47 protein-coding genes (2 of these 47 cut by a window edge) are annotated in these 57,671 nt (G+C 68.6%); 15 read left to right on the top strand and 32 right to left on the bottom strand.

The window, feature by feature from the left end:
- A protein-coding gene (locus E0H50_RS26005) for a hypothetical protein (RefSeq protein WP_131293059.1) crosses the window boundary here: on the top strand, positions 1–61 show its 3' end. 569 nt of this gene lie to the left of the window's left edge; the window shows 61 of its 630 coding nt (coding positions 570–630); the start codon falls outside the window, past its left edge; the stop codon is at positions 59–61.
- Here E0H50_RS26005 and E0H50_RS26000 read toward each other — a convergent pair.
- The 7 genes from E0H50_RS26000 to E0H50_RS25970 all read right to left on the bottom strand — a co-directional run bounded on the left by E0H50_RS26000 (position 58) and on the right by E0H50_RS25970 (position 8,790).
- The gene (locus E0H50_RS26000) at positions 58–1,596 is read right to left on the bottom strand and encodes an alpha/beta hydrolase (RefSeq protein WP_131293058.1); all 1,539 of its coding nucleotides are present in this window, start codon (positions 1,594–1,596) and stop codon (positions 58–60) included. The two genes, E0H50_RS26005 and E0H50_RS26000, sit on opposite strands and share 4 nt — an antisense overlap.
- On the bottom strand, positions 1,593–2,594 hold the full coding sequence (locus tag E0H50_RS25995; RefSeq protein ID WP_131293192.1) for a PSP1 domain-containing protein: 1,002 nt from the start codon (positions 2,592–2,594) through the stop codon (positions 1,593–1,595). The genes E0H50_RS26000 and E0H50_RS25995 overlap by 4 nt, the downstream gene beginning before the upstream one ends.
- A gap of 93 nt (positions 2,595–2,687) precedes the next feature.
- Positions 2,688–3,620, bottom strand: coding sequence for a DUF4190 domain-containing protein (locus E0H50_RS25990; protein ID WP_131293056.1), 933 nt, complete (start codon positions 3,618–3,620; stop codon positions 2,688–2,690).
- Between the two features lie 28 nt (positions 3,621–3,648).
- Positions 3,649–4,314 carry a DUF4190 domain-containing protein gene (locus E0H50_RS25985; RefSeq protein WP_131293054.1) on the bottom strand — a complete coding sequence of 222 codons (666 nt, stop codon included), beginning with the start codon at positions 4,312–4,314 and terminating at the stop codon, positions 3,649–3,651.
- Positions 4,315–4,450: 136 nt separating this feature from the next.
- Positions 4,451–5,659, bottom strand: coding sequence for a DNA polymerase III subunit delta' (locus tag E0H50_RS25980; protein WP_131293052.1), 1,209 nt, complete (start codon positions 5,657–5,659; stop codon positions 4,451–4,453).
- Positions 5,656–7,641, bottom strand: coding sequence for a dTMP kinase (gene tmk, locus E0H50_RS25975; RefSeq protein ID WP_131293050.1), 1,986 nt, complete (start codon positions 7,639–7,641; stop codon positions 5,656–5,658). Before tmk ends, E0H50_RS25980 begins: the two co-directional genes overlap by 4 nt.
- Before the next feature lie 57 nt (positions 7,642–7,698).
- Positions 7,699–8,790, bottom strand: a complete 1,092-nt coding sequence (locus tag E0H50_RS25970; RefSeq protein ID WP_131293048.1) for a pyridoxal phosphate-dependent aminotransferase — start codon at positions 8,788–8,790, stop codon at positions 7,699–7,701.
- Positions 8,791–8,853: 63 nt separating this feature from the next.
- Between E0H50_RS25970 and E0H50_RS25965 the strand changes: the two genes are divergently transcribed.
- Positions 8,854–10,266 (top strand): aminotransferase-like domain-containing protein, encoded by a 1,413-nt coding sequence (locus E0H50_RS25965; protein WP_131293046.1) that lies wholly within the window; start codon positions 8,854–8,856, stop codon positions 10,264–10,266.
- Between the two features lie 95 nt (positions 10,267–10,361).
- Here E0H50_RS25965 and E0H50_RS25960 read toward each other — a convergent pair whose 3' ends face one another.
- From E0H50_RS25960 to E0H50_RS25945, 4 genes are all read right to left on the bottom strand, one after another.
- The gene (locus tag E0H50_RS25960) at positions 10,362–13,130 is read right to left on the bottom strand and encodes a glycoside hydrolase family 2 TIM barrel-domain containing protein (RefSeq protein ID WP_238151213.1); all 2,769 of its coding nucleotides are present in this window, start codon (positions 13,128–13,130) and stop codon (positions 10,362–10,364) included.
- A 243-nt stretch (positions 13,131–13,373) separates the two neighbouring features.
- Positions 13,374–13,802, bottom strand: a complete 429-nt coding sequence (locus E0H50_RS25955; RefSeq protein WP_131293044.1) for a Fur family transcriptional regulator — start codon at positions 13,800–13,802, stop codon at positions 13,374–13,376.
- A 46-nt stretch (positions 13,803–13,848) separates the two neighbouring features.
- On the bottom strand, positions 13,849–16,563 hold the full coding sequence (topA, locus tag E0H50_RS25950; RefSeq protein ID WP_131293042.1) for a type I DNA topoisomerase: 2,715 nt from the start codon (positions 16,561–16,563) through the stop codon (positions 13,849–13,851).
- Positions 16,564–16,850: 287 nt separating this feature from the next.
- Positions 16,851–18,254: an alpha/beta hydrolase gene (locus E0H50_RS25945; protein ID WP_131293040.1), complete on the bottom strand. Its 1,404-nt coding sequence runs from the start codon at positions 18,252–18,254 to the stop codon at positions 16,851–16,853.
- A gap of 156 nt (positions 18,255–18,410) precedes the next feature.
- Between E0H50_RS25945 and E0H50_RS25940 the strand changes: the two genes are divergently transcribed.
- Entirely contained in the window at positions 18,411–22,064 is a 3,654-nt protein-coding gene (locus E0H50_RS25940; RefSeq protein ID WP_131293038.1) for an NPCBM/NEW2 domain-containing protein, read from the top strand.
- 43 nt (positions 22,065–22,107) lie between these two features.
- Here E0H50_RS25940 and E0H50_RS25935 read toward each other — a convergent pair whose 3' ends face one another.
- The gene (locus tag E0H50_RS25935) at positions 22,108–22,809 is read right to left on the bottom strand and encodes an Imm52 family immunity protein (protein ID WP_131293036.1); all 702 of its coding nucleotides are present in this window, start codon (positions 22,807–22,809) and stop codon (positions 22,108–22,110) included.
- Between the two features lie 83 nt (positions 22,810–22,892).
- Here E0H50_RS25935 and E0H50_RS25930 point away from each other — a divergent pair, with 83 nt between their 5' ends.
- Entirely contained in the window at positions 22,893–24,335 is a 1,443-nt protein-coding gene (locus E0H50_RS25930) for a DUF7059 domain-containing protein (RefSeq protein ID WP_131293035.1), read from the top strand.
- On the opposite strand, the gene E0H50_RS25925 is transcribed toward E0H50_RS25930, so the two are convergent.
- Positions 24,329–25,897: a GGDEF domain-containing protein gene (locus E0H50_RS25925; protein WP_238151212.1), complete on the bottom strand. Its 1,569-nt coding sequence runs from the start codon at positions 25,895–25,897 to the stop codon at positions 24,329–24,331. The genes E0H50_RS25930 and E0H50_RS25925 overlap by 7 nt on opposite strands.
- A gap of 19 nt (positions 25,898–25,916) precedes the next feature.
- Positions 25,917–27,473: a GGDEF domain-containing protein gene (locus E0H50_RS25920; RefSeq protein WP_131293033.1), complete on the bottom strand. Its 1,557-nt coding sequence runs from the start codon at positions 27,471–27,473 to the stop codon at positions 25,917–25,919.
- 820 nt (positions 27,474–28,293) lie between these two features.
- Between E0H50_RS25920 and E0H50_RS25915 the strand changes: the two genes are divergently transcribed.
- Positions 28,294–29,097, top strand: a complete 804-nt coding sequence (locus E0H50_RS25915) for a TIGR03619 family F420-dependent LLM class oxidoreductase (RefSeq protein ID WP_131293031.1) — start codon at positions 28,294–28,296, stop codon at positions 29,095–29,097.
- Between the two features lie 5 nt (positions 29,098–29,102).
- Here the strand turns inward: E0H50_RS25915 and E0H50_RS25910 are convergent, their stop codons facing one another.
- The 7 genes from E0H50_RS25910 to E0H50_RS25880 all read right to left on the bottom strand — a co-directional run bounded on the left by E0H50_RS25910 (position 29,103) and on the right by E0H50_RS25880 (position 37,941).
- A complete protein-coding gene (locus E0H50_RS25910) occupies positions 29,103–30,407 on the bottom strand; it encodes a cytochrome P450 (RefSeq protein ID WP_131293189.1) in 1,305 nt (434 codons plus the stop codon).
- A 307-nt stretch (positions 30,408–30,714) separates the two neighbouring features.
- Positions 30,715–31,509 (bottom strand): DUF2785 domain-containing protein, encoded by a 795-nt coding sequence (locus E0H50_RS25905; RefSeq protein WP_131293029.1) that lies wholly within the window; start codon positions 31,507–31,509, stop codon positions 30,715–30,717.
- 175 nt (positions 31,510–31,684) lie between these two features.
- Positions 31,685–32,449, bottom strand: coding sequence for a hypothetical protein (locus E0H50_RS25900; RefSeq protein ID WP_131293027.1), 765 nt, complete (start codon positions 32,447–32,449; stop codon positions 31,685–31,687).
- A gap of 1 nt (position 32,450) precedes the next feature.
- Entirely contained in the window at positions 32,451–33,443 is a 993-nt protein-coding gene (locus E0H50_RS25895) for an ABC transporter ATP-binding protein (RefSeq protein ID WP_131293025.1), read from the bottom strand.
- A 297-nt stretch (positions 33,444–33,740) separates the two neighbouring features.
- Positions 33,741–34,946, bottom strand: a complete 1,206-nt coding sequence (locus E0H50_RS25890; RefSeq protein WP_131293023.1) for a DUF4142 domain-containing protein — start codon at positions 34,944–34,946, stop codon at positions 33,741–33,743.
- Between the two features lie 94 nt (positions 34,947–35,040).
- Entirely contained in the window at positions 35,041–37,344 is a 2,304-nt protein-coding gene (locus E0H50_RS25885; protein ID WP_131293021.1) for a sodium-translocating pyrophosphatase, read from the bottom strand.
- A 237-nt stretch (positions 37,345–37,581) separates the two neighbouring features.
- Positions 37,582–37,941 (bottom strand): STAS domain-containing protein, encoded by a 360-nt coding sequence (locus tag E0H50_RS25880; protein WP_272948521.1) that lies wholly within the window; start codon positions 37,939–37,941, stop codon positions 37,582–37,584.
- A 161-nt stretch (positions 37,942–38,102) separates the two neighbouring features.
- Here E0H50_RS25880 and E0H50_RS25875 point away from each other — a divergent pair, with 161 nt between their 5' ends.
- The 8 genes from E0H50_RS25875 to E0H50_RS25840 all read left to right on the top strand — a co-directional run bounded on the left by E0H50_RS25875 (position 38,103) and on the right by E0H50_RS25840 (position 48,077).
- A complete protein-coding gene (locus E0H50_RS25875; RefSeq protein WP_131293019.1) occupies positions 38,103–40,412 on the top strand; it encodes a DEAD/DEAH box helicase in 2,310 nt (769 codons plus the stop codon).
- Between the two features lie 37 nt (positions 40,413–40,449).
- Positions 40,450–40,884 (top strand): hypothetical protein, encoded by a 435-nt coding sequence (locus E0H50_RS43515; RefSeq protein WP_202868335.1) that lies wholly within the window; start codon positions 40,450–40,452, stop codon positions 40,882–40,884.
- A 331-nt stretch (positions 40,885–41,215) separates the two neighbouring features.
- Positions 41,216–41,983, top strand: coding sequence for an RICIN domain-containing protein (locus E0H50_RS25865; protein WP_165547300.1), 768 nt, complete (start codon positions 41,216–41,218; stop codon positions 41,981–41,983).
- A 540-nt stretch (positions 41,984–42,523) separates the two neighbouring features.
- The gene (locus tag E0H50_RS25860; RefSeq protein WP_131293015.1) at positions 42,524–43,951 is read left to right on the top strand and encodes an extracellular solute-binding protein; all 1,428 of its coding nucleotides are present in this window, start codon (positions 42,524–42,526) and stop codon (positions 43,949–43,951) included.
- Complete coding sequence (locus E0H50_RS25855; RefSeq protein WP_131293013.1) at positions 43,951–44,859, top strand: carbohydrate ABC transporter permease; 909 nt, start codon at positions 43,951–43,953, stop codon at positions 44,857–44,859. Before E0H50_RS25860 ends, E0H50_RS25855 begins: the two co-directional genes overlap by 1 nt.
- The gene (locus E0H50_RS25850; RefSeq protein ID WP_131293011.1) at positions 44,856–45,677 is read left to right on the top strand and encodes a carbohydrate ABC transporter permease; all 822 of its coding nucleotides are present in this window, start codon (positions 44,856–44,858) and stop codon (positions 45,675–45,677) included. The genes E0H50_RS25855 and E0H50_RS25850 overlap by 4 nt, the downstream gene beginning before the upstream one ends.
- Positions 45,677–46,777 carry an ABC transporter ATP-binding protein gene (locus E0H50_RS25845; RefSeq protein ID WP_131293009.1) on the top strand — a complete coding sequence of 367 codons (1,101 nt, stop codon included), beginning with the start codon at positions 45,677–45,679 and terminating at the stop codon, positions 46,775–46,777. The genes E0H50_RS25850 and E0H50_RS25845 overlap by 1 nt, the downstream gene beginning before the upstream one ends.
- A gap of 52 nt (positions 46,778–46,829) precedes the next feature.
- Positions 46,830–48,077 carry a CehA/McbA family metallohydrolase gene (locus E0H50_RS25840; protein ID WP_131293007.1) on the top strand — a complete coding sequence of 416 codons (1,248 nt, stop codon included), beginning with the start codon at positions 46,830–46,832 and terminating at the stop codon, positions 48,075–48,077.
- Here the strand turns inward: E0H50_RS25840 and E0H50_RS25835 are convergent.
- The 3 genes from E0H50_RS25835 to E0H50_RS25825 form a co-directional block, all read right to left on the bottom strand.
- Entirely contained in the window at positions 48,074–48,490 is a 417-nt protein-coding gene (locus tag E0H50_RS25835) for an NYN domain-containing protein (RefSeq protein WP_238151211.1), read from the bottom strand. The genes E0H50_RS25840 and E0H50_RS25835 overlap by 4 nt on opposite strands.
- Before the next feature lie 99 nt (positions 48,491–48,589).
- Positions 48,590–49,411: an SDR family NAD(P)-dependent oxidoreductase gene (locus E0H50_RS25830; RefSeq protein ID WP_131293005.1), complete on the bottom strand. Its 822-nt coding sequence runs from the start codon at positions 49,409–49,411 to the stop codon at positions 48,590–48,592.
- Between the two features lie 2 nt (positions 49,412–49,413).
- On the bottom strand, positions 49,414–50,007 hold the full coding sequence (locus tag E0H50_RS25825; RefSeq protein ID WP_131293003.1) for a TetR/AcrR family transcriptional regulator: 594 nt from the start codon (positions 50,005–50,007) through the stop codon (positions 49,414–49,416).
- A gap of 87 nt (positions 50,008–50,094) precedes the next feature.
- Here E0H50_RS25825 and E0H50_RS25820 point away from each other — a divergent pair, with 87 nt between their 5' ends.
- Complete coding sequence (locus tag E0H50_RS25820; RefSeq protein ID WP_131293001.1) at positions 50,095–50,817, top strand: SDR family oxidoreductase; 723 nt, start codon at positions 50,095–50,097, stop codon at positions 50,815–50,817.
- A 96-nt stretch (positions 50,818–50,913) separates the two neighbouring features.
- Here E0H50_RS25820 and E0H50_RS25815 read toward each other — a convergent pair whose 3' ends face one another.
- From E0H50_RS25815 to ssd, 8 genes are all read right to left on the bottom strand, one after another.
- Positions 50,914–51,534 carry a response regulator transcription factor gene (locus E0H50_RS25815; protein ID WP_131292999.1) on the bottom strand — a complete coding sequence of 207 codons (621 nt, stop codon included), beginning with the start codon at positions 51,532–51,534 and terminating at the stop codon, positions 50,914–50,916.
- A gap of 186 nt (positions 51,535–51,720) precedes the next feature.
- Positions 51,721–52,209, bottom strand: a complete 489-nt coding sequence (locus E0H50_RS44550) for a pilus assembly protein TadG-related protein (protein ID WP_420323257.1) — start codon at positions 52,207–52,209, stop codon at positions 51,721–51,723.
- A complete protein-coding gene (locus E0H50_RS25810; protein WP_131292997.1) occupies positions 52,206–52,670 on the bottom strand; it encodes a TadE family type IV pilus minor pilin in 465 nt (154 codons plus the stop codon). Before E0H50_RS25810 ends, E0H50_RS44550 begins: the two co-directional genes overlap by 4 nt.
- 123 nt (positions 52,671–52,793) lie before the next feature.
- Positions 52,794–53,240 carry a DUF4244 domain-containing protein gene (locus E0H50_RS43510; RefSeq protein WP_202868334.1) on the bottom strand — a complete coding sequence of 149 codons (447 nt, stop codon included), beginning with the start codon at positions 53,238–53,240 and terminating at the stop codon, positions 52,794–52,796.
- Positions 53,241–53,363: 123 nt separating this feature from the next.
- The gene (locus E0H50_RS43915; protein WP_238151210.1) at positions 53,364–54,080 is read right to left on the bottom strand and encodes a type II secretion system F family protein; all 717 of its coding nucleotides are present in this window, start codon (positions 54,078–54,080) and stop codon (positions 53,364–53,366) included.
- On the bottom strand, positions 54,065–54,880 hold the full coding sequence (locus tag E0H50_RS25795; protein ID WP_131292995.1) for a type II secretion system F family protein: 816 nt from the start codon (positions 54,878–54,880) through the stop codon (positions 54,065–54,067). Before E0H50_RS25795 ends, E0H50_RS43915 begins: the two co-directional genes overlap by 16 nt.
- On the bottom strand, positions 54,877–56,055 hold the full coding sequence (locus E0H50_RS25790; RefSeq protein WP_131292993.1) for a TadA family conjugal transfer-associated ATPase: 1,179 nt from the start codon (positions 56,053–56,055) through the stop codon (positions 54,877–54,879). Before E0H50_RS25790 ends, E0H50_RS25795 begins: the two co-directional genes overlap by 4 nt.
- 13 nt (positions 56,056–56,068) lie before the next feature.
- Entirely contained in the window at positions 56,069–57,139 is a 1,071-nt protein-coding gene (gene ssd / locus E0H50_RS25785) for a septum site-determining protein Ssd (protein ID WP_131292991.1), read from the bottom strand.
- 202 nt (positions 57,140–57,341) lie between these two features.
- On the opposite strand from ssd, the gene E0H50_RS25780 reads away from it, so the two are divergent.
- Positions 57,342–57,671, top strand: partial view of a glycosyl hydrolase family 18 protein gene (locus E0H50_RS25780; protein ID WP_131292989.1) — the 5' end (the start) only. Its footprint extends 1,434 nt past the window's final position; the window shows 330 of its 1,764 coding nt (coding positions 1–330); the start codon lies at positions 57,342–57,344; its stop codon lies beyond the right edge, outside the window.

Below are 57,671 nucleotides of genomic sequence, written 5' to 3'. Positions count from 1 at the left end.
CCAGCAGGCCACCGACACCCTCAAACTCCCGGTCGACCCTGGCGACACGCGGCCCAACTAGCACTTGATGTCGGCGGCCGGGGTGTTGCCCTGGACGAGGTAGCTCTCGACGACGTTCTTCACGCACGCGTTGCCCGACAGGTACGCCGTGTGCCCGTCGCCGTCGCGGGTGACGAGGACGCCGTTCTCGAGCTGGTGCGCCAGGCCGACCGCCCACTCGTACGGCGTCGCCGGGTCGCGCGTCGTCCCGAGGACCATGATCGGCTTCGAGCCGGCCGCCTTGATCGGGTGCGGCTTGTCCGTCGGCTTCACCGGCCAGTTGATGCAGGACGCCGACGACCAGGCGATGAACTCGCCGAACCGCGGTGACGCGGCCTTGTACTCCGGCACCTCCGCCTGGAGCTGCGCGATCGAGGTGACATCCGGCCGGTCGGAACAGTTGACCGCGATCTGGGCCTCGTTCGCGTTGTCGGAGTACCCGGACGGCTTGCGGTCCGTGTACTCGTCGGCCAGCGCGAGCAGCCGCGAGCCGTTCCCGGCCAGCCCGTCGACGACGGCGTCCTCGAGCCGCGGCCAGAACTCCTTCAGATACAGCGGGTAGACCATGCCGAGGACGACCAGGGCCTGCGTGACCTGGCGCTGCCCGTCACCCGGCAGCGGATGCGCGTCGCTGTCCTTGATCAGCTTGTCGACCTTGGCCAGTACCTCGTTCTTGCTGCCGCCGAGCTTGCAGGAACGCTGCGCACAGTCCTCCGCGAACGCGTCCAGCGCCTTGTCGAAGCCCTTCGCCTGCGCCATCCCCATCTGCTGAGACGTGATCGCCGGGTCGACGGCGCCGTCCAGCACCAGCCGGCCGACGTTCTTCGGGAACAGCTCGGCGTACGTCGCACCGAGGTACGTGCCGTACGACATCCCCAGGTAGTAGAGCTGGGAGTCGCCGACGATGCCTCGCAGTACGTCGATGTCGCGGGCCGCATCCTTGGTGTTGACATGCGAGAGGAGCGCGCCGGCCCGCTGCGTGCAGGCGGCCGCGAAGGCCTTCGCGTGCTTCTCGACGTCGGCGACCTCGGCGGGCGTGTCCGGAGTCCCGTCGGCGGCGATCATCGCGTCCAGCTGCGCGGTGTCCAGGCACTTCACCGGCGTGGATTCACCGACGCCGCGCGGGTCCCAGCCGATGATGTCGAACTTGCGCAACAGCGGCGACCCGAACAGCATCGGCACCTGCGCGGCGAAGTCCTGCCCGGAGGCGCCGGGGCCGCCCGGGTTGATGAACAGCGTGCCGATCCGCCCGCCGCGGTCCTTGGCGAGCACCTTCCGGGCGCGCAGCTCAATCGTTTGCCCGGTCGGCTTCTTGTAGTCCAGCGGGACCTCGATGGTCGCGCACTGCTGGTTGGAGCCGCAGCGTTCCCAGTCCGGCTTCTGCTCGTAGAACTTCTCCAGCCCCGCCGGGATCGGCCCAACCGGCCCGCTCGGCGGGTTGCTGCCGACGCCAGGCGCCGTACCGCCGTCCGCGTCCTGCGCGCGACTCGCTACCCCACATCCGCTCGCGAGCACCGCCAGAGTTGCCACCAGTACGGTCGACCTGCGGAATCTCACTGCGCGGTTTCTCCCTCGTCGTCATGGTGCAAGCGGCGCCGGCGGCGTGGTTTCCGCGCCCGCCGCTCCTCACGGCTCTCCGTCGGCTCCGCAGGAGCTGCTTCCGGGGCGGCCGGCGCTTCCGGTACAGGCGCCTTGGCTTCCGGTACGACGGGTGCTGCGTCCGGGGTCGTCGTACCAGAGGCCTCGTACTGCTGCCGCGGCGAGCAGACGTCCGCCCTGCTGCACGCGCAACGCCGGCCCGAGGCCGCGAGCCGGACGACCACGGTGTCGCTCGGCACGTTGTGCCCGACCACCACTCCATCACCCGCGGGGGTCTCCACCGCGGTCCCGAGCGCCGGAGCCTTCGCGTTGAACTCCTGGTACAGCGGGTGCTCGTACTTCAGGCAGCACATCAGCCGGCCGCATGCGCCGGAGATCTTCAACGGATTCAGCGGCAGGTCCTGGTCCTTCGCCATCCGCACGCTGACCGGCTCGAAATCCTTCAGGAACGTCGCACAGCACAGATCCCGCCCACACGGCCCGATACCGCCCTGCAGCCGCGCCTCGTCGCGAGCACCGACCTGCCGCAACTCGATCCGCGCCCGCAGCGCCCGCGCCAGATCCCGGACGAGCTCCCGGAAATCCACCCGGTGCGGCGCCGAGAAGTACACGATCACCAACTGGTCGATATCCGGCCGCCGGTCGACGAAATCGATCCCGACCACCTTCATGGGCAGATCGTGCTCCCGGATCGTCCGCTTGGCGATCACCCGCGCATCCGCCCGCCGCTGCCGATTCTGCTCGTCCCGGTCCAGATCCGTGGCCGTCGCGATCCCCGCGCACAACGGCAGCCCGCCGACGTCCTCGGTCACGTACTGCGGCGCCCACACACACTCCGCAACCTCAGGCCCGTCGTCGGTAGGCACCAGCACCTTCTCCCCCACCCGAGGCCGAAACTCCCCCGGGTCAAGGTAGTAAAGCCGCCCATACCTCTCGAACGACACCGCCATCACCATACCCACGCCGCTAGCGTACGGGCGTTGCACAGGAAGTGGTCGCGCTACACCAGAAATAACCTGTTCACCGCCCCGGAGCGATGGGTCACGCCCCTACCGGTGGCTGTTCTTCACGCTGCCGGTGAGTTTGTCGTCGTCGGGACCGAAGGCGGCGCACAGGACGCGGTGGTCGCCGTCGTCCCAGGCTTCCTTGCTCGGTGTCCACCAGTCGAGGTACAGCTCGGACTGGTCACGTGACTTGCCCACATACGTGCCGAAGGCAGGAGCACAGGCGCGGTCGGCCGCCTTGTTGATGGCGCTGTCGCCGGGGTACGGCGTACCGGGGATCGCGGGGATCGCTACGACCTCGGCGTCGTGGGCGTCCGTGCAGGGCTGGCGGATCACCTCGTCCTCTTCGGTGGCCTCGTCGAAGCATTCGCCGACGGTCAGGTCTTCGACGTACGTGGTCGGGGCGGTGTTCGACGACCCCGGGCTCGGTGCGCTGTAGTCGTCGTCGGCGGAGGAACCGAGGACGATCACAAGCACGATCAGCAGCGTGTAGCCGAGCGTCACCAGGGAGCCCATCACCAGACCGGCGATCGCCATCCCTTTGCCTTCTTGCTTGCTGCGGTTGATCTGTACCAGCGCGGCGATGCCGAGCCCGATCGCCACCGGCGCGGACAACCCGATGACGAAGCCGCCGAGGCCGGTCACCAGCGCCGCGGTGGCCAGCCCGTTCGTCCCACCCGAGCCGCTGTACCCGTAACCGCCGTACCCATAGCCGTAGCCGTACGGCCCCGGCGCCTGACCGTACGCCGACGGATACTGCCCCGGCCCGTACCCCGGTCCGTACGGCGCCTGCCCACCTGGCGCCTGCGCGTAGGGCGACTGCCCAGGCGGCGCCCAAGACGTCCCGCCCTGCGCACGAGGCGCCTCCGGCTGTCCCGGGCGGCCGTACGTCGGGAACGCACGGGTCGGATCGTGCGGACGGTCTTGTGGCCTGTCCTGTGGTCGTTCCGGCTCCGGGCCGTACGGTGGCTGACTCACGCTACCCCCACTGATTCCCCCGCGGGCATTACCGCTGTGATCCGCGCATCGTACCTGTCAGGTGGGTCCCGGGCATGCCGACCAGACACAGGACGTTGCCGTCAGCAACCGCGCGATCGCCGAGTACGACGTAGTACATGTCCAGCTCGGACCGCTCGTACGGCGTCCCCACGAACTCCACGAACGCACCCGCGCACTGCTGGGTCGCGACCGTTCCGGTCTGCGCGGTCGACAACCCGACGAGCGCGGCCTGCACCTTCGCGTACGCCTCGCCGGTGTGCGCCACGGCGCAGTCCGCGATCCGTACCAGCCGCAGCGTCGAGGCCTCCAGGTCCGCGTCGAAGCAGCGGCCGACCTCCACCTGCGAGATCGACACGGTCTTGCCGATGCCGCGCCGGTGCTCGCCGACCAGGTTGAGGGCGACGGCGACACCGATCGCGATCACCCAGCACAGCGACACCGCCAGCGCGCCGTACGCGAGCCGTTTCCCGTGCCCGCCGGTGCGCTTGATCCGTCGCAGCGCCACCCCGGCCAGCACGACCGCGATCGGTACCAGCCCGGGCAGACTCGTCGCGAACGCGGCGACGGCGTACCCGTCCTGCCGGCCCTTCGGCGTCGGGATGCCCTCCAGCCAGGACTCAGCCGACGGCAGCGGCGGCCGCGCAGGCTGGATCGGGGAGGACGGCTGGGTCATTTGGGTCCGTTTCGCGGCAGGGTGAAGCCGGGCGGACCGCTCCGCCCAGTCACCCAGTCATCGGACCGGCTGGTCTCGGTGTTACACGTTCCGCCCACTTATCGGACGTGGCGTGATGCACGACTCAGCCCGCGACTCAGCGCTGTGGGCGCCTCGGGATCGTGAACCCGTCGCTGCGGCCCTCGAACAGGCCGATCGTCATCGCCTCGAGCGCGACCAGCGGCGCCACGTTCGCCTCGATCGCCTCGCGGCACATCGCGATCGCGTCGATCCGGCGGACGGTCTGCTCGGGCGTCGTCCGGCTGCCGAGCTGCTCGATGTTGCGGTGCAGTTCGGCGTTGATCAGTTCGCTGCCGGACCCGGTCTGCACCACCAGGACGTCGCGGTACAGCGCCATCAGGTCGACCAATGAACGGTCCAGGACGTCGCGTTCCCACCGTTTGGCGCGGGCCTTCTGCTGGTCCTCGAGCTCCTTCAGGGCGGCGTTCGCCTCGCGCGGCCGGGCGCCCTTCGTGCCGACGCCGAGCGCCTGTTCGAGCGCGGCCCGCTCCTTCTCGTCGACCTTCTCCGCGCTGCCCTTGGCCTCTTCCTTGGCCGCCTCGACCAGCCGTTGCGCCGCCTTCAGGCAGGCACCGAGATCGCGCAGCGCGAACGGCACCTCGAGCACCTTGTTCCGCCGCTCCCGCACCGCCTCGTCGCGGGCCAGCGCGCGCGCCCGGCCGATGTGCCCCTGCGCGGCGCGCGCCGCGAACCAGGCCAGATCCTGACCGATGTCGAGTGTCCGGCTCAGCATCTCCGCGACCGCGGCGACCGGCGGCGTCCGCAGCACCAGCAGGCGGCAGCGCGAACGGATCGTCGGTACGACGTCCTCGACCGTCGGCGCGCACAACACCCAGACGGTTCGCGGCGACGGCTCCTCGATGCTCTTCAGCAGCGCGTCCGCGGCCTGCTCGGTGAGGCGGTCCGCGTCCTCGACGACCATCACCTGCCAGCGCCCCTGCGTCGGGCTCATCGCGGCCCGGCGGACCAGCTCACGGACCTCGCTGACCCGGATCGACAGCAGTTCGGTGCGGATCAGCGACACATCCGGGTGCGCGCCGCTGAGCGCCGTACGGCACTCGTTGCACTCGCCGCAGCCGTTGTTCGCGCACTGCAGCGCGGCCGCGAACGCCCGGCCCGCGTTCGACCGGCCGGATCCGGGTGGTCCGGTGATCAGCCAGGCGTGCGTCATTCCGGCCACCGCGGGACCTCGCTCACCCCGCAGTACGGCGGCGGCGCCGTCGACGGCCTTCCGCAGTACGGCGACCGCGGGCCCCTGCCCGACCAGGTCGTCCCAGATACTCATAGACCCACCTTGGGAAGCATCGGTTGGAGGCGGGCGCGGATCTGTTGCGCGATGTCCTCGCGGTCCTGGGTCGCGTCGAGCACCAGGTAGTGCTGGGGTTCGGCCGCGGCGAGCTCGAGGAACGCGTTCCGCACCCGCTCGTGGAAGGCGTCGGACTGCGCCTCGATCCGGTCCCGTTCGGCGAACCGGCCGAGACCGCTCGTCGGCGGCAGGTCCAGCAGGATCGTGAGGTTCGGGCGAAGGTCGTCGGTGGCCCAGCGATTCACCCGCTCGACGTCCGACAGGTCCAGGTCCCGCCCGGAACCCTGGTACGCCAGCGCGGAGTCGACGTACCGATCGGTGATCACGACCGCGCCGGACTTCAGCGCCGGCTTGATCACCGAGTCGACGTGCTCGGCCTTGTCCGCGGCGTACAGCAGCGCCTCCGCGCGGTGCGAGATGTCACCGGTCGCCGGGTCGAGGACGATCTGTCGCAGGGTCTTCCCGAGCTCGGTCGCACCGGGCTCGCGGGTCAGCAGCACCTGCTGGCCCTGCTCCTCCAGCCACGCCACCAGGAGCGCGGACTGCGTCGACTTGCCGGCGCCCTCACCGCCCTCGAGCGCGATGAACAGGCCGGTCGTCGGATAGTCGCCCCGCGTCTTGCCGAAACTGCGCCGTACGTCGCGCCAGAACGGCACCCCCGGACGGTCGTCCATCTGCCGCCAGGCGAGCAGACCGATCACCCCGGCCAGGACCGCCGCCGCCACCATCGTCATCGAGGCACCGTTGTACGTCGCCGAACGGCCGCCGATCGTCCACGTATGCCGGCCGATCGCACCGGCCGCGAACGGCGCGATCGCCAGCGTGATCGCGAGGACCGTACGCACAGCGGACTGCACGAACGCGAACGTCCGCCCGCGGACGGCGTCCGGCACCTCGAGACCGAGCAGCGTGTACCCGGAGACCCACGAGCCGCCGGCGCAGAACCCGAGCAGGATCGCGATCATCGTGGCGATCTCGATCTGCTGGATCAGCGCCAGCCCGGCCAGGCAGATCCCCGACCCGACCAGCCCCGCCGCGAACAGCCGGCGCCGGGACAGCCCGGAGAAGATCCGCGGCGCGAACCCCATCCCGAGCGCGAGACCGCCGAACACGGCACCGAACAGCACGCCGTACCCGGGGTCGCCGGCGCCCAGTCCTTCGACGTACGTGCGACCCAAGCCGATCACGACCGCGCCGGCCGCGAACGCGCCGGAGATCCCGATCACCAGACCGCGAACCACCGGAGTGCCGGTGACGTACGACCAGCCCTCGACCATGGTCCGCCACAGCGTCGGATGGTCCTCGTGCTCGTGGATCGCACGGCCGATCTCGGCGACCGACACGATCGCCAACGCCGAGACGACGAAGGTCGCGGCGTTCACGTACACGGCCAGGTCGATGGCGAAGTCTCCGGCCCAGCGCGACACCAGCGTGATCGCGGTGAAGATGACCGCGGCCGGCAACGCCGTCCCGTACGTGGTGATCAGGCTGAGCTGGTTGGCCGCCTCGAGCCGGTGCCGGGGCACCAGGTTGGGCACGCTGGCGTCCTTGGCCGGGCCCCAGATCAGGCTGACGATCTCGATCAGCACCGTTGCCACCAGCACCCAGGTCAGCGTGCCGACGATCGGGATGCTGACGAAGAACGCGGCCCGGATCAGGTCGCCGACGATCATCGTCCAGCGCCGGTCCAGCCGGTCCGCGATCCAGCCCGCCACCGGGCCCATCACCAGCGCGGGCAGCACCCGCAGGAACAGCACGCCGCCGATCGCGAAGTTGGCCGCCTGGTAGTCGTCGCCGGCGAACGCCTTCGCCATCGCGGTCAGCGCCAGCAGGCCGATCCAGTCCCCGAGGCTGGACAGCCCGAACGCGATCCACAGCCGCCGGAACGCCCGGATCCGCAACACCGCCCGCACATCGTGCGCCGGTGCAGGATCGGTCAACGGGTCATAAACCTCCGGCACACCGCCAGCCTAGTGGGCGGGTCGGACAGGCCACCGCAGCGCATCCGGCGGCCGCTGTCAGCGGGCCGCCCGGAATGCCTCGCGGAGCGCGTCGAGCGCCGCCTTCAGGTCCTCCAGCGGCAGGAAGCCGAAGCCGAGCCGGAACACCCGCGGGTCGTCGCCGAACCAGTCCCCGTCCGCCAGCCGTACGCCGAGTTCCGCCGCCGTACGCCGGAACCGCTCGAGATCCACGTCCGTCGCCAACCGGACCACGCACAACGCCCCGGCCGACGGACGAACCCACTCCACGAGCGCGCTGTTCGCGTTCACCCAGTCCTCGGTGATGCGCAGGTTCTGTTCCAGCCAGACCCTTCGCTCGCCGAGGATCTTGTCCTCCTGCTCGAAGACCCGGACCGCCAGCGCCTCCGTGACCGGGGACGCGGTGACCACCGTGCTGAACTTCGCGGTCGTCAACTGCTCGATCAGGTCCGCATCGGTACTGATCACCCATCCGATCCGCAACCCGGCCGCCCCATGGCACTTCGACAGCGACGCGACGGACACCACCTTCGGCCCGAGCCGGAGCGCCGTGTCCACGATCGGGTCATCGCCGTACGCCGCGGTCCGATAGGTCTCGTCCACCATCAAGTACGCGTCCGGGCAGACCTCACTCATCGCATCGAGGATCTCGCGCAGGGTCTCCAGCGGGACGGCGACACCGGACGGGTTCTGCGGAGTCGCCAAGCTCACCAGCCTGGTCTGCGGCGTGAGCTGCGCACGCACCGCCTCCGGCGTGACCCGGTAGCCCTCGTCAAAGGTCAGCGGTACGGCCCGCACCGGCGCACCGACCGTGTCGAACGCGTTGCGTGTCATCGGGAACTGCGGCGCCGTCGTCACCACCTCTCCCTCCAGCAGGTAGGCGAGGAGGAAGATCCCGTGCATCCCGCCGACAGTCACGACCACGTCCTCGGGCCGTACGCCGTGCCGGTCCGCGATCGCCGTACGCAGCTTCACGTCACCCGCTGCGGTGCCGTAGCCGAGTTCGAGGTCGCCCAGTTCGGGCGTGAGCAAGTCCGCGAGCCGGAGGTCCGGGCCGTAGCTCTCACCCAGTTCGTGCCGCGGCTGCTCGGCGGTCAGGGACATGATCGGGTTTCTCGGAAAGGTCGGCATACCGCCATCGTTCTGGACGCGCGGTGGCGGATGGAGAGCCAATCCGGCAGAATTGGTTCGCAGATGAGACCAATTGAGGTAGTCGATCGCTTGGGCCGCTGGTCGTCCGGCCGCGGCCCGCTGTACGTGCTGCTCGCCGCTCGCCTGCGGCAGCTGATCGACGACGGCGAGCTGCCACCAGGCGTACTGCTGCCACCGGACCGCGCTCTGGCCGGTGCACTGGCGGTCGGCCGTACGACGGTGGTCGCTGCCTACGACCTGCTCCGGGCCGAAGGGCGCATCACACGGAAGCAGGGCAGCGGGACGCGCGTTGCCGGCGCACCTCGCAGCGGGCAGGTTGAGGACGCGCCGGTGGACCCCATCTTCCTGGACTCCTTGGAGGCCCGGGACGACGACGTACTGCTGGCCATCTGTGCCGCACCAGGTGACCCGCCGCCGCAGCTGGCGGAGGCGTTCGCCAGGATCGCGCCAGAGCTCGCCCACGTCACCGACGACATCGGGTACTACCCGTACGGCCACCCGGCGCTCCGCGAGGCGCTGGCGGATCGCTACACGGCTCGTGGCGTGCTCACTGGTCCTGAGCAGGTTCTGGTGACGAACGGCGGTCAACAGGCCCTGTCCTTGCTGGCTCACGCGCTGGTGTCCCCTGGCGACCAGGTGCTGGTCGAAGCGCCGACGTACCCGGGAGCGCTGGAGGTGTTCCGGGAGGAGGGCGCCGTACTGCGCGGTCTGCCGGTTGGACTCGAAGGGCTCGAGGCAGCGGTCCGGGAGCGGCGGCCGGCGCTTGCGTACGTGATCCCGACGTACCAGAACCCGACAGGCTCGGTGATGTCCGCACTAGCCCGTCAGCGGGTGGCCAGCGCGGGGATCCCGGTCATCGAGGACGAGGTACCGGCCGACCTCAGGTTCCCGGGCGAGGCGTTGCCCACGCCGATCGCGGCGTACGGCGACTCGGTGATCTCGATCGGCTCACTCAGCAAGAGCATCTGGGGCGGCCTGCGCATCGGCTGGATCCGCGCGGCCCCGCCCCTGATCAACCGCCTGGCCCGGCTCCGCGCAGTCCACGACCTAGGCGGCAACGTCCCGACTCAACTGGCGGCAGTCCACCTACTCCCGCTCCTGGACGGCCCCGCCCTGCACCAAACCCTCAAGACCCGCCACGACCACCTACACGCCCTCCTCGTCGAGGCGCTCCCCACCTGGCAGATCCCGACCGTCTCCGGCGGCCAGTGCCTCTGGGTCCGCCTACCGCACGGCGACGGCACCTCCTTCGCCCAGACCGCCCTCCGCCACGGCCTAGCCATCCTCCCCGGCTCAGGCCTCGACGTCACCGCCGCCAGCGACCCCTACGTCCGCCTGCATTTCCGCGCCCACCCCACCGACCTCACCGAAGCCGTCCACCGCCTGGCCCAAGCCTGGGCCGCCTACCACCCACCAACCGACCGAGTACACCCCCGCCCAACCATCGCCATCTGAGGGCGGACGTGCAGCACTCACCAACCCGGTCGCGTGGAGGCGACCGGGTTGGTGGTGAGCGTGTTGACCGAAGGTTGGTGAGTGGTGCAGGTCCGCTACGCGGTGGTGAAGCGGAGGGTGAGTTGCGCCGGGGCGGTTTTCAGTTTGTCGCGGTCGGGGAGTTTGGGGCCGCAGGCGGCGGTGCCGACGCCGGTTTGGGCCAGGTCGATCGTGACGTAGGTGGTGTCGCCGGCGACCAGGGCCGCGGCGTGGGTCGCGGTTTCGAGGTCGGCTGAGGTCCAGTCGCGGACGGTCAGGCCGAAGAGCTGGTCGACCGCCTCGATGCGCAGGCCGTCGAGGGTGGCCCAGCGGGTGTCGATGCGGTGGCCGTTCTCCTGCGGGCGGACGTACGGCGTCTGCAGTTCGGCGACCGTGGCGGAGTACTTGCCCACCGCGGCGGCCTCGCGCGTGTCGACGTACGCCTCGTTCGGGCCGGTGCCGAACCATTCGACCTGCTGGACCTTCGGGAGTTCGAAGGTGATGCCGAGTCGCGGCAGCACCTCCGGGAACAGGCCTTCCGGTACGACGCTCAACTCCAGCACCACCGCACCGTCGACAGCAGTCCAGCGCCAGGTACTGCGCAGGCCCCACTGCAACTGCGGCGGCGCGGTCCGGGTGACGACCTCCCACGCACCGTCCCGCTCACCCTGCGACACGATCCGGTGCTGCACCCGGTGCAACCCCTCCTCGCGCCACGCGGCCGCGACCCCCGGGATCGCGTCGTTGTCGATCGGCGCCCGCCAAACATCCAGCCTGGCGTTCTTCACGCCCGCGACGGTGATCCCGTCGATCCCGGCCTCACCCGCGGCCGGTGAACCGCTCACCGCAACCTCGGCGGCGGCCGGCTCGTCCAGGCGGATCTGGCCCCAGGCGATGCGGTGCCCCGCCTCGCCCCAGGCCGTCGCCTCGGTCAGCGACGCGGTCACGGTCACCCAGGTCTCGGGCTTCGATGCGTCCACGGACGGCAACTCGACAGTCACGGTCTCGCCGGGTGCGATCACCGGAACCGAGAGGGTCCCAGCGTCCACCCGCGAACCTTCGGTCTCGACGACGTAGCTGAAGCTCAGGTGGCTGGTGTCCAGGGCCTCGTAGCGGTTGGTGATCGACACGCGGTTGCCGTCAGCAACGATCCGCAGCGGCTCGATCACCTTGATGTACTCGTGCATCCCCGGCGACGGCGTCCGGTCCGGGAACAGCAGACCGTCGCAGACGAAGTTCCCGTCGTGGATCGTCTCCCCGAAGTCCCCGCCGTACGCGTAGACCTCGCGCCCGTCGATCGTCGTCCGCAGACCGTGATCGATGAACTCCCAGATGAACCCGCCCTGGCACCGCGGGTACTTCTCGAACACCTCGCGGTAGTCGAGCAGCCCACCCGGCCCATTGCCCATGGCGTGCCCGTACTCGCAGAGGATGAACGGCAGGTTCCTATAGAGACTGGAATCGGCGCCGATCTCCGCGCAGCCCTCCGGCGAGGTGTACATCCGCGAGTAGATGTCGACCCACTCGGCCTCGGTGTCGCGCTCGTAGTGCACCGGCCGCGACGGGTCGAGCTCCTTGACGAGGTCGTACATCGCCTTGAGGTTGTCGCCCATCCCGCACTCGTTGCCGAGCGACCACAGCACGATCGACGGGTGGTTCTTGTCGCGGTGCACGGTACGGCGCATCCGCTCGACCATGTCGTCGCGGAACCGCTCGTCCATCACCGGGTTCGGCAGCTTCGGCGGCTGCGGCTCGTACCCGAACCCGTGGGTCTCCAGGTCGCACTCGTCGACCACGTACAGCCCGTACTCGTCGCACAGCGACAGGAAGTGCGGGTGCGGCGGGTAGTGGCTGGTGCGGACCGCGTTGATCCCGGCCCGCTTCATGATCAGTACGTCGTCCAGCATGTCCTGCTCGGTCAGCGACCGCCCCCGGTCGGGGTGGAACTCGTGCCGGTTGACGCCGTTGAACAGCACCCGGTTGCCGTTGACCGTGAAGATCCCATCCACGATCGCGACCGTCCGGAAACCGATCCGCAGTCGCACGTCACCACCCGCGGTCCGCAGTACGGCGTCGTACAACCGCGGCACCTCCGCACTCCACGGCTGCACACCCTCGACGCGCACATGCTCACCCGTCGGCACCTCGAGACCCAGCTCATCCACGACAACAGTGCCCGGTACGTCGGACTCGACCAGCAGCGTGCCGGCGCCGTCGAGGTGGTCCCACGCCGCCTTCACGAAGACATCGGTCGGCGCGTCCGGACGCAGCGCGAGCAGGTTGACCTCGCGGAAGATCCCGGACAGCCACCACATGTCCTGATCCTCGAGGTACGAACCGGTCGACCACTGGTGCACCCGCACCGCGATCCGCGCTTCCTTGCCCGGAGCAACCAACGAGGTGACGTCGAACTCCGACGGCAGCCGCGACCCGGACGACCAGCCGACCTGCTCACCGTTCACGTACACCGCGAACCGCGAGTCCACACCCTCGAACCGGAGCACGATCCGGGCGCCGTCGAAGTCCGCCGGCACCGTCACGGTCCGGACGTAGTCGCCCGTCGGGTTGTCGGTCGGCACGTACGGCGGCTCGAGCGGGAACGGGTAGACCACGTTCGTGTACGCCGGCGCGCCGTACCCGTTCAGCTGCCAGTGGCCCGGCACCGCGATGGTGTCCCACCCGGAGGTGTCCGGGTCCTTCAGGTCGTCCGGCGCGTCCGCCACGGTCGGGGACAGCCGGAAGCTCCAGTCACCCGACAGCGGCAGCCTGCCCGAGTCGTCGTCCAGCCACGAGCGCGGGGGCAGCACGTTGGCCCCGGAAGCAAAGTCCTCGACGTAGTCAGTCACAAAAGTCGACCCTAAGCCCTAGCTGCTCACAACTCCACACCGATCAACAGATATGGACAGCCTCGACCGATTCAGGCCACAACCGGCACGGGTAGGCAGGACAACCCGAAAGCAATCAGTCGGCAGCTCGACAGGAGGTGCCGGCATCGGCGGCCGCACCGCGCGCTCAGCCGACCGTCGGGTCGAGCGCAGTGGAGGTATACGTACTGTCGAGCTGCCGATCCGGGACGCTTCCCTGCACTGTCAGTGGCAGTTGTTGCAGGTGCCTACCAGGGCAACCTGCTCGGGGGCCAGGTGGAAGCCGAGGTCCCGGGCGAGTTTCTTGCGGGCGGACTCGAGGATGTCGCCGGGGGCGTCGTAGACCGTGCCGCACTCGGAGCAGCGCAGGTGCAGGTGGCGCGGGGCGAGGTCGCCGGCCAGGTGGTAGGTCGTGCCGGCGCGACCAAGGTGCACGTGCGTGACGAGGCCGAACTCACCGAGCGCGTCGAGCGCTCGGTAGACAGTCGCGCGGTGGATCCCCGGGCGGAGCTGTTCGGCGCGCTCGCCGATCTGCTCGGCGCTCAGGTGCTCCTCGGTGCCCGCGAGCACCTCGACCACCGCGAGCCGGGCCGGGGTCACCCGCTCACCCCGCTCCCGCAGCCGCTGCGCGCTGACCTCGACCGCACTCGTCACAGGCGCTCCTTTGCAATCGAGCTTCAGCTACCGAGCCGTCACCCGGTCAGCTCTTCTTCGCCGGGGCCTTCTTGGCGGTCGTCTTCTTGGTCGTCGCCTTCTTGGCAGCGGTCTTCTTGGCGGCGGTCTTCTTGGCCGCCGTCTTCTTCGCGGCCGTGGTCTTCTTCGCAGCGGTCTTCTTGGCGGCGGTCTTCTTCGCCGGACGCTTCACCGGACCGCGGGCGCGCTTCTCCGCCAGCAGCTCGGCCGCGCGGAGCAGCGAGATGGTCTCCACCGAGTCGTCCTTGCGGAGCGTCGCGTTCGTCTCCCCGTCGGTGACATAGGGACCGAAGCGGCCCTCCTTCACCACCACCGGCTTCTTCGACTCCGGGTCCTCGCCGAGCTCCTTCAGCGGCGGCGCGGCGGCCCGCCGGCCCCGCTGCTTCGGCTCGGAGTAGATCGCCAGCGCCTCCTCGAGCGTGATGTCGAACATCTGCTCCTCGGACGACAGCGACCGCGAGTCCGTGCCCTTCTTCAGGTACGGCCCGTAGCGCCCGTTCTGCGCGGTGATCTCGTCACCGGACTCCGGGTCCTTCCCGACCACGCGCGGCAGCGACAGCAGCTTCATCGCGTCGTCGAGCCCGATCGACTCCAGCGTCATCGACTTCAGCAGCGACCCGGTCCGCGGCTTCGCGCTCTTCGGCGCGTCCTCGGGCAGCACCTCGGTCACGTACGGCCCGAACCGCCCGGCCTTCGCGACCACCTTCAGGCCGGTGTCCGGCGCGTTGCCGAGCTCGTGCTCGACACCCGACGGCTGCTCCAGCAGCTCCTTGGCCTTGTCGACGGTCAGCTCGTCCGGCGGCAGGTCCTCGGGCACGTTCGCGCGCCGCTCGTCCTTGTCCTCGACGTACGGCCCGTACCGCCCGACGCGGACGACGATCCCGCTGTCGGCGGCACCGACCGGGAACGTCGACATCTCCCGGGCGTCGATGTCGCCCAGGTCGGTGACCATCGACTTCAGGCCTTCGAGGTCGTCGTCGCCGAAGTAGAACCGGGACAGCACGCCCTCACGCTGCAGGTCACCGGCCGCGACCTCGTCGAGCACGTCCTCCATCGTCGCGGTGAACGCGTAGTCCACCAGCCGGGTGAAGTGCTCCTCGAGCAGCCGGACGACCGCGAACGCCAGCCAGGCCGGAACCAGCGCCTGGCCCTTCTTGTAGATGTACTTGCGGGCCTGGATCGTGCCGATGATCGACGCGTACGTCGACGGCCGCCCGATCTCCCGCTCTTCCAGCTCCCGGATCAGCGTCGCTTCCGTGAACCGCGCCGGCGGCTTCGTCTCGTGCCCCGAGGCGAGCACCTCGAGCGCGGGCAGGATGTCGCCCTCCTCGACGTTCGGCAGCCGGGTCTCCTGGTCGTCGGTGCCCGCGGACGGGTCGTCCGCGCCCTCGACGTACGCCTTGAGGAACCCGTGGAACGTGATCACCCGGCCGGACGACGTGAACTCGCACTGCTCGCCGGTGGCCGCGGTCGCGTCGATCTTGATCGACACGCTGTTCCCGGCGGCGTCCTTCATCTGGGACGCGATCGTCCGCATCCAGATCAGTTCGTAGAGCCGGAACTCGGCGCCGCTCAGACCGGTCTGCGCCGGAGTCTGGAAGGTCTCACCGGCCGGCCGGATCGCCTCGTGCGCCTCCTGGGCGTTCTTCACCTTGGAGGTGTAGACGCGCGGCTTGTCCGGCAGGTACGACGCGCCGTACAGCTCGCGGACCTGGGCCCGGGCCGCGGTGATCGCGGTGTCCGACAGCGTGACGCTGTCGGTACGCATATAGGTGATGTTGCCGTTCTCGTAGAGCCGCTGGGCGACCTGCATGGTCTGCGACGCGGACATGCCGAGCTTGCGGCCGGCCTCCTGCTGCAGCGTGGTGGTCCGGAACGGCGCGTACGGCCGGCGGGTGTACGGCTTGGACTCGATCGACCGGACGGTGAACTGCGAGTCGCGCAGCGCGGACGCCAGCGCGGTCGCCGTCTGCTCGTTCAGGTGGACCGTGTTCGCGCCCTTGAGCTCACCGGTCGAGCTGAAGTCGCGGCCCTGGGCCACCCGCTTGCTGTCCACCGAGACCAGGCGGGAACCGAACTGCCGCGGCGTCCGGCTCTCACCGGCGTCGAGGGTCGCGTCGAGGTCCCAGTACGACGCGCTGCGGAAGGCGATCCGCTCACGCTCGCGGTCCACCACCATCCGGATCGCGACCGACTGCACCCGGCCCGCCGACAGCTTCGGCATGACCTTCTTCCACAGCACCGGGGAGACCTCGTACCCGTACAACCGGTCCAGGATCCGGCGCGCCTCCTGGGCGTCGACGAGCGCCTCGTCGATGTCCCGGGCGTTGCCGACCGCGTCCTGGATCGCCTTGGGGGTGATCTCGTGGAACACCATCCGGCGGACCGGGACCTTCGGCTTCAGTTCCTCCAGCAGGTGCCAGGCGATCGCCTCGCCCTCGCGGTCCTCATCTGTGGCCAGGAAGAGCTCGTCGGCGCCCTTGAGCAGGTCCTTGAGCTTGCGGATCTGGGCCTTCTTGTCGGCGGGCACGACGTACAGCGGGTCGAAGTGGTCCTCGACGTTGACGCCGAGCCGGGCCCATGGGAGGCCCTTGTACTTGGCGGGGATCTCGTCCGCCCCGCTCGGCAGGTCGCGGATGTGGCCGAAGCTGGACTCCACCACGTACCCGGACCCCAAGAAACCGGCGATCATCCGCGCCTTCTTGGGCGACTCGACGATCACCAAACGGGTCCCTGCGGCTGTCTTCGTGCCTGCTGCCCCTGCCACTGCGCTCCCTACTCTCGTCCTGCCGACAACGCCCCTACTCCGTCGTCTGTTCCCCCGGGCACAGACCGACCCCGCCCGAGGACAGAGTACGGCCGACGGCAACGCATTTCTCAACGCACGGTAACCGCTGCGGCCCCCTTTATGCCTCTCAGGGTTCCAGAAAGTGGCGAACAACCCATCGTCACCGCGAGTCGCGAGACTGCCACAGACCGCCCTGGGGCGCCTAACGAGAGTACGCCGTCTCAGCGCGTGAACCGGACCTCGGGGAATTTCGCGGAGTCTCCGCGCAGCAGAAGAGACGGGCGCCGGCGCAGCGTCTGGTCGAAGAACGCGGCAATGTACTCACGCTGGGCCAGCACGCTGCGGGCCGGCTTGGCGCTGCCCACCAGCGCCTTCATCACCGACGTGATGATCGGGTCCTCGCCGTAGATGTCGTGGAACAGCTGGGAGAAGACGAACTGATAGTCGGTGAACGCCCGCTGCTTCGTGCTCGCCAGCGTCAGGTTCAGCTTCTCGCCACGCTGCGCGGCCCAGAAACTCGCCCATGACTTGTCGTAGTACTCCCCGCCCGGATCGGTCCGCTGCGTCTCGGCCGAGCCGAACAGCAGGAACGGCCGGTCCAGCCCCTTCTCCGCGACCTCGCCGAGCGGTCCCTTCAGCCGGTCGTCCTGCAACGTGCCGTCCAGGTCGAGTCCGGCCAGGATGCGCTCGTCCTCGAGCATCGTGTTCGCAGCCGTGTACCCACCGAGCGCGAACCCGAACATGCCGACCTTGCGCAGGTCCAGCCCGTCCGCCAGCCCGCCGGGGAGGTCCTTGCCCTCGGCATCGATGTTCTCGCCGCCGGCGAGCCGCTCCAGCTGGTCCAGGACGAACCGCGCGTCCGCGGTCCGGGTCTCGACCGCCTTCCGGATGTCCTCCGGATCGGCCGGCTCCTCGGTCGACGCACCGGGCAGGAACCGCCCGCCCGGGAACTCCACCGGCGTCTCGTGCGAGTGGTCCATCGTCACCACGACGTACCCGCGGCCGGCCAGATCCTCCACCTGCGCGGTGTTCACGAACCGGCTGTACTGGTAGCCGGGTGAGAACAGTACGACGGGATGCCGCAGGCGCTGCATCGGTACGTCGACGCGCGCATGCGTGTCGGTGTTCGCGAAATCGAACGACCCGCTCGGCAGGGCGAGCCCGTAGTCGCCCGTCCACGTCTCGTCGACCTCGACGGCGGTCCTCGGCGGCATGTACTTCGCGAGCGGCGCTTGGCCGAACATGCCCGCCGGGTACCAGAGGCTGATCATCAACTCCCGCTGCCCGCTCGGCATGCTCGGGTCCGGCCTGGACCTGTCGATCAGGTGGATGGCGGTCGTCCCGAGCGCCTTGCGTCCGGTCGGCTGGGGCAGCCGGAACTTCACCGGGTGGAAATCGGGATCGCCCTGGGGGCGGAGCCGCCCGGCGCGGGCGGGGTCCAGCAGGTCAGCCGTCATGGCGTCGGGGTCGACGGGGCGGGCCTGGGCCACGCCCGTGAGTCCCGCCGTCAGCCCCGCCGTGAGCCCCGTCGCCAGACCGGTTGCCAGGCCGGCTCGCAGGAGGTGCCGCCTGGTGAGATTGGGACTGCTGGGACTGTTGGGGCTGCTGGGACGAAAATTCGTCATGCGACTCATCGTCATCGCGGAGTTTCACTCCGTGATAGCGACACCGTCTCAACTTGATGAAGCTGACCTGATGACAATCCGCGGCCGCTGGGTTTCAATGTGCGCATCTTGTTCATTGATGCGTGAAGTGAGGCAGTCGTGAGCATCTTTGTCCGCATGAAACGTTCAGTAGTCGCACTAGCTCTCTTAGCAGGCGCACTCGTGTACACCGCCGCTCCCGCGCAGGCCGCCGCCACCACGCTCGGTGACGTGACCGGGTTCGCGGCCGACAAAGCGGCGTACGCCCTCAGCGCCGGCGCGGCGAAGGTGCGAGTGGTGTTCCTGAAGGACGACGTCTTCCGGCTGTGGATGGCGCCGGACGGGAACTTCACCGACCCGGCGAACACCCCACCCACCGATCCGGACGCCCCCGCGTCCAACATCGTCACCAAGACCGACTACGGGACCTCGCGGACGACCTGGCGGGACCGCGGCGCGTACTACTCGCTGAGCACCGGCAAGATCGAGGTGCGCGCGCAGAAGAAGCCGCTGAAGTTCTCGGTCTACCGCTCGAACGGTCAACTGGTGTGGTCCGAGGCGGCGCCGCTGTCCTGGACCGACACATCCGCCACGCAGACCCTCGGCCGCGGCGCCAACGAACAGTTCTTCGGCGGCGGCATGCAGAACGGTCGCTTCTCGCACCGCGACCAGACCATCAAGATCTCGCGAGACTTCAACTGGGAGGACGGCGGCAACCCGAACGCCTCGCCGTACTACATGAGCACCGCGGGGTACGGCGTACTCCGGAACACGTTCAGCCCGGGTAGTTACAACTTCACTAGTCCGGTTGTCACTACGCACGACGAGCAGCGGTTCGACGCCTACTACTTCATCGGCGACCTGAAGACCTCGCTCGACCGCTACACCGAGCTCACCGGCCGGCCGTTCATGCCGCCGATCTACGGACTCGAGTACGGCGACTCGGACTGCTACAACCGTGGTCACTACGCGACGGATCCGGACCCCAGCAACGACTGGAAGGTCAACCCGGACAAGGTGACGACACTGGACGCGGTCAAGGTCGCGCAGCGGTTCAAGGACGAGGACATGCCCGGCGGCTGGATGCTCGTCAACGACGACTACGGCTGCGGATACTCCGCCAACACCGAGTCCGAGCAGGTCGACGGCACCTGGTGGGGCAAGCGGGACATCCCGGCGCTGAAGCAGGCCGGTGACGACCTGCGGGCGCGGAACATCCAGATGGGTCTGTGGACGCAGTCGAACCTGGACCGGCAGCCGGCCGAGGTAGGCGAGGCAGGTGTCCGCGTCCGGAAGCTCGACGTCGCGTGGGTCGGTCCGGGGTACCGGTACGCACTGACTGCCTGTGACACCGCGCACGACGGGATCGAGCAGTACAGCAACGCCCGCGGGTTCGCATGGATGGTCGAAGGCTGGGCCGGCGCGCAGCGGTGTGCGGTGCAGTGGACCGGTGACCACAGCGGTTCGCTCGACGCCATCAAGTGGCAGATCCCGGCGATCACCGGGTCCGGCAACTCCGGCATCGCCTACAGCGCGGGCGATGTGGACGGGATCTTCGGCGGCTCCCCGACGTCGTACGTGCGGGACCTGCAGTGGAAGGTGTTCAACCCGGCGTTCATGACGATGTCCGGCTGGTCGACCCCGGCGTACAAGCAGCCGTGGGCGTACGGCGATCCGTACACCTCGATCAACCGCAAGTACCTGAAACTGCGGGAGCGGCTGCTGCCGTACTTCTACACGTACGCCGCCGAGGCGCACCGGACCGGCGCACCGCTGAACCGGTCGCTGGTGCTGGAGTACCCGAACGACCCGCGCACCTGGGACGACACGACCAAGTACGAGTTCCTGGCCGGCAAGGAGTTCCTGGTCGCGCCGATGTACGGCGCGGACGAGGTGAAGAACGGGATCTACCTGCCCGCCGGCCGGTGGATCGACTACTGGACGGGCCGCGTCCACCAGGGCCCGACGACCGTGAACGGGTACCACGCGCCGCTCGACACGCTGCCGCTGTTCGTGAAGGCGGGCGCGGTCGTGCCGATGTGGAAGTCCGGCATCAACACCGCCGCCGAGCAGAAGCCCGGCGACCCGATCAGCGTCGACATCTACCCGTCCGGGAAGTCGTCGTTCTCGATGTACGAGGACGACCGCGTGACCCGATCGACCAAGTCGGCCACGCAGACGTTCGCCGTCGACGCACCGACCCAGGGCCGCGGCGACATCACCGTCAAGATCGGCGCCAGCGTCGGTTCGTACGACAGCAAGCCAACCGCACGCCCGTACGAGCTCACGCTCCACACCGGCAGCGCTCCGCACACCGTCCTGGTCGACGGCAAGACGGTCAAGTGGACCTACTCCGACGGAGTGATTCGAGTCCAGACCGCCTCGATCCCGACGTCCCGCAGCGCCGTCGTCCAACTCATCGGCACGTCCGCGGTCGGTGGACCCGACGTCACGAACACCTTCGGGACCCCCGAGCTCACCACGCCGTCGCTGTGGAACGCTCCGGGCCAGGCGACCGAGCTGACCGCATCGTTCCGCAACGGCACCACGACAACGGTCCGCGATGTGCGGCTCGACGTCCAGGTACCGGCCGGCTGGTCGGTCAGCGGCCAGAACACGTTTTCCGCCGTTTCCCCGGGGCAGACCGTGACGACGAAGCTGCAGGTCACCCCCGGAGCGGACGTGAAACCCGCGAGCTTCACGCTGACGTTGCGGGCGTCGTACGTTGCTCAAGGCAAGAGTTATGTGAACACCTCGACCGGTACGGCGCAGCTGCCGTACGCCTCGGTGTCGCAGGCCGCGAACGTGGTCGGCGTGAGCGACGCATCGACGTACCAGCAAGGAAACTTCGACGGGTCGGGCAACAGCTTCAACGGTGAGGCGCTGGCGGCGGCCGGGTACACGCCTGGCGCGACCGTGAACGTCCAGGGTGCCGACTTCACCTGGCCGAGCGGGGCGCCCGGTACGCCGAACCTGGTGAAGAACCAGTCGGCTCCGATCCTCGTGTCGGGAACGGGATCGCATCTGGCGCTGCTGGGCGCCGGCGCGAGCCTGAACGCCCGCGGAACGGTGACGATCATCTACACCGACGGATCGACGTCCGAGGGCACGTTCCAGTTGCCGAACTGGTGCTGCCAGGACCCGACGACGGGCGGCGCGAAGCTGGCCGTGGCGGTCAAGGGCCGGTACACGGCCGCCGGGTTGAGCAACACGACCACGGACTACCGGGTGTTCTACACCGCCGTACCGCTCGATCCCGGGAAGACCGTGAAGGCGGTCAAGCTGCCGGGTGGCGGACTGGGCTTCTTCGCGGCCACGATCGCCGACAAACCGTTGCCATCGGCACCTACCGGGGAGAACTGGGTCAGCGACCTGGAATTCCTTGACTCCACCAACGGGTGGGGCCCGGTCGAACGCGACCACAGCAACGGTGAGGACGCGGCCGGCGACGGCGGGCCGATCACGCTCGACGGCGTCCAGTACGCCAAGGGCCTGGGCGCGCACGCCCCCTCGTCGGTGAGCGTCCGCCTCGGCGGCAACTGCACCAGCTTCACCAGCAAACTGGGCATCGACGACGAAATGGAGGACCGCGGCAAGGTCACCTTCAAGGTCCTGACCGACGGCACCGCCCGTTACACATCGGACCAACTCACCGGCACCTCACCGACCGCCACCACCACGGTCGACGTCACCGGCGCCCAAACCCTCACCCTCCAGGTCACCGACGGCGGCGACGGCAACACCAGCGACCACGGCGACTGGGCCGACGCCAAACTCACCTGCAACCCGTAGTGAATGAGCAGGGCGCGCTCTTCACGGAGCGCGCCCTGTCCGCTCAGAACTTGCTGCGAGAAGTCGGCGTCGCCGCGAAGGCCGCGCTGGACGTGAGGTCCCTCGCGAACTCGCCGGCCTGGTCCTCGGACAGGAAACCGTTCCCCTCGCCGGAGCCGATGACGACGCCGGCCTCGAGGCTCAGCAGGTGCTTCTCCAATCCACCCGGCAAGACCTGCGCCCTCCCCTCCGAGAGGTAGGTCAGGTACCCGACCTTCGGACCCGGCGTTCCGCGAGGCTGCACCTCGGCCAGAGCGTCCATGAGAGACCTCGACGTCACGGCGGCCCAGTCCGGATCCCATGCAGCGACAAGGTGGCGGAGAATCGGAACTGCGAGCGGCTCGTCGTCGGCTGCACGCCACTTCACCAAGAACGCGTTGTGCACGTTCGGTGAGTCCGAGTATCCCCCGACGCCCATCGTGATCCTCAGCTGTCCAGCTGTTGCGCCGCGCGCATCGTACGCCTGATGGATCCCGAGATGCGGGGCGTCCGTGTTCTCGCCGAAAGCGTCGGTGATCACCTGCCGAGCGCTCGCCGGCTCGGTGAGCAACTTCCCCGGAAGGGCGTGCGACGACCACGGGAGCGGCTCCCCGACCACCTCGTCCAAAGCCGCCAGGAACGCCACCAACCTCTCGGCAACCTGATCCGGCGACTCCCGCCTCGGTCCCCAGAATCCCCGCGCTATCAGCAGGTCGTTCACTGTCATCACCCTGTCCCCGCTCCTCGTCGTCGCCCCCGAAGTCTGCCATCGGCAAGGTCACCGGAACGCACGAATGGGAGAATGCGCCCATGCACGAACTGACGGGGACTGTGGTCGACGGGTTGCGTACAGCGTTTTCCGGCGCGGGGTACACCACGGACGGGGTCGCCGAGCGGCTCGGCGTCCAGGCGAGCGCGGCGTTGGCGCGGAACGAGACCTCGGCGGCGTCCCGTCGTACGGCATCGGGTGATGGGCTCGACACGATGATCCGGTTGTTCCTGCTCCAGCGTTCCGTGCCGGAAACTCTTGTGATCAACGCATTTCCGGGGATCGATCTGGTTGCCTTGGGCATCGTCACCCGTAGCGGAAACGAGGTACGGGCGGCGCTCGACATCCGGCCGTTCGCGGCGGACGAGCGGGACTGGTGGGTGGTCGCCGACCTGACGCCGGGGTTGGACGGGCGGCGGGAGGCGATGCGGTCCGACTACGTACTCGGGATCGCGCCGGCCAGCCTGAGCCTCATCCACCTGACCGTTCCGATCAAGGCTGACCGGGCGCTCGATATCGGCACGGGGTGCGGCATTCAGTCCTTGCATCTCGCCGATCGGGTCAACCAGTTGACGGCGACCGACGTCAACCCGCGGGCTCTTCAGCTCGCGAAGGCGACGGCCGCGCTCAACCACCTCGATCTCGATCTGCGCGACGGCAGCCTGTACGAGCCCGTGAAGGGTGAGCGTTTCGACCTCATCGTCAGCAACCCGCCGTACGTGATCTCCCCGCCCGGCGGCGATCTCACCTACCGCGAGACGGCGTACGCCGGTGACACCGTCGTCGAGCAACTGATCAAGCAAGCGCCGGACCACCTGACCGACGGCGGGTGGTGTCAGCTGCTCGCCAACTGGACCTGTGTCCGCGGTGAGGACTGGCAGGATCGCATCGCCGGCTGGACAGGCGACCGCTCCGCCTGGGCAGTGCAGCGCGAGCAGCTCGACCCGTCCGAGTACGTCGAGCTCTGGCTCCGTGACGCCGGCCTGCACGGCTCACCGCAGTACACCACCAGGTACGACGAATGGATGCGCTACCTCGACGAGCACAACGTCGAGGCGATCGGCATGGGCTGGATCACGCTGCACAACGTCGAGGGCTCCCTGCACGCGGAGGCCTGGCCGTACGAGATCGAGCGCCCGATCGGCCCGCACGTCCTGCACCGCTTCGAGCGCCTGGAAGGCCTCCCGGCCGACCTCACCGCGCTCCACCTGCACGTGGCCGACGACGTCGTGCAGGAGACCACCGGGCAGCCCGGAGCCGAGGACCCGGCCACTATCGTGCTCCGACGCCAGCGGGGCATGCGGAGAGCGGAGCAGGTCGACACGGTCCTGGCCGGGTTCGTCGGCGCCTGCGACGGCGACCTGAGCACAGGACAGATCCTCGCCGCCCTGGCCGATCTCATGGACCGTCCCGTCGTCGACGTACTCGCCGACTACCTCCCCCAGATCAGAAACCTGGTCATAGAAGGCTTCCTGGACTACTGAGCGGAGCGCCGGCGCCGGCGCTTCTCGGCGTACATGCGGCGATCCGCCTCGGTCAGCAGCTCAGCGACCGACGTACCGTCCGTGCTGCTCGCCTGCCCGACGCTCAGCCGCAGCAACGCGAACCACGGCTCCTCCGCCCGCTCCGCCTCACGATCCGCCGCGGACTTGATCCGCTCGACCAGCTCAGGCGCACCCCGCTCGTCCGGGTTGTCGAGTACGACGACGAACTCGTCCCCGCCCGCCCGCGCCACGACGTCCTCAGCGCGGCACTGCTCGGTCAGCAGCGTCCCGACCCGCCGCAGTACGTCGTCGCCGCTGGCGTGCCCGTAGCTGTCGTTGATCACCTTCAGGTTGTCCACGTCGATCGCGACCACCGCGATCGAGCGGCCGGAGTCCTGCGCCACCGACATCCGCTCGTCGAGCGCACGCCGATTCCCCACGCCGGTCAGCGGATCCTCACGCGCCGCCCGCCACTCGGCGTCGTGCCGGATCGAGAGCTCATGGTTGGCCAGCGCACTCCGTACGGCGTACAACCCGCGCAGCCGCTCCGCCCACCAGCCGCGGCTGATCGCCCGCGCATACTGCAGCCCGGACGACGCGCCGGCGTCCCCGGACTCCGCACTGATCTGTACGGCGGTGTGCCGGATCAGCGCCTCCACCGGCGGATCCGACGTCGGCGGCAGGTCACTCGCCGCGCGGTCCGCGGCGTCCATCGCCTCACCGATCCGGTCGCCCGCCAGGTACGCCTTGGCCAGGTACGCGCCCGCGATCGCCGCGAGCTCGAGATCACCGAGCTTGGCCAACTGGTCCCGGCAGTCCTTGAGGATCACGGCCGCCTCACCCGCGTCCGCGGCGTCGTTGCTCGCCGCGAGCCACATCCGCCCGGCCATCGGCCAGTACCCGAGCAGGTCCGCGGCGAGAATCACCTCGACCGCCTCCCCGGCCCAGCGGTGTGCTGCGCGCCGGCGTTCCTTGATCTCATCCTCGTACGACGTGTCGCCGAGCCGCTCGAGCTCGTGGGCCCAGCGCAGGTTCGACTCGGCCAGGTTCAGCCGGTTGATCGCCGGCGCCTCGAGCAGGCCGAGCGGGTCATGGTCGCCCTCAGCGGCGAGCTCGAAGTGCGGGATGCACAACTCGTAGAGCCGGAGCAGGTCGTAGGCGTAGCCGAGGCCGGTGTGCGCCCAGCCCGCGAGGCCGAGGTCGCGGGTCCGGGACAGGGCGTTCTCCGCGGCGACCAGGTCGGCGACCGAGTCACCGCCCTCGCCGGTCCGGATCAGCGTGACGATCCGGAGCGCGATCGCGTTCGCCTCCCAGCCCGGCTCGTCGATCGCGCGGGCGACCCGGATACAGCTGTCAACGGCGTCCAGCGCCTCGACCGAGTCGGTGGCGTGATGCGCCGCGACGGCCCGCACGTACTCCGCGGCGGCGCGTTCGCGCGTGGGCTCCGGGCCCAGCTCGGCGAGCAGCACGTTCAGGTCGAGCGCCGCCTCGTCCGGACTGCCCGACTGCGCCCGCGTCATCGCTGCCGCGATCCGCGCCGTCACCCCCGACGTCTCCCGCACCACACCTCCCCACTTTTCGTCACTTCTTGCGGCGCTTCTCCGTGTACAGGCGCTGGTCGGCCCGGGAGATCAGCTGCTCCACGGCGATTCCTTCGGCGGTCGCGGCGTACCCGAGGCTCAGTCCGAGCCGGCGCAGCCACGGTTTGCCCGTCGTCGCCGCGATCGCCTGCACGGCGATCCGGATCCGCTCGGCCAGCTGGGCACCACCCTTGGCGTCGGGCTGGTCGAGCACCACGAAGAACTCGTCGCCACCCGATCGAATCACGGCATCGGTCGCTCGCGCCTGTTCTACCAGGAGATTTGCCACAACCTGCAGCAATTCGTCTCCGCAGGCGTGCCCGAACGTGTCGTTGACGAGCTTCAGATCGTCCACGTCGATCGCCAGCAACGTCACCGCCCGGCCGGAGTCGCGGGCCGCGGTCAGTCGCTCGTCCAGGGCGCGGCGATTCCCCACGCCGGTCAGCGGATCCTGCCGCGCCGCGTGCCACTCGGCGTCGTGCCGGGCCGGCAGATCGTGTGCGGCAAGCGCGTGCCGTACGGCGTTCAGCGCGCGCTGCCGCTCTTTCCACCAGCCCCGCGCGACCGTTCGCGCGTAGGCGAGGCCCGCGAGCGCACCCGGCGTACCGTCGACCGCCTCGACCTCCGAACGGGTCTGCAGCACCAGGACATGGGTCGATGGGTCGGCCAACGGAATCAGGTCGTCGGCCGCCCGGTCCGCCGCGGCCTTCGCCTCCTCGGACTTGCCCTGCGCCTGCAGGGCCCGGGCCAGGTAGGCGCCGGCGATCGCGAGCCGCTCGGTCTCGCCCAGCTTGCTGATCTCGTCGCGGATCTCGGTCAGGTCGGCGACGGCCCGATCCGGGTCCTCAGCGGTCGCGGCCGCGGCGATCCACAGCCGGGCGCTGAGTTTCCAGAACTCCTGGGTCTCGTCGTCGACCACCACCCGCTCGGCCTCCCGCGCCCAGTACGCCGCGGATGCCAGACGCTCCTCGATCTCCCTTGTATACAAAGGATCGCCGAGGCGTTCGAGCTCGTGCGCCCAGCGCAGGTACGTCTCGGCGAGGTTCAGCCGGTCGATCGCCTTCGACTCCGCCAGCTCGAACACGTCCTCGTCCAGTTGAGTGGCGAGCTCGTAATGCGGAATGCACAGTTCGAACAGCCGCAGGACGTCGTACGCGTAGCCGAGGCCGGTGTGTGCCCAGGCGGTCAGGCCGGCGTCCCGGGTGCGGTTCAGGGCTGCTTCAGCGGCGATCAGGTCGTTGACCGTGTCGCCACCGCGGCCGCTGCGGGCGAGGTTGATGATGCGGATCGGCAGGGCGTTGGCTTCCCAGCCCGGTTCGTCGATCGCGCGGGCGATCTCGATACAGGCGTCGACCGCGCGCAACGCCTCGTCGGCATCGCTGGCATGGTGCGCCGTCACACCCCGGACGTACTCCGCGGCCGCGAGCCGGTAGCTCGGCACACCGCCCAGCTCGGTCCGGATCGCCTCGATCTCCGCCGCCGCCGTCGCATGCCCACCCGACTGCGCCGCGGTCATCGCGGCGGCGATCCGTGCGGTCAGCGCGTCGTCCGCCGCCATCTCGCCATTCCCCATACCGCCGACGGCCCTTCCCTGTTCCGTCACCCGCACCTCGGGCCGGACCGCCCATTGTGACCACCCACCCCCACTCCTGTCACGACCCGATCCGGCCACCGACCACCTAGTGCCACAAGAACCGTACTCGGCGTAGAGGTTTCTCGGCTCTCCTGTCCGATGTGTGGGTGGTGATCAACCGGTCCGGGATCAGGCAACAGGCAACAGGCAACAGGCAATGGTGGGTGGGCACCTGGTATTACCTGTCCCGAGTCACCATTGCCTGTCCCCAGTCCCCAGTGCGTGTTCCCGGTGCGTGTCCTCGGTTGCCGCGATCGGTCGGGTGCGTCGAGTGGCGGGTTTCGGCGGCGCCCCGCGACGGTGAGTGCTCTCGTCGGAGCGGGTGAGCTGTCTTGGCGGGAAAGAAACTGTCACGATCTGCAACTTTGTTTCCCCGCTGTTCGGGGTTCGCCCCTGGTCCGGGCAGCAGAGCAAGCCCACACTGCCCACCCACGACTTCTCCAGGGCACGACTTCCCGGGGGGGACAGAGCTCCCCAAACCGGTTCGGGGGGGATCACCTGCTGTCGTGGAGGTGTGTCGCTCCCCGAACTGGTTTGGGCGGGGCGGCTCGACAGGTGGAGCGCCGGTGGGGCGCCGTACGTGCGGGCGTGATCACGTTCAGGTGCGCTACCCAGCCCTTCGACACGTCCTCATGAGAACGCACACTCAGCCGCCCGCGCCGCGCCAACCACCCACACATCGGTCACAAGAGAGCCGTTTCTCTGGTTTGCCTTGCCCCCAGGGACAAGGTTTTACGGTTCGGTGGTGAGATTTGCGGTGAGTTACAGCACGCCGGCGTACGGGATGGACCCGGAGCGGCTGGTCAGGTTCGCACGACACGCGGAGGACTGCGGGTTCGAGGGGTTGTACGTGCCGGAGCATGTGGTGCTGTATCGCGGCGCCACCTTCGGCGGGTACGAGATGCCGGGCGACCTGCCGTACGGCGATCCGCTGGAGTTGCTCGGGTTCGTGGCGGCGTCGACGGAACGGCTCCTGCTCGGGACGGCGGTGCTGTTGCTGCCGTACCACCACCCGGTGGTGCTGGCGAAGCGGCTGGCGACCCTCGACGTGTTGTCGAAGGGGCGGATGCGGCTGCTGACCGTCGGCGTGGGCAGCTTGCCGGGCGAGGCTCGGGCGGTAGGTGTCGACTTCGCGTCCCGCGGGCGGCGGACGGACGAGGCGATCGACGTACTGCGGCTGCTGTGGTCGGGTGAGCGCGTCAGCTACTCAGGTGAGTTCTTCGAGTTCGAGGACCTGAGCAGCTTCCCGCATCCGCTGGCGCCACTCCCGATCCACATCGGCGGCTCCAGCCGCGCCGCCGCCCGCCGTGCAGCCGCCCGGGGCGATGGCTACTTCCCGGGCGGTGCACTGACGCCGAACGAGCGCGCGACCCAGTGGAAGCTGGCCACGTCAGGCCGCGCCGACCTCGAGTACACCCGCTGGGCCTCGATCGACCTGACACCAGAAGCCGCGGCAGCTTACGAGTCCCAAGGCATCACCCGCCTGGTAGTGACAACCCCGGACCTCCACGAACTGACCAGCTTCGCCAAACGCTTCCAGCTGATGTAGGCGGGTCAGCCGGCGACCTGTTCGGCGGCGGTGGCGTGGAGGCGGACCGGGAGGGACTCGACGCCGTAGACGATGGAGAAGTCTCGGAAGCGGAGTTGTTCCTCGGGGACGGCCAGGGACAGGTCGGGGAAGCGGTGGGCGAGGGCGGTGAAAGCTGCGCGCAGCTCCATCCGGGCCAGCTCGGCGCCGACGCAGCGGTGCATGCCGTGGCCGAACGCCAGATGCGCGGACGACACCGTACGACGCGGATAGAAGTCCTCGGCATCCGCGCCGAAGACCTGCTTGTCCCGGTCCGCCCCGGACAACGACACCGCGACCAGGTCGCCCTTCTTCACCTGCTGACCGAACAGCTCCTGGTCGTGCCGGGCGAACCGCGGGAACGCAACCTGCACCACGGTCAGGTACCGCAGCAGCTCCTCGACGATCACGTCGACCGCACCGGGCTCGTTGCGGATCCGCTCGAAGTTCGACGGGTCGCGCAACAGCACCAGCGTGCCGAGCGCCAGCATGCTCGCGGATGTCTCGTACCCGCCCAGGAACACCCCGTCCGCCAGCCCGCCGAGCTCGATGTCGTCGAGGTCGTCACCCTGCTCGCGGATGATCGACCCGATCAGCCCGTCGCCGGGGTTCTCCCGCTGCTTGCGGACGATCTCGAACAGGAAGTCCCGCGACTCCGACGCCGAACCGAACACGCCGATCCCGCCCCCGGACAGGTCGAACCGGGCCGGTCCGAGCGCCCGGAACCGATCGCGATCGGACTCCTCGACGCCGAGCAGGTCCGCGATCAGCAGGAACGGCACATTGAAGGCGAAGTCCGCGACGATGTCGGCGACCGGGCCCTTGGCCTCCATCAGGTCCAGCTGGTCGTTGACGATCTTCTCGATCGCCGGCTCCAGCCGGGCCAGCTTGCGCTTGGTGAACTCTGGCGTCAGCAGCTTCCGCAGCCGCGTGTGGTCCGGCGGATCGGTGAAACCAAGACCCCCGATACCCTCCGACGGCTTGTTCGGGTCCGAGCCGACCAGCGGCCGGATGTCGTTGCTGAAGTTCGTGCTGTCGGCGAGTACGGCCTTCGCCTCGGCGTGACCACTCACGACGAAGACGTTGAGCCCGAACAGATGAGCCAGTTTGTGCACCGGCTCGGTCTCGCGCACCTGGGCCAGCTCGGGGACCGGATCGAGCCCCTCGCGGCGCAACGGCATCGAGACCTGGCGCGGGAACATCCGCATCTTCGACAGGTCGAGGCCACCCTTCCGGGTGGTCCTGTTGAGAATGCGGTTGCCGACCCATCTCTTCAGGTATGTCGCAACCATGACTTCCACGCGCCCTCTCTAAAACCCGCTGCCCCCAACGGCTGTGTAACTCAAAGCTAACCTCGCCGGGGACCAGACCTGATGGTGTTGGCACTACTCCGGTAGTGGCGTTGACACCACCATGGGAGGGGGCCATGGCGTGCCAGCTGAGACCTTGTCACGGACCGAGCCTCCACTGCCACCTGAAACCACCTGTACTCCGCCCTGGACTGCGACATGCCGTTCCTCGGGGAGGATTCAGGGAAAGTCCAGACGAAAGTCGGATGCGCCCTACATCACAAGGTAGTTGCCGCCGACCACTTCAGGTTCACAGATAGTACGGCGTGACGATCCGGAGCACGTCGGCGAGCTTTGTCTTGACCTGCTCGGCCTGCGGAATCCGTGTGAGTTTCTTCGCATCACCGACCCGCAGACCGTGGTCGGCGAGCACGTACAGCACCCGCAGGGTGCGGATCGTGTTCGTCACCTCGGGCGTGATCCCTTCGGCCGGTGGGTTCGACAGCTGCCGGATCGCCGGGTCGAGCCAGTCGGTCGCGTCGCTGCCGGTCAGCTCGTCGCGCGTCAGCGTCACCGCGAGCGCGTACCCGAGCCGGTCGTCCTCCATGTCCCGCAGCACGTACGGCGTCGGCGTCAGCAACCGCCCGATCCCGAGCCGCAGCATCTGCACCGGCTCCACCGCCGCATGCTGCCCGAGCGCCCCGAGCAGGTCCGCGCCGTGCGCCAGTGCGTGCAGCCAGCCGAGCTTCTCGTCGTACCCCCGGAGGTCCTCCTCCGCAACGTACCAGCGCTCGAACGGCGGCACCCAGCTCGGCTCGAAGACCCCGGCCGTCACGATCGAGTCCAGGATCAGCGGGGCGAACGTCCGGGCCTGGATCTCGGGGTCCGTGAACCGCGGCACCATCTCGTCGCCGAGCGCCCGCAACTGGTCCGCCGACAGCACACCGCGCCCGATCCAGGTCGCGAGCACCGAGTACGCGTGCCGGTCCCGTACGACGGGATCCGGGGACCGCAGCATCCCGGCCAGCTCGGCCACGAGCTCATCGAGCGGCCGCCCTTCGGGTACCGCGAAACCAGCCTCACGCACCTGCGCCCAGTCCGTCATGCGCGGCACCGTAATCCGTCGACGGGCCACTCGGCCAGCCCCGATTCAGGATGGGAAACGGCCCGTGGTTCATCCGGAGACCGGATGCACCACGGGCCGTCGCGGCCAGGACCCCTCAGCCCGGCCGGGCCCCTGCCCCGGTCAGGGCCCCTCAACTCCGACCGGGGTGGACTTGTTATGCGTCGCGCTTGCTCGCCGACACCAGGGCGATCGTCATCAGCGCGGCCGCCCAGCCGGCGAAGTACAGCAGCGCCCACCACGGGCTGAGCGCGAAGTCGCTGCCGCCCGCGCCCTGTCCGGCCAGACCGAAGTCCTGGCCCTGGTTGAGGAACGAGCTGCCGTTCGCGAACGGCGCCCACCTGGCCAGGTCGTCGCCGACCTTCGGGATCAGGTTGACCAGGTTCTCGACCAGCAGCGGCCAGAGGATCAGGATCGCGATCGCCCCGGCGCTCTGCCGGATCAGGATGCCGACCGCCACCGCGAACACGGCGGAGATCGAGAAGATCAGGCCTTGGCCGGCCAGCAGCCGCCACTCGGCGCCGGTGTTGATCGCCAGGTCCGCGTTGCTCGCGAACAGGCTGCCGATCCCCCAGGCGCCGAACGACGCGATCAGGCCGATGACACCGGCCAGGAACGCGACCACCGCGGTCTTGCCGAGCAGCAGCGCGGCACGCTGCGGAACGGCCTGGAAGCTGGTCCGGATGGTGCCGAACCGGTACTCCGTGGTGACGGCCAGCGCGGCCATCACCATCATCACCATCTGGCTGAGCTGCGCACCCGGCTGGGTGATGAAGATCGTCGCCTGCTGCTCCTCGGCGCCCTTGAGGAAGCCGGTCGTCAGAGCCGCGAAGCCCACGGTCAGCACGGCGGCGACGATCATGCACCACCACGGCGAGCGGGTGGAGAAGAGTTTGATCCGCTCGACTGCGATCACCGACATGTCAGTTGTCCTCCTTCGGACCCGCGGCCACCTCGGCGGCGTCAGGGGCGTCGAGCGAGGTCACAGCGGCGATCTCCTCGTGCGCGTGGTACTCGACCGAGTCACCGGTCATCTGCATGAACGCCTGCTCCAGCGAACCGCGCTGCAGCGTCAGCTCGTGCAGCACGATGCCGTGCGCGGCAGCCGCCTCGCCGATCTGGTCGGTGGTCAGGTCGCCTTCGACGAACAGCACCTTGCCCTGGTCCTCGACGTCCTCGATCCGGGTCGCCAGGTGCTGCTCGTTCAGCACGCCGGCGAACTGGTCGAGCTGCGGCGTCCGCACCTTCACCGTCGTACCGCTGGCGCGGTCGACGAACTCCTGGGTGGTGCTCTGCGCGATCAGCTTGCCGCGGCCGATGACGACCAGGTCCTCGGCGGTGAGCGCCATCTCGGACAGCAGGTGGCTGGAGACCAGCACGGTGCGGCCCTCGTCGGCCAGCCGGTGCATGAAGGTCCGGATCCAGACGATGCCCTCCGGGTCGAGACCGTTCACCGGCTCGTCGAACAGCAGCACCTCCGGGTCGCCGAGCAACGCGCCGGCGATGCCGAGCCGCTGGGACATACCCAGCGAGAAGGCGCCGGCCCGCTTGCTCGCGACCGACGTCAGGCCGACCATGTCGAGCGCCTTGTCGACCGATGACTTCGGCAACTTGTTGGACGCGGCCATCCACAGCAGATGGGCTCGCGCCGAGCGGTTCGGGTGCACCCACTTGGCGTCCAGCAGCGCGCCGACCTTGGTCAGCGGCCGGTGCAGGTCACGGTACCGCTGGCCGTCGATGGTGACTTCGCCGGACGTCGGGGTGTCGAGTCCGAGGATCATCCGCATGGTGGTGGACTTGCCGGCCCCGTTCGGGCCCAGGAAGCCGGTCACCCGGCCGGGTTTCACCTCGAAAGACAGGTTGTCAACGGCAACTGTCGCGCCGTATCGCTTGGTGAGGCCTTTTGCCTCGATCATCGCCGTGCTCCTCGTTCGGTGGCGTGAATAGTCCCGAGTCGGGCGGGTTGTGTCGTGATGAGATCAGTATCGAGGCCAGAGGGGTGCCAGGCATCGGACCCCGGGCGGATCCGGTGTGTCCACCCATGGGTTGATTCTGCCGTCGGGCCGCGGGCGGCTGCTATCGGTTATGCCCCTGACCACAACCCCGACGATCCCCCATACCGCGGGCGCGCACATCAGCCGAAAGTCGACGTACGCCGTACTTCGGTCGACCGTTCGTGGAAGTGACTACCAAAAGATGGGACTACCAAAAGATCAGTCGACGGGAACGCCGTACAGCACGAGGTTCTCGCTGTAGCGGTGCGTCTTGTGGTCGTACGAACCCGTGCAGGTCACCAACGCCAGCCGGGGCTTGGCCGCACCGTGGAACAGGTCGGCGGGCAGGGCCTGCTGCTTGTACGTCCGACGCGCGACGATGCGGTACCAGTGCTCGTCGCCGTCTCCACCCGTCACAGCGACCCTGGTACCCACAGGCACCTCGGACAGGGGCGCGAACACCCCACGCCCTTTGACGGTGTCCACATGACCAGCAAGCAGTACTGTGCCGCCAACAGCGCCCGGCGCCGCACCCGCGGCCCACCAGCCCACGTCTGCTGCCGACTGCGGCACTTGCAGCTGACCAGTGGCACCGGTCGCAACCGGCTGCACCGTCGCCTCCAGTACGCCGGGCAGCTTCAGACGCACAGGCGGTACGGCGGCCTCTCGGTCCGCCGTCGTCTTACCCGCGTCCGGGACCTTGCCGGTGTTGTTGGGCTGGCCGCCGAACAACATGATGAGACCTGCTGCCAGAGCGGCCATACCCAGAAGACGCCGCTTGACCGGGATCGCTTTGCCGACCAGGAGCAGCACCACACCGATCCCCATCAGGATCAGTGCGGCCCGGGTGCGCGCCAGCTTGGCGTCTGCCTCCTGGCCGCCCTCACCGGTCGGCACCACCGGCGTGGTGGTCTCGGCTTTGCAGGTACCTGTGATCGCGCGCTGATGCATCTGGATCACCGGTTTGGCGCCGTCGGCCACTGCCTCGACGGCAGGCGACGCACTGATCGGCAGCTCACCTTCGACCAGCGCGAGGTACTGCTGGTGCACCTGTCGCTGGAAAGCCAGCCACGCGGCGTCGTACGACTTGGTTCCGGCCTTGGCCGCCAGGAGGTCGAGCTGGCGGCGCTGGGCCGCCGAAGGTGCCGTCGGCAGCAGAATGTTGAGCCGCGTGGCGACGTCGAGCTCCTGCGCCGAGAGCTTGCGATGGTCACGTTCCAGCTGTCCGGCGACCCGCCGTACGCAGGTGGTCCGGCCCTTGGTCGTCGCCGTGTGGGCGGCGTCGATGATCGTCAGGTTGAGCTGGTGGGCGGTGTTGAGATAGGCGACATCCGGTTGCGGGTCGGCCGCGTTCGCCGGCTGCGACATTGCCAGAAAGCCGGCCACAACGAGAAGTAGCAGCGCGGGCACCCGGGCAATCCTCACAGGACCACGGTAAGAGAGCGGGCGGTCCGGGGTCCAGCCGAACGAAACGGCCCGCCGGTCGGAACCGGCGGGCCGTTTCGGGCAGATCCTGCGATCAGGCTGCGGCGTTCACCTCGGCCGGAGTGTCGGAGATGACCGACTCCCGGCGCTTGGACACGATCACGGCCGCGGCCAGGATCACCACGGCGACGACCGCGATGACGATCCGGAGCGGTGTGTTGGTGTCGTCGCCGATCGCGGACATCCCGACGACGGCCGGAGCGATCAGCACCGAGACCAGGTTCATCACCTTGATCAGCGGGTTGATAGCCGGGCCTGCGGTGTCCTTGAACGGGTCGCCGACGGTGTCACCGATGACGGTGGCCTCGTGCGCGGGCGAACCCTTACCGCCGTGGTTGCCGTCCTCGACCAGCTTCTTGGCGTTGTCCCAGGCACCACCGGAGTTGGCCAGGAAGACCGCCATCAGCGTGCCGGAGCCGATCGCACCGGCCAGGTAGCCGGCCAACGCCGCGGCGCCGAGACCGAAGCCCACGGCGATCGGCGCGGTCAGCGCGAGCAGACCCGGAGTGGCGAGCTCTCGCAGCGAGTCGCGGGTGCAGATGTCCACGACCTTGCCGTACTCCGGCTTGCCGGTGCCCTCCATGATCCCGGGGATGTCGCGGAACTGGCGACGGACCTCGTAGACGACCGCACCGGCGGCGCGGCCGACGGCGTTGATCGCGAGACCGGAGAACATGAACACGACCGCGGCGCCGAGGATCAGGCCGACCAGCGTGCCCGGGTTGAACACCAGCGCGTCCGCCTCGAACTTCGCGTAGTTCTCGGCCAGCGAGTTGCGGATCGCGTCGGTGTACGAGCCGAACAGCGCGGTCGCGGCCAGTACGGCGGTCGCGATCGCGATGCCCTTGGTGATGGCCTTCGTGGTGTTGCCGACGGCGTCCAGCTCGGTGAGGATCTGGGCCGCCTCGCCGTCCACGTCACCGGACATCTCGGCGATGCCCTGCGCGTTGTCGGAGACCGGTCCGAAGGTGTCCATCGCGACGATGACGCCGACGGTGGTCAGCAGACCACAACCGGCCAGCGCGATCGCGAACAGCGCGACCACGCCGGTCCCGCCCACCAGGAACGCGCCGTACACGGCCGCCGCGATCACCACGGCGGTGTAGACGGCGGACTCGAAGCCGACCGAGATACCGGACAGGATCACGGTCGCGGCGCCGGTCAGCGACGACTTGCCGACGTCCTTGACCGGCTTGTCCTCGGTGCCGGTGAAGTAACCGGTCAGCGCCAGGATGACGGCCGCCAGCACGATGCCGATGATCACCGAGAAGGTCGCGATCAGCCGCGGGTCGCCGTCGGTCGCGGCGATCGACTCGGTCGCGCCGGTGAGGTCCTTGAAACTGCTCGGCAGGTACACGAACGCCGCCACCGCACAGAGCACACCGGACACGACCGCGGAGATGTAGAACGCGCGGTTGATCGTGCGCAGACCGTTCTCGCCGGTCCGCGGACGGGTCAGGAAGACACCGAGCACCGCGGTGAGCGCGCCGATGGCCGGCACGATCAGCGGGAAGATCAGGCCCTGCTCGCCGAACGCGGCCTTGCCGAGGATCAGCGAGGCCACCAGCATCACGGCGTACGACTCGAACAGGTCGGCCGCCATACCGGCGCAGTCACCGACGTTGTCGCCCACGTTGTCGGCGATCGTCGCCGCGTTCCGGGGGTCGTCCTCGGGAATGTTCTGCTCGACCTTGCCGACCAGGTCGGCGCCGACGTCGGCAGCCTTGGTGAAGATACCGCCGCCGACCCGCATGAACATCGCGAGCATCGCGGCACCGAAGCCGAAGCCCTCGAGCACCGTCGGGGCGTCACCCTTGAACAGCAGCACGACCAGCGCGGCGCCGAACAGGCCGAAGCCCACGGTCGCCATGCCGACGGTGCCGCCGGTGCGGAACGCCACCCGCATCGCCGGGTCGCGGCCTTCGTCCCGCGCGGCCGCGGCGACCCGGACGTTGGCGCGCGTCGCGAGCCACATGCCCAGGTAGCCGATCGCGGCGGAGAAGCCCGCGCCGACCAGGAAGAACACGGAGCGGAAGATCTTCAGCGTGGTCTCGTTGCCGCCGTCGGTGTGCGCCGGCAGCAGGAACAGCAACAGAAACGCGACCACGGCGAAGATCGACAATGTCCGGAACTGCCGGTTCAGGTACGCCGAAGCGCCTTCCTGAACCGCCGCGGCGATCGTCTTCATGTTCTCGGTGCCATCGTTCGCGGCAAGCACCTGGCCCCGGAAGACCATCGCAATGACGACCGCGAGAATCGCGATCACCCCGACGACGATCACCAGTGTGGTGTTGCTCGACGAAAGATCCACCGCTTGTGGAGCAAGCAGCGCGGACATCCGTCCTCCTTGTAGGCAACCCATCCAGGCGTGACGGCCCCCGTCTGCCGCAACCGAAGGGTTGGGGAAATACGACACAGCGCCAGTGGCCTGGCGCGGTGGGTTACTCTAACGGGTTCCCGACCAGACCTGACGACAGGGTGGTCTACGCCATACCCGGTCGCCCCGGCAAGTGCTGCGCCGGAACCTGGGCGGAACGATCACCGAACGTAGTGAGGTGGACACCGTTTCGCTTGGTCAGATCGCCGAGGCGACGTCCGGGTGGATGTCGAAGACCTTGGTCAGGCCGGTGATCCGGAAGATCTTCAGCAGCCGTTCCTGGGTACAGACCAGGGACAGGGATCCGTCATGGGTGCGCACCCGTTTCAGTCCGCCGACGAGAACGCCGAGGCCGGTGGAGTCCAGGAACTCCACGCGTTCCAGGTCGATGACGAGGTCGTAGACCCCTTCTTCGACGAGCGCGGCGATCTTCTCGCGGAGCTTCGGTGCGGTGTAGACGTCGATCTCCCCCGCCACCTCGATGACGGTGCGCCCGCCCTCGGCGCGCGCGGTCAGCGACAGATCCACTTCGGCCTCCGATCCCGTGAACTGCTGCATTCAACCATGTACGGACCGTGAGTGAGACCCGTTGCCGAAAACTCTTTCATCTCGCCCACCCGAAGTCGATTCCCCTCCGGAAAAAGGCCGTGCATCCGAACGTGCATCTCTCAGTTGGTCCTCAGCAGCGCTCTGTCGGCGCCAGGGCCTAGGGTGCCGGTATGCGTGCAGGTGGTGAGGCGGCTGCTGTCCTGAAGCGCCTGGCCGCCGGTCGCGACGACCGGCTGACGCATGTCGAGTCGGTGCCGCCGCGGGTCGGTCAAACGTGTGACTGGCCGCGCTGGGTCCCGCCCGAGGTCCTCGACCAGCTACGGGATGCCGGGATCGCGGCCCCGTGGACCCATCAGGTGGCGACGGCCGAGGCGGCGTACGCCGGAAAGCACGTGGTGGTCGCGACCGGGACGGCCTCCGGCAAGTCCCTCGGGTACCTGCTGCCGGCCTTTGCCACGTTGAGCATCGCGCAGGCGGCCTCACCACACCGCCGAACTGCGTCGGTTCTGTACTTGTCTCCGACCAAGGCGCTCGCCCACGACCAGCTCCGCGCGGTCTCGGCGTACACAGTGCCCGGTCTGCGGGCCACGACGCTGGACGGCGACTCGGAGCGGACCGAGCGCGACTGGGCGCGCGACCACGCGACGTACGTGCTCAGCAACCCGGACATGCTGCACCGGTCCGTCCTGCCGAACCATCAACGCTGGGCGCGCTTCCTGGGCTGCCTGCAGTACGTCGTGGTCGACGAGTGCCACCACTACCGCGGCGTCTTCGGTGCGCACGTCGCCGGCGTACTGCGGCGGCTGCGGCGGGTGTGTGCGCAGTACGGCGCGCATCCGATCTTCGTCTGCGCCTCGGCGACGGTGGCCGAGCCGGCGCTGTCAGGCGAGCGTTTGACCGGGCTGCCGATGGAAGAGGTGGTCGAGGACGGCTCTCCGCGCGGCGGCGTCGCTTTCGGTCTGTGGGAGCCGCCACTGACCTCTCTGCACGGCGAGAACGGCGCACCGGTACGTCGGTCCGCGACGGCCGAGGTGGCGGACCTCCTGACCGATCTGGTCGTCACAGGTGTCCGTACGGTCGCCTTCGTCCGATCGCGGCGTGGTGCCGAGTCGGTCGCGATGACGGCCCGGGAGAACCTGGCCGAGGCCGACCCGACGCTGATCGACCAAGTATCGGCGTACCGGGCCGGCTACCTCCCTGAGGAGCGTCGGCGGCTCGAAGGGATGCTGCAGAGCGGAGAGCTCACTGGCGTCGCCGCGACGAACGCGCTCGAGCTGGGCATCGACATTGCCGGGCTGGACGCCGTACTGCTCTCCGGCTGGCCCGGCACGCGTGCGTCGCTCTGGCAACAAGCTGGACGTGCCGGCCGCGCAGGCGGCGACGCGGTGGCGTTGCTGATCGCACGGGACGACCCGCTGGACACCTACCTGGTGCGACATCCAGCAGCGATCTTCGGCCGCCCGGTCGAGGCGACGGTGTTCAACCCGCAGAACCCGTACGTGCTCGGTCCTCAACTGTGCGCCGCCGCCCAGGAGCTGCCGCTGACTCCCGACGACTTCGAGGTCTTCGGCGAGACCACGTCTGCTGTCATCGCGCAACTGGTGCGGCAAGGCGCGCTGCGGGAACGGCCGCACGGGTGGTTCTGGACACGCCGCGAGCGCGCCGTCGACGCGATCGACATCCGGTCGGCCGGCGGGAAGACAGTGCAGATCGTGGAGGACCGGACCGGTCGTCTGCTCGGTACGGTCGACGGCGGCTCGGCCCACGCCTCCGTCCACGAGGGTGCCGTCTACGTCCATGCGGGTGAGTCGTACCTGGTGCGCTCGCTCGACCTCGAGGAGCATGCCGCGGTGGTCGAGCCGGCCTCTCCGGACTACACGACCTTCGCGCGGGACGTCACCGAGATCAGCATCCTCGCGACCGAGGAGACGTGCTCGTGGGGTACGGCGGAGTTGTCGCGCGGCTGGGTCCAGGTGACGAGCCAGGTCATCTCGTTCCAGCGCAAGCTGATCGCGACCGGCGACGTACTCGACGAACAGCCGCTCGACCTGCCGGAGCGCACGCTGCGCACCAAGGCGGTGTGGTGGACCATGCCTGACACCGTTGTCGAGAGCCTCGGGCTGGACGACGTACCGGGAGCGGCCCACGCCGCCGAACACGCGTCGATCGGCCTGCTCCCGCTCTTCGCCACCTGCGACCGCTGGGACATCGGCGGCGTCTCCACCGCCCGCCACGCCGACACCGGCCAGCTGACCGTCTTCGTGTACGACGGCCACCCGGGCGGCGCCGGATTCGCCGAACACGGGTACGCCGCGGCGCGCGAGTGGTTGACGGCGACACGCGAGGCGATTGCACACTGTGAATGCACGGAGGGATGCCCTTCGTGCGTACAGTCGCCCAAGTGTGGGAACCAGAACAACCCACTCGACAAGAGCGGCGCGGTGGCGCTGCTCTCAGCACTACTGAGCAGTGAGGCCTGAGAGGCCGGCGCTGAGGCCGGCGGAGAGGCGGGTCACGATGGCCGTTCTCGGAGTTGTCCTGATCGTCCTGGCCGTGTTGTTCGGGCTGGGCGTCTCGGTCTCGTCGACCGCTTCCACGAAGCTGGAGGTCTTCGGCGTCGACTTCGGCGTCTCGGTGCCGACCGTCTACTTCCTCGGCGCGGTCACCGGTGCCGCCCTGGTCGTCGGCCTCTGGCTGCTGAAGAAGGGCCTCGGTCGCGACCTGCGCCGCCGCAAGGAGATGCGCGAACTGCGCGCCCAGGCGACGAACGGCGCCCCTGCGGTCACCTCGACTGCGGGCAGTGACACGGTCGGCGGCGAGATCACGCAGAGTGATGCATCCGCGGACCTTCCCGCCAGTGTCGACAGCACCGGCGACACCCCCACCGACGAGCGCCTGGCCACCGAGCGGGAGCTGGCGCCGGACCCCAAGGACACCAAACAGCACCACTGACCACTCTGTTGCCTAGGGCATCAACTCTGCACTGACGACTACCGGCATCCCATCGGATTGCCGTAAGATCTCGAACGTCTCACGACCTCCGCACGGCGATCACACGGCGAGCCACCGACTCGATGTAGATGCCTTGCGCAACGAACTTCGCCTGGCAGTTAGTTGCCATTGGCATCAAGTTTCCGGAGATCGGCATAACCCCCTCGGTCACACCTGTGCCTTACTGGTTGTGGCGTCAACGTCGCGCTGAGTCACTGCCGGCATACCCGGCTCGCGCCACGGGGTCCCGACGACCTGACGTCATGAGATGGCACGACCTCTGGAGGTTGTCTTGATCATCCGAAAGCTGTTCAGCCGCACCGGCGTGGTGGTGCTCGCGGTCAGCGTGGCCATCGCCACGGCGATCCCGGCCCAAGCCGCGAACCCGGCACCCAGTGGTTCGAAGACCCCGGGCGTATCGGTGGGTGTGGCACAACAGATCGCCACGCGCTCCGACACGCGCTACTGCCTGACGTTCGTCGCGGCCGACAAGGTCCCGATGGCGGTCATGATGGCGTGCGCCCCGGGCAAGGAAGGCAAGACCCAGGAGTGGATCTACACCGAGTCCGGCCAGCTGCAGGTCGCGATGAGCAAGAGCGTCGGTGGCGCCCTTGCGAAGACCGGAGCCTGCCTGGACAGCGGCGCGGACCTGGCCAAGGTGCCGGCTTCCGCTCCACTGCTGGTCCTGCCCTGCCGTAGCGGCGACGGGCAGAAGTGGAACTACGACGAGGACACCGGCACGTTCGTGAACGAGGCCAGTGGGCTCGCCCTGACGTCACTGCTTGGCAAGGGGAAGGCCAAGCAGGCACAACCGACCGGCACGATGAGCACTGCCGGCACGCCGATCCAGGCCTGGAGCGGTCTTCCGGTGCCGGGGCTGGACATCCTCGGCGCGGTCCTGGCCCTCGTGAACGCGCTGCTGGCATCGCTGGGCCTGGCCCTGCCGCTGCCGATCGCGGGCGCGGCCGCCAGCCTGCTGTCGCTGCTCAGGCCGCAGGTTCCGATCCCGGCCCAGATGACGACGCTGCCGAAGCAGATGATGCAGCTGGCTCAGAGCTGAGTCGATTTCGACACCGACCAACGAGAGGACGGCCGGCCCCGACATCGTCGGGGCCGGCCGTTTCTCACTCCTTGTCTCTCGCGTTGTCTCCGGCGGTGGGCCAAGCGGTGCTCGGGGATGAGTTCCGGGATGCCCCGCTGCTTGCGCGTCAGCGGGAGCCCGGCATCGTCACCGCGCGGCCACTGTCACCACCAGCACCAGCAATGCCCGAGCAGGTCGTGGACAAGGCAAGCGACTCCATGGAGCAGGCTCACGTCTTTCACCTCCGATCCGCTGATCCGAACGGCTAGACAGTAGCTCGCCTTGTCACCCTCTGTATCTACTCCATTACCTGTTGTCGCAGAACCTTGAGCATCCTTTAACTCTTCCGCAACGCATCAGGCGGGATCCGAACTTGACAGTTCACACATGGTTGCCTACAGCACCTGACAACGTTCTTCTCAGGGTTGGGAAAAAGTCTTCACATAGTCGCGGATGAGTGCCAATGTTTGACCGGCATGTCACTGGCACTGTGCTGGACCACTTCTGCAAGGAGCCCTGATGCGATCACTCTCGCGGTTGACCACCGCCGGCGTACTCGGCGCCGCGGCCCTCGCCCTGCTCACCGGATGCCTCGGCTCGTCCGACTCCGGCAGCGGCGACCAGGACGCGAACCGGAACGCCGACGCCAAGAAGGTCGAGCTGACCTTCGGGTCGAACTCGGTCAAGGGCGGCAAGAGCAGCGCCGGGGCAACCTTCATCCAGGACGTGCTGATCCCGAAGTTCGTCGCCGAGCAGAAGGGCAAGGGGGTCGACGTCACGGTCAAGTTCCAGGGCGACGGCTCCGACGACGAGGTCTACAAGCAGAAGCTCTCCCTCGACCTGTCGAACAAGTCCGGACCGGACCTGTTCCAGATCGACGGCATCTGGGTCGGCGAGTTCGCCCAGGCCAACTACATCAAGCCGCTCACCGAGACCGTCGGCGACGCCGCGAAGGTGGACGACTGGGACGGCTGGAAGCAGATCCCGGAGTCGGTCCAGGCGCTCGGCAGCTACAACGGCCAGCGGTACGGCGTACCCGGTGGCACCGACGGCCGCGTCCTGTACTTCAACAAGAAGCTGTTCCAGCAGGCCGGACTGCCCGCCGACTGGCAGCCGAAGTCCTGGGACGACATCATCTCCGCAGGTCAGGCGCTCAAGAAGATCGCCGGCGTGACGCCGATCCAGATCAACGCCGGCACCGCGATGGGCGAGGCGACCACCATGCAGGGCATTCTGCCGCTGCTGGTCGGCACCGGCGCGACCGTGAACTCCGACGGCAAATGGCTGGGCAACACGGCGCAGCTGCGCGAGGTCCTGGACTTCTACCACCAGGTGTACTCGACGGGCCTCGGTGATCCGGTGCTGCAGCGCGAGGCCAAGGGCCGGGACAAGTCGTTCGCCGAGTTCGCCGCGAACAAGATCGGCATCCTGCTCGAAGGCGACTACTTCTGGCGCAGCGTGGTCGAGCCCAAGGAGGGCGTCGCGAAGATGGCCGACCGGGACACCGCCGTCGGCTACGCGCTGATCCCGGCCCGGCAGCCCGGTGCCGGCGTGAAGGGTCAGGACTTCGTCTCGATGTCCGGCGGCGGCGCGACGGCGATCAACCCGAACACGAAGTTCCCGCAGCAGGCCTGGGAGTTCCTGCAGTTCATGAACTCCGCGGAGATGGTGAAGGAGTCGCTGGACGGCGCCGCCAAGATCACGCAGCGGTCCGACGTCAACAGCGAAGTACTGAAGAGCGACCCGATGCTGAGCTTCGTCGCCGAGAAGGTGCTGCCGATCACGCAGTACCGCCCGGGCCGGGCCGAGTACCCGAAGATCTCCGCGGCACTGCAGCAGGCGACCGCGGACGTGGTCGGCGGTAAGTCGACCGACGCTGCGGCCCAGGCCTACGAGAAGGCCGTCGAGGCCGCTGCGGGCGGCAAGGACAAGGTCACCAGTAACTGATGACGTCAGCTACCGCACCCGCGCGGGGTCGTGCCCCCGCGCGGGACGTCGCGGGCCTCGGGGTCGGCCGCGCACTCGGCTTCGTCGCGCCCGCGATGCTGCTGATCGGCGCGTTCCTGATCTTCCCCGCGCTCTGGACCATCTACATCGGCATCACCAACTACCGGTTGACCGGCGTCGAGGCCGTGTCGCCGTCGATGGTCGGCCTGTCGAACTACACGAAGGCGCTGAACGACGCGCTCTTCCACAACGCGTTGTGGCTGACGCTGCTGTTCGTGCTCGGCTCCGCGATCATCGGGCAGAACATCCTCGGTTTCACACTCGCGTGGGTTCTGCGCCGCGCCCGCCCGGTGGTCCGCCGTACGGTCGAGGCCTTCACGCTGCTGGCCTGGATCCTGCCGTCGACCGTGGTCGCGTACCTGTGGGTCGCGTTCTACGACCGCGACGGCGGCACGCTGAACAGCATCCTGGGTACGCCGGGGACCGCGTGGCTCATCGACTACCCGATGGCGTGCCTCGTGGTGTTCAACACGTGGCGCGGTACGGCGTTCTCGATGATGCTCTACTCGTCGGCGCTGCAGGCCGTCCCGCCGTCCCAGCTCGAGTCAGCGCGGATGGTCGGGGCGTCCGGGTGGCAGACGCTGCGGGACGTGGTGTTCCCGCACATCCGCGGGCATGTGCTGACCAACACGCTGCTGATCTCGCTGTGGACAGCGAACGACTTCTCACCGTTCCTGCTCACCAAGGGCGGGCCGAACCACGAGTCCGAGACAGTGCCGGTCTACATCTACAACGTGGCGCTGCAGGGCGGTGAGCTCGGGTACTCGTCGGCGATCTCGTTCCTGCTGCTGATCGCGAACCTCCTGGTCTCACTGGTGTACCTGCGACTCTTGCGGAGGCGCTCATGAGGCCCGGGTACGTCGTACGCCGGATCGGGTTCTACGTCCTGATCTGCGCGATCACGCTGTTCTTCGCCGTACCGATGCTGTGGATCGCGTCGGCGCCGTTCGACGCCTCGCCGGGCCTCGGGGTGCACTGGCCGGACTGGACGCTGGAGAACATCCGCAAGACGCTCGACCACCCGTATGCGATGCACTCGATGGTCAACTCGCTGCTGATCTGCGTGACGACCGCGGTCGCGGTGACTGCCTTCGCCGCACTGGCTTCCTACGCGCTGTCGCGAGTGCGGATCCCGGGCCGAGACGCCTTGCTGTACGGGTTGCTGCTGCTCTCCTCGGTCGTCACCGGCACGGCGGCGATGGTGCCGATCTTCGTGATGATGTTCCAGCTCGGGCTGATCGACTCCCGGTTCGGCGTCGCGCTGGTGATGACCGGCGGCCTGTTGCCGGCCGCGATCTTCATCCTGAAGGACTTCGTCGACGCGGTCCCCAAGTCCTACGAGGAGTCGGCGCGGGTCTTCGGCGCGTCCACCGGCCAGATCCTGCGGGACGTCGTACTCCCGGTCGCGCGGCCCGGGCTCGCGACCATCATGGTGTGGGCGTTCGTCAACTCCTGGGGCAACTTCCTGGTGCCCTTCCTACTCATCCGATCGATCGACAAGCAGCCCGGTGCGGTGCTGATGCAGACGCTCACCGACGAAGGCGGCAGCGTGAACCTGCAAGTGCTGCCGGTGTTCTCGCTGCTGTTCTCGATCCCGGTCGTCGTGCTGTACCTGCTGGTGAACTCGCGGTATGGGTTCCGCTTCCACGGAGGGATCAAGAGCTGATGGCGGGCATCGACATCGAAGGCCTCGCAACCGTCTATCCGAACGGCGTCCGCGCCGTCGACGGGCTGGACCTGCACGTGGCCGACGGCGAGTTCTTCGCCCTCCTCGGTCCGTCGGGCTGCGGCAAGACCACGCTGCTTCGCACGATCGCCGGCCTGGAGGCCGCGAGCGAAGGCACCGTACGCATCGACGCGACCGACGTCACCCGCACCGAGCCGGGCAAGCGCGGCGTCGCCATGGTCTTCCAGGACTACGCGCTCTTCCCGCACATGAGCGTCTCCGAAAACATCACCTACCCCTTGAAGGTACGCCGGGTCGCTGCCGCCACTCGTCTGGAGGTCGCGTCGCGCACCGCGGGCGAACTGTCGTTGGACGGCCTCCTCGAACGCAAGCCCGGGCAGCTGTCCGGCGGTCAGCAGCAACGTGTCGCTCTCGCCCGTGCGATCGCGTCCGAAGGCAAGGTCCTGCTGCTCGACGAGCCGCTGTCGAACCTCGACGCGCGGCTGCGCCTCGAGGCCCGTACGTTCCTGAAGAAGCTCCAGCGCGACCTGGGCATCACGACGGTCTTCGTCACCCACGACCAGGCCGAGGCCCTCGCGCTCGCCGATCGCATCGCGGTCATGGACTCGGGCAAGCTCCGGCAGCTGGGGTCTCCACGTGAGGTGTTCGCCCGGCCGGCCAACACGTTCGTGGCGAACTTCATCGGCTCGACCCCGATGAACCTCCTTCCCGGAAAGGTCCTGGGCGACGGCACGGTCTCCGTCGCGGGCGGTTCGTTGCCCGCGACAACCGTCTCCACGCCGGCGGACGCCGAGGTCACGGTCGGCATCCGGCCCGAGTACCTGACTCTGTCGACCGGCGACGTCTCCGGGCCCAGCCTCCGCGGCGAGGTCGTCGTCGCCGAGAATCTCGGCACCCAGTCCCTCGTCAGCGTCGACTGCGACGGCACCCTCATCGGTGTCACGGTGCCCGAGGAAACCGAGCCCGCCCCCGGCGCCCCGGTAGCCCTCACCGCCCCCGCCTCCCGAGTCCTCCTCTACACCCAGGAAACCGGCGAACTCCTCAACTCCGCAGACCACACAGCCGGAGCCCGCTCGTGAACCGGAGCCCGTTCGTGAGCAGGAGTTCGTTCGTGCGCTGGGAGATCGCCTGATGGCTGTCACGTCGTACCGTCGGCGCTGGACACTCGACGACCGCGCCGAGTCGGTCTGGCATTCGCTGCCGGTCGACATCCCGGCCGACTGCCCAGGCCTGCTCGTCACCCTCACCGTCCCGCCGGTCGAAGGCGCCGTCATCGACATCGGCTGCGAAGGCGCGGCCGGGTGGCGCGGGTGGTCCGGCGGCGCTCGTCAAACCTTCGCGATCACCCCGGAGGCGGCCACCCCCGGCTACGTAACCGGGGAACTCGAACCAGGCACCTGGTGGGTCGTCCTCGGCCTCCACCGAGTACCGGTCGAAGGCGTTGAGCTCCTCGTCGAAGCAGTCACCGGCCCAGTCGACACCATCCCCGGCCTCACGGAGTACGCCGACGCCTCGGCCGCAATCGCCGTACCCGCGCGACCACCGCGCCGTACTCTCCCCGCATCCCCCGGCCTGAAGTGGATCGCGGGCGACTTCCACGCTCACTCCCTCCACTCCGACGGCTCGACCCCGATCGCGAACCTCGCCGCACTCGGTCTGTCGGCCGGCCTCGACGTACTGGCTGTCACCGACCACAACACCGTCTCCCACCACGCCGAACTCCCCTCGCTCAGCAAACGCTTCGGCCTCGGCCTCATCCCCGGCCAGGAAGTCACCACCGACACCGGCCACGCCAACGCCTTCGGCGCCATCGGCCCGATCGACTTCCGCCAACCCGCTGCTACGTGGGTGGGTGAGGTCGCCAACCGCGGGGGTCTCCTCTCGATCAACCATCCGCTCGGCGGCGACTGCTCCTGGCGCCACCCGCTCCCCGAGCACCCACCGCTCGCTGAGATCTGGCACTCCTCCTGGCTGGACCACACCTGGGGCGGGCCCATCGCGTGGTGGCAGGCCTGGGGCCTCGAAGGCACGACGCCCATCGGCGGCAGCGACTGGCACAACCCGACGTCCATCACGCCACCCGGCTCGCCCACGACCTGGATCGCCGTGGACGCTTCCGCCGAAGGCCCCGACGAACTCCCCGCCGCCACCCTCGAAGCCCTAGCGGCCGGCCGTACCGCCCTGTCGTGGTCCTACACCGCCCCCGTCCTGGTCCGCGCCGACGACGAACTCATCGCCCTCGACGCCGCTAACTCGCTGGTCATCTCCCCCGACGGCACCCGCCACGCCATACGCACCGACAGAGCTCACCTCCCCGCCAGCCCCGGGCCGCATCTCCTCATCACTCACACCGGCAAGCTCCTGTCCACCTGCACCTAGTCGGACAGGGCGTCCAGTTGGTCCAGGAGCCAGCGAGGGCCAGTGGTGGTCGCGCCGATGGGTTCGACTCGCTGCCGCAGGCCGCGGTCCGCGGTGACAACAGTGACGGCTGGATGCTGTGACTGCGCAACGACCTCCGCCGTCACACTCACGATGGTGTCGTCACCGGAACCCGACGCCAGCACCACCCGAACGTGACCGGTCTCAGGCGCGCCATCCCCCGACACCGCCCGGCACGCAGCGCCCTCCAGCACGACGACGAGGTCCGTGTCACGCAACCGCTCTTGCAACGCCGTCAGCCGGGTCAGCAACCGCCGAGCCGCACCAACCCGATCCCGCCACCACCCGTCCGGGCGTGACCCGACAACGTTCGCAGCATCAACGACAACGACCTGACTCCGTCCACCATCCACCCCGCCAGTCTGCCCCTCCATGCACACCAGCGACGGCATCCAGCTGGCGCGGGTCATGACGGCGCCAACGGTGTCGTGCGGTCTGGTTGGAACTCGGGTTCAGGCGGGTTGCATGGTGAGTCTCGTACTGAGGTCCCAGACCTGCTGTTGGATCCTGGCGTTGTAGGCGTCCGGGTGAGCCCGAGCGACGCTGGTGCGGTCGTAGAACTGCCCGGTGACGCCTTCGAGTTCGGGGGCGAGGATGAGACGCAAGGTCGCGTTCAGTCCTGTTTCGAGGGAGTCGATGCTGTACCCGACCGAGTCCATGACCATCTTGGTCGGCATGTACGTGGCCGGGTGTAAGGCGTTGACAGTGACGCGCTGGGGGTCGAGTCGGCCGGCGAGCACGAATCCGGTGGTGATCATCGCCAATTTGGACTGACCGTAGGCGCGCACGCCGGTATAACCGTGTTCGAGCGACGGATCCTCGAGATCGATCGGGCTCTGGCCGATCGAGGCGACGTTGACGATGCGTGCGGGCGCACCGCGGTCGAGCAGCGGCAGGAGATGCTGGGTCAGGGCGAACGGAGCGAGATGGTTGACCGCGAAGCGGAGCTCGTTCCCGTCGACGGTGACTCGACGGTCCGACCCCTCGGGTTCGCCGGCACCGATGCCGGCGTTGTTGACCAGCACAGAGAGGTGATCGGACAGCCCGGCGATCTCGTCGGCCACGCGATGTACCTGCGCCAGCTCGGAGAAGTCAGCTCGGACTGTCTGGATCGACGCTTGCGCATCGGCCAGCGAGCCGGCCAGATCGTCGAGCCGAGCTTGGTCCCGCCCATGGAGGATGAGACGTGTCGCGGGTTCGTGTGCCAGCGCGCTGCTGAGCGACCGCCCCAGACCGTCGGTTGCTCCGGTGACGACGATGACCCGTTCGGGCATCCCTACTCCTTCCCAGGGTGTTCGGTCAGCAGTTGCTCGAGGGCGGCGATGTCGTCTTCGTCGAGCAAGCGCTCGGTGGCGAGAATCCGGTACCAGATCAGACCGAACACCACGTCGGCGGCGAATGCGCCGGTCAGACGATCGGGCTTGTCGCCACGTGCCGCGGCGCGCTCCACGATGGTCTCGAGCGCCGCCCTGCGCTTGAGCAGGAAACCATCGCGGAAGCGCCGGCGGAAGTCGGCGTCGCGCTGCGCCTCGGCCATCAAGGAGCGCAGGACGGGAGCCACGCCTGGGAACGCCATCAGGGCCGCGGAGTCCTGCAGGAACGCGTCCAGCTCAGCCTCGAACGAGCCCTGATCCGCCGTCGAGACCTTCAGATCGGCCTTGAGCGCCAAGGCTTCGAGCAAGACGTCTGCCTTGGTGGGCCACCAGCGGTACACGGTCTGCTTGCCCGCTCCGGCGCGGGCGGCGATGCCTTCGATCGTGAGATCTGGGTAGCCGACCTCGGTGGTGAGCTCGTAGGCCGCTGTGAGGATCGCGAGTCTGGTCTGCTCGCTACGCCTGCGGCCACGAGCGGGCGTCGTAGCACTGCTCATGAGCCTCACCCTAGCCCTAACGAGACGCAACGTCTAGAAATAGTGCTACCGTTGGCGAGACGCAACGTCTCGAATTGAGGAGTCAGCATGTCTTCAGCACTTGTCATCGGTGGCACGTCGGGGATCGGCCTGGCGGTCGCCGAGCAACTGGCCCGTCGGGGAGGCGTGGTCCACATCGCCGGCCGCAACCCCGAACGCTTGGAGAAGGCGATGACGGCCATCGATGCCGCCGTACCCGGCGAGGTCCAGGGACACGTTCTCGACGCGGCCGACGCCGAGGCGGTCGCTGCGCTCGCAGCGAGCATCGGCCCGATCCGCCACCTGGTCATCACCCTCGCGGGCAGCGGCGGGGCCGGTCCGCTCAGCGACCTTCCCCTGGACGGCCTGCGGCAGGCGTTCGATGAGAAGTACTGGCCAACGCTCATCGCGCTCCAGGCCACGCTCGCCCACCTCACTGCGGACGCCTCGATCACGCTCGTCGGCGCAGTCACCGCACGAGCCGCCATGCCCGGAACGGCCGGAATCGGATCCCTCAACGCCGCCATCGAAGGCCTCATCCAGCCACTTGCCGCCGAACTGGCGCCTGTCCGCGTGAACGCCGTCTCGCCCGGTTACGTCGACACACCCTGGTGGGACGGACTCGCCCCTGAGGCACGAACCGCTTTCTTCAAGCAGGCAGCCGAAAGCTTGCCCGTCAAGCAGATCGCCACGGCCTCGGACATCGCCGAGGCAATCGTGCTACTGGCCACCAACCCCAACATCACCGGAACCGTCATCGAAACAGATGGCGGTGCACGCCTCACCGCCTAACCCACCCACAGCCACCGACCCACCACGACCACCAACCTCCGGCGAGCCGCGGACTTCGCGGCTCGGGCCGGCGTTGCCCGGTCCTGGGCTCGGGGCCTAGTCGAGGAGCCAGCCGTTTCGTTCCGCGATGTCGACGGCGTCGGAGCGGGTGTGTGCGCCGGTCTTACCGATCGCCGACCAGAGCCGGGTACGGACGACCCGCTCGGACACGTCGAGTTCCTGCGCCATGACGGCAACCGATCCACCGTCGCGCGCCGCGCGCAGTGTGTCGGTCTCGTCCGCGTTCAACGGAGTCTCGGAGTACCTGAGGTTCTCGGCCGCGAGGTTCGCGTCGACCACGCGCAGACCAAGGTGCACCCGCCGTACCGCATCCGCCAGCTGCGGCACCGGACTGCCCTTCAACGCGAAACCCTTCGCCCCGGCATCGAGCCCGCGACGCAGATGCACCGGCCGACCGTACGTCGTGAGCATCACGACCCGGCACTCCGGCATCGACGTACGCAACCTGGTCGTGACGGTGATGCTGTCGCTGCCCGGACCGCCCGCATCGACCAGCGCGACGTTCGCGCGGTGCCGCTTGGCCGCACCGACGACATCGTCAGATCGGTTGAGCTCGGCAACGATCTCCAGATCGCGCTCGCGCTCGAGACCGCTGCGAAGCAAGCCTCGGCTGAGGATCTGGTCGTCGACCAGCAGCAGCCGAATCCGGTTGGGCAAACGAGCCTCCGAGGTAACCGACCGGGCGTCGGGGAAGTACGTCCGGGAAGATGAGCTGTACTCGGTTCCCGATCATGGAGCGCCCTCCCGTACGTCGTCCACATCAACGCGGCATCTCTACCAGATTGCGACCAGATCGCGATCACACCAGAACCGAGCGCGCAACGAGTGGTTGACGAGACGAGATCACAACGGCCCGGCACGCGCCGCCGCGGTCAGAGTCGGACGCGTCACGCGGAGGTCTAGCTCAAGCGCCACTTCAACAGTCACGGCGCCGGCCGCGACAACACACTCAGCCAGCCGCACCTTGTTGAGCACCGCGATCCGCTCTGCCGTCACACACGGTGCCGCGGGCAGCGCGTTGCCCTCAGACTGCTCAGGAGATTCCAGCTGCCCGTTGGAGCCGACGGGCAGGGCAGCGCGGAGGGACTGAGCGGTTCCGCGGGACTGAGCGGTTCCGCGGGACTGACCGGTGCCGAGTGATGCGGTCTCGAGGGATTGGTCTGTGGCGAGGGACTGGGCGGCGCTTAGGGCGGTTAGGTCGGCTGCGGCGGTGAGTTTGTGGCGGGCGGTCGAGATCGCTGACCAGAGGATTGCTGCGGTTACGGCTGTGAAGAGGAGCATGGCGGCGAAGAGGGTGTGGAGTGTGGCACTGCCTCGTTCGGTGCGGGTCATGGCGTGTCCGGTTCCGCTTGGAGGGTGGCGGTTGCTGTCAGGCGGGTGGGAGACAGGAAGTCGAGGAGGGGTGGTTTGTGGGCGGGAGTGGCGGTGACTGTCACTTGGATGTCTGATGCGTCGCGATGGATGACGATCGTCCCGGCGGGCACGGTGCGGTGACCGATCGCCTTTGCCTGATCGACCGACTCACCACGTGCGACAGCCCGAGCTACGTCGCGGGCGGCGTCGATGCAGCGGATGTTCAGCACGACGAGACCGACAGACCAGATCCCCAACAGCAGAAGAGAAACCAGCACAGGAAGCGCCAACGCCATCTCAGCCGTAACAGCCCCGCTCTCGCTTCGAACCCCACGACCAGCCCGAACCACGGGCTCGGGTCGGGCTGTGGGGGTGGGGTGGGGTGCTGTGGGTTGTGTGGTGGGGGTTTGCGGGGGCGGCGCGGCTTGGTGGTGGGGCATGGGGGGTCCTTTGGGTGGCGGCCGGTCGTGGAGGGGGCATCGACCGGCCGCCGGATTGAGGGGGTGTCGGCTTGACGGCGTCGGATGGCCGCCCGCAGGTGTGCGCCGGGGAGGGCGGGTGGGTCAGAGGTGTACGCCTTCTACGCCGGCGAGTTTCAGGCCGTAGTTGATGATCGATTTGAGGGCGTTCTGCATGGCGGGGGATCTGAGGAGGGCTACCAGGACGCCGCCGATGGCGCAGGCGCCGACGATCATGATGGCGTATTCGGCGGTTACGGCTCCGCGTTCTGCGCGGTGGCGGAGGCGGTTTATGCCTTTGCTGTAAAGGCGTCTGATGCCTGTGCTGCGGGTGCGGTCAGCTCCCGGTTGGCGGAGGAGGCTGAGTTCTGTCGTGCGACGGATCTTGGCTGCGCCGCGGGGGCGGAGGGCCCGGAAAGGGGTGAGGCGTGTGCGACGCACGCGGGTGCTGGTGTCAGGGGTGCTGAGCTCCAGTTGGCTGCGGGGGACGGGGCGCGGGGTGGCTTGGGTGGGGCGTGGCTGGTTGGTGGTGGCCAGTGCGGAGTTGGGCATTTGGGCCTCCTGCGGGTGGGCTGGGGCGCTGCGAGGGGTTGTCGATAAACGTGCCGTTGTGGGATCGCCTTTTTTCAAAGGAATTCTGGGCTGTGGATAAAGGCTTCAGCGGATGGCGGGCTGTTAGGGGTGGAGGAGGTTGGGGATCAGGGCGTCGGCGATGGTTGGGACGATTGAGAGGAGTACGAAGGCGGGGAGGAAGCAGAGGCCTAGGGGGAGGGTGGCTCGGGATTCTGCGGCTCGGGCTTGTTGGTCGGCGGTGTGGTGGTGGGATCGGCGGGTTTCGTCGGCTAGGTGTTCGAGGGTTTTGGAGAGTGGGGCTCCGGAGCGGAGTGAGCGGGTGATGGCGCGTGCCATGGGAGCGCAGGATGGTTCGGTGCGTAGGTGGGCCCAGGCGGTGGTTGGGTCGGCTCCTAGCGCCAGGTGGTGGGCGATCTTGGTGAAGACGTCGGCTAGAGGGCCGGGGAGAGCTTCGGCTACGAGGGTCAGGGCATGTTGGGGTGGGCGGCCGGCTCGGAGGCAGGCAGTCAGGAGATCGATCGCTAGTGGGAGGTCTCGGGCTATGCGGGCGTTGCGGTGTTTGGTGGTGGCTGGTTCTAGGCGGGAGAGGGCTCGGGGGATGGCGTAGTACGCGATCGCGGCTGGGAGTAGGCCCCAGGGGAGGCCGATGAGCGTGAGTGCGGCGAGGGACGCGGCGGTTGCGGCTAGCCGGTGGGATCGCGGGGACTGGGTGCGGGCGCGAGGTTGCGGTGGGGTCAGTCGGCGGAGGTTGGGGTGGGGCGGGATCAGGAAATAGATGCTTAGGGCAACAGCTGTGGCTGCGATCAGGGCGTGGAGCATCCGGAGTCTCGCGGGGTGGAGAGTTGGGTGGTCCAGTGGAGGCCGGTTGCGGTAAGGGCTAGGCCTGTGGTTAGGCAGAGCCAGCCGGGTGGGGTGGTGGTGAGGAAGGTGAGGGGGTGGGCTCCTAGGAGGTAGCCGAGGGTTATGCCGAAGGCTGGGAGGGTGGCGAGGATTCGGGCGGTGGAGCGGGCGCCGGCGAGGCTGGATTCGGTTTGGCGGTGGATTGCTTCGTCGGCTCGGAGATGGTCGGCGAGGCGTTCGGTGAGGGTGGCGAAGGCGGCACCGGATTCTTCGGTGACGCGCCAAGCTGCGGCCAGGGCGCGGAGGCTGGTTGCGCCGGGGCGGCGGGAGGCTCGGGTCAGGGCGGCGGGGACGTCGGCGCCGAGTTTGGCTGCGGCGTGGGGTAGTTCGAAGTCGGGGCTGATGGAGGCGGCACCTTCCAGGGCGGCGATGGGTGGGCGTCCGGCGGTGAGGTCGGCGGAGAGTACGTCGAGGGCTTCGATGATGTTGGCTCGTCGGGTTGCGATCGATTTCTGTTGTCGGTGGTGGGCTCGTTGGTGGGCGATCAGGGCGAGGATGGCGGCCGTTGCCAGAGCGGTGACGAGGGCTTGGGTGCCTAGCAGAGCGGTGGCTACTGCGGCTGGTGGGGCCAGGAGCAAGATGCGGGAGCTGAGGTAGTGGCGGGTTCGCTGGGGGCGGGTTGCTGGAGGTGTCAGGCGGTGGAGGCCTGGGGATCGGGGCGGGAGGGCGAACGTGCAGGTGACGAGGGTTAGCAATGCGGCGACGGCGGCTGGGGTCATGCGGCACCTGCGGGGGTTGCGTGAGCGGGCTTGGTGAAGACGTGGGACGGCGGGTGCAGGGTGAGGGTGTCGTCGGGGTGGAAGGTGACTGCGGGGTGGGTGGTCAGGGAGCCGTTGAGGGATCTCGTGAGGGTGTGGATCTCGGTGATGCGGCGGTGGCCGGTGGCGGTTCGGGTCAGGTGGATCACGGCGTGCAGGGCAGAGGCTGCTTGGCTGTGGACGGCGGACTGGGACAGGCCTGCCAGGGCGCCTAGGGCTTCCAAACGAGCGGGGACGTCCGAGGCAGAGTTGGCGTGGATGGTGCCGCAGCCGCCTTCGTGGCCGGTGTTCAGGGCGGTCAGCAGGTCGACTACTTCGGGCCCTCGGACTTCGCCGACGACCAGGCGGTCGGGGCGCATGCGGAGGGCTTGGCGGACCAGGTCTCGCAGGGAGATCTCGCCGGTCCCTTCGATGTTCGGTGGTCGGGCTTCGAGGCGGACCACGTGGGGATGATCGGGGCGGAGCTCGTTGGCGTCTTCGACCAGGACCAGGCGTTCGGCGGGATTCGCCAAGGAGAGCAGGGAGTTGAGGAGAGTTGTCTTGCCGGTGCCGGTGCCTCCGCTGATCAGGAAGGCGAGGCGGGAGTCCAGGAGATCTTGGAGGATTGCGGCGCCCGCTTGCGGGAGGGCGCCGGCGGCGACCAGGTCGTCGAGGGTGAAGACCTTGCGGGACGGGACGCGCAGGGACAGGCAGGTTCCTGGGGCGGCGATCGGGGCCAGTACGGCGTGGAAACGGGTGCCGTCGGAGAGGCGGACGTCGACGTACGGGGTGGAGTCGTCGAGGCGGCGGCCTGCTGCTGCGGCGAGCCGGGTGGCCAGGCGGCGGATGGCGGGTTCGTCTCCGGTGCGGATGGCGACGAACTCGAGGCCGCGGCCGCGGTCGATGTAGACCTCGTCGGGGCAGTTCACGAGGATGTCGGTGACGCCGGGCTCGGCGAGCAGGCTGTCGAGTGGGCCGGCTCCCAGGGCTTCTCGGCGCAGGGCGGTGACCACGGCCAGGACCATGGCGTCGCCGCAGATGGTGCCGCCGGCGCGGAGAGCTGCTGCTACGTGCACGGGAGTCGGCTCTGCGCCGGTGAGCGCGAGAGTGCTGCGGACGCGGTCGAGAAGACCTGCAGGTACGACGGTGTTGGTCATGGAGGCACCCGTCTCACAGTGGGCTGGGTGGAGGGAAGAGATTCAGGAGGGTGGTGGCGGTCCGGGTCAGAGAGCTTCGGGGGTTGAGAGGGAGGTGACCTTGGTCCATGGCGGTGGCGAGGCCTCGGACGTGGCCGAGTTTTGTTGCTAGAGGCAAGGAGAGGTGGGTGGCGACGTCGGTGGGCGCCAGTCCGGGGCGGGAGTCTCGGGCCACGACGCGGAGGTCGCCGGCGACGGCTCGGAGGGGGCCGGAGAGACGTTTGGCGGCTGCGACCGAGCGGACGTCGCACGGGACGACCAGCAGGGTCGCTGTGGAACGGATGAATCCCTCTTCCACGGCCGGATCCGCGCGGCGCGGCAGGTCGAGGACGACGAGGTCGGTGCTGCGCTGGGCGGCCCCGATCACCGAGCTCATCGTGTCCGGCGGCAGGACTGTGACGCCCGACTGATCCCAGGACAGGACTGACAACCCGTCGACGGAAGGCAACGCGGAGCGGAGGGCGGCGGCGCTGACCCGGCCGGAAGCGTTGAGAAGCTTGGGCCAGCGGTCGCCGGGGTCGTGCTCGATGCCGAGGGCAAGCTCGACGCCGCCGCCGAGCGGGTCGCCGTCGATCAGCATCGTGCGGAACCCGCGCCGGTTGCCGAGGACGGCCACCGCGGCGGCGAGGGTGGTCGAGCCTGCTCCCCCGCAGCCGCCGACGAACGCCAGGGTGACGGCGGAACGGTCGGCGCCGTCCAGGGCATCCGCAAGCTTGCCGGCGAGCAGCGGCTCGTCGTCGGGTAGTCGGCAGACGGCATCGGCGCCGACATCGAAGGCGCACCGGTAGAGGTCGTCGCCGTCCGCGGCCGAGCCGACGACGACCACTCCTGGCCGGTGCGCGGGTTGAACGCGGGCCAGCGGCTCGGCGAGATCGCGGCCGATGACGACCAGTGAACAGGTCGGCCACTTGCGCCGCAGACCGAGCAGATGAGTCTCCACCTGGGGCGTGACGGAGGCGGCCGCGGACAGCCGGAGCAGGTCGTCGAGCAGGGCTTCGTTGGTAGTTGCCATCAGCACCGATGGGGTTGGTGAGTTCGTGTCCATACCAAGAACATGCCGTTGCCGGGCCGCTTCCGGGAACGCGATCGGGTCCTTGTGGACAAAGGATTGTCGGGTTTCCGTCAGCAGCGGGAACCCGCCACGACGAGCCCGCGACCAACCCGCCGGGAACGGTTACCGTTCCTTTCGAAGCGTCTTTAACTAAATTTCACCGGACCGCTTCCGCCCCATCGCTCCGGAGGAACAGATGAGTCGATTACGCATGCTCGCCGCCACAGCCACCGTCGCGGCCACCGCCCTGATCACCGCCGCCGGCGTCTCGCTCGCAAGCCCCGACGCCACGACGGCCACCGCAGCCGTCGCGGCGCCGCAGGCGACCAGCGGCGGCGTCAAGACGGCGTACTTCACCCAGTGGGGGATCTACGCCAATGCCTTCTACCCCAAGAACCTGATCACCACCGGAGCCGGCGCGAAGCTGGACTTCCTGAACTACGCGTTCGCCAACATCGATCCGGTCAACCACACCTGCTTCATGGCCAACAAGGCTGCGTCGCAGGACGAGAACAACCCGAACGCC

It is taken from the genome of Kribbella sindirgiensis, from assembly GCF_004331435.1.
In the GTDB taxonomy this organism is placed as follows: domain Bacteria; phylum Actinomycetota; class Actinomycetes; order Propionibacteriales; family Kribbellaceae; genus Kribbella; species Kribbella sindirgiensis.
The sequence above is the reverse complement of the archived record's forward strand: the minus strand, read 5'-3'. Positions and strand labels throughout refer to the sequence as shown.

Excerpts from the sequence above, each read along its gene's own strand:
- E0H50_RS25995 (WP_131293192.1), bottom strand. The coding sequence starts at position 2,594 with ATGGTGATGGCGGTGTCGTTCGAGAGGTATGGGCGGCTTTACTACCTT.
- E0H50_RS25985 (WP_131293054.1), bottom strand. The coding sequence starts at position 4,314 with ATGACCCAGCCGTCCTCCCCGATCCAGCCTGCGCGGCCGCCGCTGCCG.
- E0H50_RS25980 (WP_131293052.1), bottom strand. The coding sequence starts at position 5,659 with ATGAGTATCTGGGACGACCTGGTCGGGCAGGGGCCCGCGGTCGCCGTA.
- E0H50_RS25970 (WP_131293048.1), bottom strand. The coding sequence starts at position 8,790 with ATGCCGACCTTTCCGAGAAACCCGATCATGTCCCTGACCGCCGAGCAG.
- E0H50_RS25965 (WP_131293046.1), top strand. The coding sequence starts at position 8,854 with ATGAGACCAATTGAGGTAGTCGATCGCTTGGGCCGCTGGTCGTCCGGC.
- E0H50_RS25945 (WP_131293040.1), bottom strand. The coding sequence starts at position 18,254 with ATGACGAATTTTCGTCCCAGCAGCCCCAACAGTCCCAGCAGTCCCAAT.
- E0H50_RS25940 (WP_131293038.1), top strand. The coding sequence starts at position 18,411 with ATGAAACGTTCAGTAGTCGCACTAGCTCTCTTAGCAGGCGCACTCGTG.
- E0H50_RS25935 (WP_131293036.1), bottom strand. The coding sequence starts at position 22,809 with ATGACAGTGAACGACCTGCTGATAGCGCGGGGATTCTGGGGACCGAGG.
- E0H50_RS25930 (WP_131293035.1), top strand. The coding sequence starts at position 22,893 with ATGCACGAACTGACGGGGACTGTGGTCGACGGGTTGCGTACAGCGTTT.
- E0H50_RS25920 (WP_131293033.1), bottom strand. The coding sequence starts at position 27,473 with ATGGCGGCGGACGACGCGCTGACCGCACGGATCGCCGCCGCGATGACC.
- E0H50_RS25910 (WP_131293189.1), bottom strand. The coding sequence starts at position 30,407 with ATGGTTGCGACATACCTGAAGAGATGGGTCGGCAACCGCATTCTCAAC.
- E0H50_RS25905 (WP_131293029.1), bottom strand. The coding sequence starts at position 31,509 with ATGACGGACTGGGCGCAGGTGCGTGAGGCTGGTTTCGCGGTACCCGAA.
- E0H50_RS25900 (WP_131293027.1), bottom strand. The coding sequence starts at position 32,449 with ATGTCGGTGATCGCAGTCGAGCGGATCAAACTCTTCTCCACCCGCTCG.
- E0H50_RS25895 (WP_131293025.1), bottom strand. The coding sequence starts at position 33,443 with ATGATCGAGGCAAAAGGCCTCACCAAGCGATACGGCGCGACAGTTGCC.
- E0H50_RS25885 (WP_131293021.1), bottom strand. The coding sequence starts at position 37,344 with ATGTCCGCGCTGCTTGCTCCACAAGCGGTGGATCTTTCGTCGAGCAAC.
- E0H50_RS25880 (WP_272948521.1), bottom strand. The coding sequence starts at position 37,941 with ATGCAGCAGTTCACGGGATCGGAGGCCGAAGTGGATCTGTCGCTGACC.
- E0H50_RS25875 (WP_131293019.1), top strand. The coding sequence starts at position 38,103 with ATGCGTGCAGGTGGTGAGGCGGCTGCTGTCCTGAAGCGCCTGGCCGCC.
- E0H50_RS43515 (WP_202868335.1), top strand. The coding sequence starts at position 40,450 with ATGGCCGTTCTCGGAGTTGTCCTGATCGTCCTGGCCGTGTTGTTCGGG.
- E0H50_RS25860 (WP_131293015.1), top strand. The coding sequence starts at position 42,524 with ATGCGATCACTCTCGCGGTTGACCACCGCCGGCGTACTCGGCGCCGCG.
- E0H50_RS25855 (WP_131293013.1), top strand. The coding sequence starts at position 43,951 with ATGACGTCAGCTACCGCACCCGCGCGGGGTCGTGCCCCCGCGCGGGAC.
- E0H50_RS25850 (WP_131293011.1), top strand. The coding sequence starts at position 44,856 with ATGAGGCCCGGGTACGTCGTACGCCGGATCGGGTTCTACGTCCTGATC.
- E0H50_RS25845 (WP_131293009.1), top strand. The coding sequence starts at position 45,677 with ATGGCGGGCATCGACATCGAAGGCCTCGCAACCGTCTATCCGAACGGC.
- E0H50_RS25840 (WP_131293007.1), top strand. The coding sequence starts at position 46,830 with ATGGCTGTCACGTCGTACCGTCGGCGCTGGACACTCGACGACCGCGCC.
- E0H50_RS25830 (WP_131293005.1), bottom strand. The coding sequence starts at position 49,411 with ATGCCCGAACGGGTCATCGTCGTCACCGGAGCAACCGACGGTCTGGGG.
- E0H50_RS25825 (WP_131293003.1), bottom strand. The coding sequence starts at position 50,007 with ATGAGCAGTGCTACGACGCCCGCTCGTGGCCGCAGGCGTAGCGAGCAG.
- E0H50_RS25820 (WP_131293001.1), top strand. The coding sequence starts at position 50,095 with ATGTCTTCAGCACTTGTCATCGGTGGCACGTCGGGGATCGGCCTGGCG.
- E0H50_RS44550 (WP_420323257.1), bottom strand. The coding sequence starts at position 52,209 with ATGACCCGCACCGAACGAGGCAGTGCCACACTCCACACCCTCTTCGCC.
- E0H50_RS25810 (WP_131292997.1), bottom strand. The coding sequence starts at position 52,670 with ATGCCCCACCACCAAGCCGCGCCGCCCCCGCAAACCCCCACCACACAA.
- E0H50_RS43510 (WP_202868334.1), bottom strand. The coding sequence starts at position 53,240 with ATGCCCAACTCCGCACTGGCCACCACCAACCAGCCACGCCCCACCCAA.
- E0H50_RS43915 (WP_238151210.1), bottom strand. The coding sequence starts at position 54,080 with ATGCTCCACGCCCTGATCGCAGCCACAGCTGTTGCCCTAAGCATCTAT.
- E0H50_RS25795 (WP_131292995.1), bottom strand. The coding sequence starts at position 54,880 with ATGACCCCAGCCGCCGTCGCCGCATTGCTAACCCTCGTCACCTGCACG.
- E0H50_RS25790 (WP_131292993.1), bottom strand. The coding sequence starts at position 56,055 with ATGACCAACACCGTCGTACCTGCAGGTCTTCTCGACCGCGTCCGCAGC.
- ssd (WP_131292991.1), bottom strand. The coding sequence starts at position 57,139 with ATGGACACGAACTCACCAACCCCATCGGTGCTGATGGCAACTACCAAC.